Origin of the sequence: Vandammella animalimorsus, assembly GCF_002285285.1 — a bacterium.
Taxonomy (GTDB): domain Bacteria; phylum Pseudomonadota; class Gammaproteobacteria; order Burkholderiales; family Burkholderiaceae_C; genus Lampropedia; species Lampropedia animalimorsus.
The window spans coordinates 1-57,671 of record NZ_NSJF01000001.1; the positions used below are offsets into that span (position 1 = coordinate 1).

At 65.6% G+C, this 57,671-nt stretch carries 43 protein-coding genes and 2 pseudogenes (1 of these 45 running past the window's edge); 23 read left to right on the forward strand and 22 right to left on the reverse strand.

Annotated elements, in window-relative coordinates:
- Nucleotides 1–196: pseudogene (locus CK620_RS00005) on the reverse strand (2-keto-4-pentenoate hydratase); the annotation flags it as partial.
- 354 nt (nt 197–550) lie between these two features.
- Here CK620_RS00005 and CK620_RS00010 point away from each other — a divergent pair.
- A pseudogene (locus CK620_RS00010) lies at nt 551–1,323 on the forward strand (IS5 family transposase).
- Here CK620_RS00010 and CK620_RS00015 read toward each other — a convergent pair.
- Complete coding sequence (locus CK620_RS00015; protein ID WP_179290517.1) at nt 1,290–2,213, reverse strand: LysR family transcriptional regulator; 924 nt, start codon at nt 2,211–2,213, stop codon at nt 1,290–1,292. The pseudogene CK620_RS00010 and the gene CK620_RS00015 overlap by 34 nt on opposite strands.
- Before the next feature lie 397 nt (nt 2,214–2,610).
- Here CK620_RS00015 and CK620_RS00020 point away from each other — a divergent pair, with 397 nt between their 5' ends.
- On the forward strand, nt 2,611–4,092 hold the full coding sequence (locus CK620_RS00020) for a 2-hydroxymuconic semialdehyde dehydrogenase (protein WP_095549043.1): 1,482 nt from the start codon (nt 2,611–2,613) through the stop codon (nt 4,090–4,092).
- A 103-nt stretch (nt 4,093–4,195) separates the two neighbouring features.
- Here CK620_RS00020 and CK620_RS00025 read toward each other — a convergent pair whose 3' ends face one another.
- From CK620_RS00025 to CK620_RS00050, 6 genes are all read right to left on the reverse strand, one after another.
- The gene (locus CK620_RS00025; protein ID WP_095549044.1) at nt 4,196–5,257 is read right to left on the reverse strand and encodes a 6-phosphofructokinase; all 1,062 of its coding nucleotides are present in this window, start codon (nt 5,255–5,257) and stop codon (nt 4,196–4,198) included.
- A 77-nt stretch (nt 5,258–5,334) separates the two neighbouring features.
- Nucleotides 5,335–6,348 carry a YihY/virulence factor BrkB family protein gene (locus CK620_RS00030; protein ID WP_179290518.1) on the reverse strand — a complete coding sequence of 338 codons (1,014 nt, stop codon included), beginning with the start codon at nt 6,346–6,348 and terminating at the stop codon, nt 5,335–5,337.
- Nucleotides 6,349–6,600: 252 nt separating this feature from the next.
- Complete coding sequence (gene adk, locus CK620_RS00035) at nt 6,601–7,257, reverse strand: adenylate kinase (protein WP_095543445.1); 657 nt, start codon at nt 7,255–7,257, stop codon at nt 6,601–6,603.
- A gap of 146 nt (nt 7,258–7,403) precedes the next feature.
- A complete protein-coding gene (locus tag CK620_RS00040) occupies nt 7,404–9,155 on the reverse strand; it encodes a hypothetical protein (protein WP_238945946.1) in 1,752 nt (583 codons plus the stop codon).
- Nucleotides 9,156–9,384: 229 nt separating this feature from the next.
- On the reverse strand, nt 9,385–9,642 hold the full coding sequence (locus CK620_RS00045) for a type B 50S ribosomal protein L31 (protein ID WP_095540711.1): 258 nt from the start codon (nt 9,640–9,642) through the stop codon (nt 9,385–9,387).
- A 141-nt stretch (nt 9,643–9,783) separates the two neighbouring features.
- On the reverse strand, nt 9,784–10,242 hold the full coding sequence (locus tag CK620_RS00050) for a RidA family protein (RefSeq protein WP_095540750.1): 459 nt from the start codon (nt 10,240–10,242) through the stop codon (nt 9,784–9,786).
- A 287-nt stretch (nt 10,243–10,529) separates the two neighbouring features.
- On the opposite strand from CK620_RS00050, the gene CK620_RS00055 reads away from it, so the two are divergent.
- Nucleotides 10,530–13,148 carry a DNA internalization-related competence protein ComEC/Rec2 gene (locus CK620_RS00055; protein WP_095548611.1) on the forward strand — a complete coding sequence of 873 codons (2,619 nt, stop codon included), beginning with the start codon at nt 10,530–10,532 and terminating at the stop codon, nt 13,146–13,148.
- A gap of 193 nt (nt 13,149–13,341) precedes the next feature.
- On the opposite strand, the gene CK620_RS00060 is transcribed toward CK620_RS00055, so the two are convergent.
- The 4 genes from CK620_RS00060 to gph form a co-directional block, all read right to left on the reverse strand.
- Entirely contained in the window at nt 13,342–13,959 is a 618-nt protein-coding gene (locus CK620_RS00060) for a glutaredoxin family protein (protein WP_095548612.1), read from the reverse strand.
- A gap of 65 nt (nt 13,960–14,024) precedes the next feature.
- Nucleotides 14,025–15,548 (reverse strand): ABC transporter substrate-binding protein, encoded by a 1,524-nt coding sequence (locus CK620_RS00065; protein WP_095548613.1) that lies wholly within the window; start codon nt 15,546–15,548, stop codon nt 14,025–14,027.
- Between the two features lie 76 nt (nt 15,549–15,624).
- Nucleotides 15,625–16,437, reverse strand: a complete 813-nt coding sequence (locus CK620_RS00070; protein WP_179290519.1) for an alpha/beta fold hydrolase — start codon at nt 16,435–16,437, stop codon at nt 15,625–15,627.
- A 4-nt stretch (nt 16,438–16,441) separates the two neighbouring features.
- Nucleotides 16,442–17,179 carry a phosphoglycolate phosphatase gene (gph, locus tag CK620_RS00075; RefSeq protein ID WP_095548614.1) on the reverse strand — a complete coding sequence of 246 codons (738 nt, stop codon included), beginning with the start codon at nt 17,177–17,179 and terminating at the stop codon, nt 16,442–16,444.
- Nucleotides 17,180–17,287: 108 nt separating this feature from the next.
- Here gph and rodA point away from each other — a divergent pair, with 108 nt between their 5' ends.
- The 4 genes from rodA (at nt 17,288) to CK620_RS00095 (ending at nt 26,836) form a co-directional block, all read left to right on the forward strand.
- Nucleotides 17,288–18,472: a rod shape-determining protein RodA gene (gene rodA, locus CK620_RS00080; protein WP_095549047.1), complete on the forward strand. Its 1,185-nt coding sequence runs from the start codon at nt 17,288–17,290 to the stop codon at nt 18,470–18,472.
- Nucleotides 18,473–18,924: 452 nt separating this feature from the next.
- Nucleotides 18,925–20,340, forward strand: a complete 1,416-nt coding sequence (gene glnA, locus CK620_RS00085; RefSeq protein WP_095548615.1) for a type I glutamate--ammonia ligase — start codon at nt 18,925–18,927, stop codon at nt 20,338–20,340.
- A gap of 158 nt (nt 20,341–20,498) precedes the next feature.
- Nucleotides 20,499–25,313, forward strand: a complete 4,815-nt coding sequence (locus tag CK620_RS00090; protein ID WP_095548616.1) for a glutamate synthase-related protein — start codon at nt 20,499–20,501, stop codon at nt 25,311–25,313.
- 35 nt (nt 25,314–25,348) lie between these two features.
- Nucleotides 25,349–26,836, forward strand: coding sequence for a glutamate synthase subunit beta (locus tag CK620_RS00095; protein ID WP_095548617.1), 1,488 nt, complete (start codon nt 25,349–25,351; stop codon nt 26,834–26,836).
- A gap of 63 nt (nt 26,837–26,899) precedes the next feature.
- On the opposite strand, the gene ntrC is transcribed toward CK620_RS00095, so the two are convergent.
- The 7 genes from ntrC to CK620_RS00130 all read right to left on the reverse strand — a co-directional run bounded on the left by ntrC (nt 26,900) and on the right by CK620_RS00130 (nt 37,225).
- Nucleotides 26,900–28,429 (reverse strand): nitrogen regulation protein NR(I), encoded by a 1,530-nt coding sequence (gene ntrC / locus CK620_RS00100; RefSeq protein WP_095548618.1) that lies wholly within the window; start codon nt 28,427–28,429, stop codon nt 26,900–26,902.
- A 12-nt stretch (nt 28,430–28,441) separates the two neighbouring features.
- Nucleotides 28,442–29,521: a nitrogen regulation protein NR(II) gene (gene glnL / locus CK620_RS00105; RefSeq protein ID WP_095548619.1), complete on the reverse strand. Its 1,080-nt coding sequence runs from the start codon at nt 29,519–29,521 to the stop codon at nt 28,442–28,444.
- Nucleotides 29,522–29,579: 58 nt separating this feature from the next.
- Entirely contained in the window at nt 29,580–30,224 is a 645-nt protein-coding gene (locus tag CK620_RS00110) for a PgaD family protein (protein WP_095548620.1), read from the reverse strand.
- Nucleotides 30,217–31,545, reverse strand: a complete 1,329-nt coding sequence (gene pgaC / locus CK620_RS00115) for a poly-beta-1,6-N-acetyl-D-glucosamine synthase (protein WP_095548621.1) — start codon at nt 31,543–31,545, stop codon at nt 30,217–30,219. The genes CK620_RS00110 and pgaC overlap by 8 nt, the downstream gene beginning before the upstream one ends.
- Entirely contained in the window at nt 31,542–33,542 is a 2,001-nt protein-coding gene (gene pgaB / locus CK620_RS00120; RefSeq protein WP_179290520.1) for a poly-beta-1,6-N-acetyl-D-glucosamine N-deacetylase PgaB, read from the reverse strand. Before pgaB ends, pgaC begins: the two co-directional genes overlap by 4 nt.
- A gap of 203 nt (nt 33,543–33,745) precedes the next feature.
- Entirely contained in the window at nt 33,746–36,274 is a 2,529-nt protein-coding gene (gene pgaA / locus CK620_RS00125) for a poly-beta-1,6 N-acetyl-D-glucosamine export porin PgaA (protein WP_179290521.1), read from the reverse strand.
- Nucleotides 36,275–36,460: 186 nt separating this feature from the next.
- A complete protein-coding gene (locus CK620_RS00130; protein ID WP_179290522.1) occupies nt 36,461–37,225 on the reverse strand; it encodes a class I SAM-dependent methyltransferase in 765 nt (254 codons plus the stop codon).
- Nucleotides 37,226–37,229: 4 nt separating this feature from the next.
- Here CK620_RS00130 and gloB point away from each other — a divergent pair, with 4 nt between their 5' ends.
- Both gloB and CK620_RS00140 read left to right on the forward strand, forming a co-directional pair.
- Entirely contained in the window at nt 37,230–38,081 is an 852-nt protein-coding gene (gene gloB, locus CK620_RS00135) for a hydroxyacylglutathione hydrolase (protein WP_095548625.1), read from the forward strand.
- Nucleotides 38,082–38,095: 14 nt separating this feature from the next.
- Nucleotides 38,096–39,868: a transglycosylase SLT domain-containing protein gene (locus CK620_RS00140; RefSeq protein WP_238945947.1), complete on the forward strand. Its 1,773-nt coding sequence runs from the start codon at nt 38,096–38,098 to the stop codon at nt 39,866–39,868.
- 122 nt (nt 39,869–39,990) lie between these two features.
- On the opposite strand, the gene purH is transcribed toward CK620_RS00140, so the two are convergent.
- Complete coding sequence (gene purH / locus CK620_RS00145) at nt 39,991–41,580, reverse strand: bifunctional phosphoribosylaminoimidazolecarboxamide formyltransferase/IMP cyclohydrolase (RefSeq protein ID WP_179290523.1); 1,590 nt, start codon at nt 41,578–41,580, stop codon at nt 39,991–39,993.
- A gap of 174 nt (nt 41,581–41,754) precedes the next feature.
- Here purH and CK620_RS00150 point away from each other — a divergent pair, with 174 nt between their 5' ends.
- Nucleotides 41,755–42,504, forward strand: coding sequence for a uracil-DNA glycosylase (locus tag CK620_RS00150; RefSeq protein ID WP_238945948.1), 750 nt, complete (start codon nt 41,755–41,757; stop codon nt 42,502–42,504).
- Nucleotides 42,505–42,801: 297 nt separating this feature from the next.
- On the opposite strand, the gene CK620_RS00155 is transcribed toward CK620_RS00150, so the two are convergent.
- Both CK620_RS00155 and CK620_RS00160 read right to left on the reverse strand, forming a co-directional pair.
- Complete coding sequence (locus tag CK620_RS00155; protein WP_095548627.1) at nt 42,802–43,248, reverse strand: cell division protein ZapA; 447 nt, start codon at nt 43,246–43,248, stop codon at nt 42,802–42,804.
- Nucleotides 43,245–43,472 (reverse strand): DUF904 domain-containing protein, encoded by a 228-nt coding sequence (locus CK620_RS00160; RefSeq protein WP_095542708.1) that lies wholly within the window; start codon nt 43,470–43,472, stop codon nt 43,245–43,247. The genes CK620_RS00155 and CK620_RS00160 overlap by 4 nt, the downstream gene beginning before the upstream one ends.
- A 140-nt stretch (nt 43,473–43,612) precedes the next feature.
- Between CK620_RS00160 and sbcB the strand changes: the two genes are divergently transcribed.
- The 13 genes from sbcB to dnaX form a co-directional block, all read left to right on the forward strand.
- On the forward strand, nt 43,613–45,061 hold the full coding sequence (gene sbcB / locus CK620_RS00165; protein WP_095548628.1) for an exodeoxyribonuclease I: 1,449 nt from the start codon (nt 43,613–43,615) through the stop codon (nt 45,059–45,061).
- A gap of 77 nt (nt 45,062–45,138) precedes the next feature.
- Nucleotides 45,139–46,056, forward strand: a complete 918-nt coding sequence (dapF, locus tag CK620_RS00170) for a diaminopimelate epimerase (protein ID WP_095549050.1) — start codon at nt 45,139–45,141, stop codon at nt 46,054–46,056.
- Nucleotides 46,053–46,844, forward strand: a complete 792-nt coding sequence (locus tag CK620_RS00175) for a DUF484 family protein (protein WP_095548629.1) — start codon at nt 46,053–46,055, stop codon at nt 46,842–46,844. The genes dapF and CK620_RS00175 overlap by 4 nt, the downstream gene beginning before the upstream one ends.
- Nucleotides 46,845–46,876: 32 nt before the next feature.
- On the forward strand, nt 46,877–47,950 hold the full coding sequence (locus CK620_RS00180; RefSeq protein WP_095548630.1) for a tyrosine recombinase XerC: 1,074 nt from the start codon (nt 46,877–46,879) through the stop codon (nt 47,948–47,950).
- A 617-nt stretch (nt 47,951–48,567) separates the two neighbouring features.
- Entirely contained in the window at nt 48,568–49,845 is a 1,278-nt protein-coding gene (locus tag CK620_RS00185; protein ID WP_172424500.1) for a ubiquinol oxidase subunit II, read from the forward strand.
- 21 nt (nt 49,846–49,866) lie between these two features.
- The gene (gene cyoB / locus CK620_RS00190; RefSeq protein WP_095548632.1) at nt 49,867–51,909 is read left to right on the forward strand and encodes a cytochrome o ubiquinol oxidase subunit I; all 2,043 of its coding nucleotides are present in this window, start codon (nt 49,867–49,869) and stop codon (nt 51,907–51,909) included.
- A 30-nt stretch (nt 51,910–51,939) separates the two neighbouring features.
- Nucleotides 51,940–52,614 carry a cytochrome o ubiquinol oxidase subunit III gene (gene cyoC, locus CK620_RS00195; RefSeq protein WP_095540608.1) on the forward strand — a complete coding sequence of 225 codons (675 nt, stop codon included), beginning with the start codon at nt 51,940–51,942 and terminating at the stop codon, nt 52,612–52,614.
- Nucleotides 52,611–53,006, forward strand: a complete 396-nt coding sequence (cyoD, locus tag CK620_RS00200) for a cytochrome o ubiquinol oxidase subunit IV (protein WP_095542713.1) — start codon at nt 52,611–52,613, stop codon at nt 53,004–53,006. The genes cyoC and cyoD overlap by 4 nt, the downstream gene beginning before the upstream one ends.
- A gap of 320 nt (nt 53,007–53,326) precedes the next feature.
- Nucleotides 53,327–53,758 carry a tol-pal system-associated acyl-CoA thioesterase gene (ybgC, locus tag CK620_RS00205; RefSeq protein WP_238945949.1) on the forward strand — a complete coding sequence of 144 codons (432 nt, stop codon included), beginning with the start codon at nt 53,327–53,329 and terminating at the stop codon, nt 53,756–53,758.
- Complete coding sequence (gene tolQ, locus CK620_RS00210) at nt 53,755–54,459, forward strand: protein TolQ (RefSeq protein ID WP_095548634.1); 705 nt, start codon at nt 53,755–53,757, stop codon at nt 54,457–54,459. The genes ybgC and tolQ overlap by 4 nt, the downstream gene beginning before the upstream one ends.
- A 47-nt stretch (nt 54,460–54,506) precedes the next feature.
- The gene (locus CK620_RS00215; protein ID WP_095540604.1) at nt 54,507–54,947 is read left to right on the forward strand and encodes a biopolymer transporter ExbD; all 441 of its coding nucleotides are present in this window, start codon (nt 54,507–54,509) and stop codon (nt 54,945–54,947) included.
- A gap of 13 nt (nt 54,948–54,960) precedes the next feature.
- A complete protein-coding gene (gene tolA, locus CK620_RS00220; protein ID WP_095548635.1) occupies nt 54,961–56,121 on the forward strand; it encodes a cell envelope integrity protein TolA in 1,161 nt (386 codons plus the stop codon).
- A gap of 93 nt (nt 56,122–56,214) precedes the next feature.
- A protein-coding gene (gene dnaX, locus CK620_RS00225) for a DNA polymerase III subunit gamma/tau (RefSeq protein WP_095548636.1) crosses the window boundary here: on the forward strand, nt 56,215–57,671 show its 5' portion. The gene runs 676 nt beyond the window's last position; the window shows 1,457 of its 2,133 coding nt (coding positions 1–1,457); the start codon lies at nt 56,215–56,217; its stop codon lies off the right edge, out of view.

The following is a 57,671-nucleotide window of genomic DNA, read 5'->3' on the forward strand; positions in this document are numbered from 1 at the left end:
GGCCAATCTTGCGGCCCACCAAGCGGGCGCCGCTTTGCAGGCGCCGGTGGGTCAGCTCTTGTTGCACTTGATAGGCCAGATGCAGGGTCTGGCGTGCATCGCCCAGCCGGGCGAGCTCCTCGCGCACGGGGTGCGTGCAAGTGCCGCTGATATGGGCTTGCCAGAGCCGATCGGCTATGCGCTGGATGCTGGTCATGTCTCTCCTTGTTGGAACAGGGCCGACAGAGGTTTGCGGCCACTATAGAAAGGAGTCCGGCGTCGGGGAAATGAATAATCAGCGAGCTTCCATAAGCAACAGGAATGTCGAGAAAAACCCCAGGGGCCGCTCCGAACGCATCGCGGTGCCGTGCGCGTCCACGGAATCGGATGGACAAGTCATTGCGCTCTTTCCATGGCAAGGACTACCCCCAGGAGGTGTTATCTGCTGCCCTGCTGGGCGATGAGGCGCAGAGAGCGCAGCAGAGCATACTGCTGCGCTGGTGCCTCAAGGATGAGGGCCGTGTGTTGGTGGTGCTAGGCCGAATCGACATTCATCCGGTATCTTCGGCGGATGTCCAAGACCAAGCATCCGCGGCCCAGCCGCTACGAATTGACCCAAACCCAATGGGAGCGGATCGAAGATCTGCTCCCAGGCAAGGCCGGTGACCCCGGGCGTACGGCAGCGGACAACCGCAGCTTCGTCAATGGCGTGCTGTGGGTGTTGCGCTCCGGGGCGCGCTGGAGCGATCTGCCGACGCGCTACGGAGCCTACAAGAGCGTGCACAAGCGCTTCACCCGCTGGGCGGCCAAGGGCATCTGGGAGCTGGTGTTCCAGTCCCTGATTCAGGATCGAAGCAACGAGTATCTGATGATCGACAGCAGCATTGTCCGGGCGCACGCACAGGCGGCGACCGGAAAAGGGGGGCGGCGCACCCGGCTCTGGGGCATTGCCGAGGAGGTCTGAGCACAAAGATCCACATGGCGGTGGATGGCCAGGGTCGGCCGGTACGGTTTATCCTCACTGGCGGCGAGCGCAACGACATCACGCAAGGCCCAGCGCTGCTGGCCGGGTTCAAGCCCAAGTACGTCTTGGCCGACAAAGGCTATGACAGCCGGCAACTGGTGGCGCTGATCCAGTCGCTCGGCGCCCAGGCGGTGATCCCGCCTCGCAGCTGCCAGCAGCCGCGTGCCTACGACAAAGCACGCTACCGGCTACGCAATCGCATCGAGCGTTGCTTTGCCAGGCTCAAGCAGTTCCGCCGCATCGCCACTCGTTTTGACCGCAAGCCCTCCCACTTCCTGGCCTTCCTCTACCTCGCATCGATTCCCTTGTGGGTGGGGTGAATGTCGATTCGGCCTAGGGCGACCTCTTCCAGTGCCTGCAGCAGCCGCTGGGTTGCAGGCGAGAGCGTGCGGCCTCGTACCAAGGTATAGCCGACCTGAGTCAGAGGCACTTCCTGGGGCAGCGGCAACATGGAAATCAGACCCAGCTGCACGAATTGGCGCGCCACATTGAAGGACATCAGCGCGATCATATCTGAATCCACCAGCAGGCCCAGGCTGGTGAGGATCGAGACGGACTCGACGGTGCGCGTGGGCCTGTTCATGCCGATGGTCTGGAAAAAAATATCAGCCGCGCGCATGGCCTGCGATCCGCTCAAAGGTAGAACCCAGTCGCAGCCGCGCAGATCCTCTAAACGGATGCGTCGCAGTGTGGCCAGTGGGTGACTGCGGCCGACGACGGCGCACAAAGTGTCTTCCAGCAGTGGTGTATGCACCAGCTCTGGCAAATGGCCGCTTGGCGGGATCATGCCAACCACGACATCGATTTCTCCGCGCAGCAGCTGCGGAAACATTTTTTCGTTGACTCCAACATCGACTTGCACCACTACTTGGGGTGCGATGTCTCGCAGGCGCAGGATGGCGTGTGGCAGCACCTGAGCGGCGGCTGTGAGCAAGGTACCGACCATGACCTTGCCCGACACCCCTTCGTTCCAGGCGTTGAGATCATCGGCCAGTAGACGCAGCCCGGCCATAAGGGAATGACAGTGCTTGCGCAGCACGGAGCCAAACGCCGTTGGCTGGACGCCGCGCGTGGAGCGCGTCAACAGGGCTTGGCCAAAGTGCTCTTCCAGCTCGTGGATGGCCTTGCTGATGGCGGGTTGGGTCATGTGCAGTTCACGAGAGGCGGCAGAAATGCTGCCACTGGCGAGCACCTGCTCGAAGATGGCCAATTGCTGCAACTTCAGGCGTCGCGCCAGTGCCTGCTTGGAAAAAGCCATGGGCTTGCCTTTCATGTTTGCTATGTGCCGACGCTGCGGCGCTGGGGTTTTTCTGGATATGCCGGATTCTTATGGCTGAACATCAACTATTCATTGGTCGGAGCAGCGGCGCTTGCCTATAGTGCGCTCGAGCAACGAGGGCCTGTTCAAGATCTCGGTGCGAATAGGCAAGAAACGGTTGGAGATGGCCTGCAAGGTGCAAAACGCAGCCGTGGCTGTGAGAGGCTATGGCGAGGCTTTGAGAGGTTCCGCAGATCGCCTCGATCCACCGCTTTTGTTCGCCCTGCAGGGATTTTGAACAGATTCTGAGACATGCCCATGGAGGGGCATGGTGATCAGGAGATGCATGATGGCACGATTTCAGCTTCCGGCTTCGCTGCGCGAGACGCGCAACTATGTTGATGGAGAGTTCATTGCAACAGGCCGGACTTTCGACAACATCTGTCCAGTCGATGGCAGTGTGCTGGCCCAAGTACATGAGGCCGATCAAGCGGTGGTGGATCGGGCGATCGCTGCCGCGCGTCGGGCGGTACAGGGCAAGTGGGGCGCGCTGTCCATGGGTCGCCGCGCTGATTATCTGCATCAGGTGGCCCATGTCATTGAGCGGCGCTTTGATGAGTTCTTGGCTGCGGAGGTGGCTGATACGGGCAGACCATTGAGCCAAGCACGCCAGCTTGATGTGTACCGTGGCATCCACAATCTGCGAACATTCGCCGATTTGGGGCGCTATGCCCACTCGGAGTTTTATGAAACTCAGTTGGCCGACGGCAGCAATCTGATCAACTATGTCAAGCGCAAGCCATTGGGAGTTGTAGCCAGCATTTCTCCTTGGAATTTGCCGCTATTATCCTTGACATGGAAAGCCGCGCCGGCTTTGATTTGTGGCAATGGCGTCGTGTGCAAGCCCTCAGAGGAAACGCCTTCGAGCGCCACACTATTGGCTGAGGCTTTTGCGGAAGTAGGCGTACCTGCTGGGGCTTTCAATGTGATCCATGGCTTTGGTGCAGGATCGGCTGGAGCGTTGCTGGCGGCGCATCCGGGTATTGATGCAATGACTTTTACCGGCGAATCCAGCACGGGAGCCGCGATCATGAAGACCGTGGCAGAAGGGGTCAAAGAGGTTTCGTTCGAGCTAGGAGGGAAAAATGCGGCAGTGGTGTTTGACGATGCGGACTTCGATGCTGCCGTTGATGGCGTACTCCGCTCTAGCTTTACTAATGCCGGTCAAGTGTGCCTGTGCTCTGAGCGAGTGTATGTCCAAGCCCCCATCTTCGAGTGCTTCGTTGCGGCGCTCAAGGCCAAAACCCAAGCATTGAAAGTTGGCTGGCCTGACGAGCCTGAGGTTTTCATGGGCTCGCTGATTTCGCGCAGCCATCGCGACAAAGTGCTGTCCTATTTTGAATTGGCTAAGCGCGAGGGAGCGACGGTAGTTTGCGGTGGGGAGGTTCCCCGGTTTGGTGACGCACGCGATCAAGGGGCTTTCGTATTGCCGACGATCTGGACGGGCTTATCGGATGGCGCGCGGACGGTGACGGAAGAAATTTTCGGACCTGTTTGTCACATCGCTCCGTTCGATACGGAGGAGGAGGTGATTGCCCGTGTCAACAACAGCGCCTATGGCTTGGCGTCCAGTATCTGGACCAGCAACTTGGCACGTGCGCATCGCGTGGCGCCTCGATTGGATGTGGGCATCGTTTGGATCAATACGTGGTTTTCACGCGATCTGCGTACGCCTTTCGGCGGTACGAAGCTTTCTGGGATTGGACGAGAAGGTGGTCAATTCTCGTTGGACTTTTATTCTTCGATCAGCAATATCTGCATCAGGATCTGAATGTCGCCCACAGCTGGGCGGGCGTGTTGGCAGGGCAAACTGCACAATTGGTGTATAGGCTATCTGAACGCTGGGACCCAATCAATTGAGTCGAGTTTGAAACTTATAGACCCAGCGACACGCCGATGCAGCGCGCTGCCTGCAACATGGGGTGGTCCAGCGGCACGGTGCGGTGGCCTTGGGCCACTTCGGCCAGGGGCACGCTGGAGCATGTCTCGCCCTGCAGCACGACCATGCGGCCAAATTCGCGCCGAGCCACCATGTGGGCGGCGTGGTGGCCAAAGCGGGTGCAGAGCACGCGGTCAAAGGCTGTGGGGCTGCCGCCGCGCTGGATGTGGCCCAGCTGGGTGCTGCGCACTTCGGCATTCAGCAGGGGCTGCAGCTGGGCGCGCAGCGCTTCGCCCACGCCGCCCAGGCGCACCGGGTCTGGGCTGTGCGCCAGGTGGGTGCGCACGGTCATGTTGCCATCGGCCGGGCGTGCGCCTTCGGCGATGCAGATCAGTGTGTGGCCGGGGTGCTGCTCGCGCGCCTGACAGTGCCGGGCGATGGCCTGCAGGTCGTAGGGCAGCTCGGGCAGCACGATGACGTCGGCGCCGCCAGCCAGGCCGCCAGCCAGGGCGATCCAGCCGGTGTAGCGGCCCATGGTTTCCAGGATCATGACGCGCTGGTGGCTGCGGGCGGTGGTTTCCAGCCGCTCCAGCGCCTCGGCGACGATGGCCACGGCGCTGTCGAAGCCAAAGCTGCGCTCGGTGTGCAGCAGGTCGTTGTCGATGGTTTTGGGCACGCCCACCACGGGCAGGCCCAGCTTGTGCAGGCGATTGGCGATGTGCATGGTGCCATCGCCGCCGATGACCACCAGCGCATCCAGGCCCAACTCTCGCGCATAGTCCAGCACCTGGGCCGAGACATCGGCGCCGCCAGCGCCGGCCCAGCGAAAGGGGTCGGCGGCGTTGTGCGCGCCCAGGATGGTGCCGCCCTGGTGCAGGATGCCGCTGACGGCGTTCCAGTCCAGCGCACGGGTGCGGCGCTCGATCAGGCCGAGAAAGCCGCGCTCGATGCCGGTGACGCGTGCGCCAGCGTCATGCAGCAGCGATTTGGTCACGGCGCGGATCACGGCATTCAGGCCAGGGCAGTCGCCGCCGCCAGTGAGCAGGCCAATGTGCAGGCCGGATGTGCTGCCCGGCTGTACCAAGCTTGATGGGGAGGGGACGGGGGCAGTCATGTGGCGCTTTCGCTGTCAGGTTAGGTGGCGGCCGGTGCAGTGGCCGCCGGTGGTGCAGGGGCTGCGTGGGTGTCGTCGCTGGGCTCTTCCAGTGGCACATGGTCAGCATCGGCCATGGCTTTGGCCAGGCTGGCCGCCAGCAACAAGATGGCGCTGGAGAAGTACAGCCACATCAGCAGGGCCACGAGCGAGCCGGCCGCGCCATAGGCCGATACGACGGCGGCGCCGGCCAGGTAAGCGGTCATGGCGTGCTTGCCCAGCGTGAACAGGATGGCGCCAATGGCCGCGGCGCGGATCAGATAGCGCATCGCAGGCTTCTTGCCATCGCTGATGCGCATCAGCCCGACGAACAGCAGCGCAATGAAGAGAAAGGAAATGGTTTCGTTGAGCAGCAGCAGCGCCCAGGGGTGCGAGAGCACATCGCCCAGCATGGGGGTGATGACGCGCAGCACCGTGGTCAGCACCAGCGAAACCATCAGCAGGCCACCGACGACCAGCATGTAGCCCACGCCGCGCAATCGCAGCACCAGCAGCCACCACCACGGTTGATTTTCATCGCGCGATTGCTCCCAAATGTCTTTGAGGGCATCTTGCAGGGCAACGAAAACGCCGGTGGCTGCCGAGAGCAGCACGCCAAAGGCAATCAGCGAGGCAATAACCCCTTGGGCTGGCGCGGTGGCGCTGTTGAGCGCCTGCTGTACCACGGCGGCGGTGCGTTCGCCGGCCACAGCCTGCACCTGGCTGATCATGGTGTCCTCGACCACGGAGCGGTCAACCCACCAACCCACGCCGGCGACCACCAGCACCAGCAGCGGCGCCAGGCTGAGCATGGCGTAGAAGGCCATGGCCGCGCTCATGCGCATGCCGTCGGCATCCAGCCAAGCCATGACGCCGCGTACCAGCCAGTGCTGCATCACGGTGCCTTGCAGTCGCGTCAGCCAGGAGCTGGACTCTGCCGCAGCAGGGCTTTTGGGGGATGGGGAGGGGGAATGCGGCCGGGCTGCCGCTTGTTCGTCCGGGGCGGTAACCGCCAAGGGGGGCTGGGATGGGGATGGGCTCTGTGGCATAAGGCGCGCAATGGTAGCAGCGCTTGGAGGCCATTGTCGGCGTGCTGGCGCTATGCCGCCGGGCCTGTGGGGATGTTTCGCGCAGGGCCGCTTTGTCGGCTCAACCTGCGGCGGTTGGGGCAGCGATGCCTACCACAACACCCATAAAAAAGCCCGCCCCTGCAAAGTCAGGGGCGGACGCTGTGCGCAGCGATGCGTGCAGAGACTTTGAACAGGCTCTCAGCTGCCCAGGGCCTCGAACACGCGCTGGGTGATGGCCTCCACGCTGCCCACGCCGCTGATCTTGCGGTACTTGGGCGCCTTGGCCGGCTCCTTGGCGGCCCAATCTGAGTAGTAGCTCACCAAAGGGCGGGTTTGCGCGTCGTAGACCTCCAGGCGTTTCTTGACGGTTTCTTCCTTGTCGTCATCGCGCTGGATCAGCGGCTCTCCAGTGACATCGTCCACCCCCTCGACCTTGGGCGGATTGAATTTGATGTGGTAGGTGCGGCCGCTGCCGGGGTGCTGGCGCCGGCCCGTGGCGCGTTCCATGATGTCGCCAAAAGGCACGTCGATCTCCAGCACGTAGTCCAGATCGACGCCAGCCTCTTTCATGGCATCCGCTTGCGGAATGGTGCGCGGAAAGCCGTCGAACAAAAAGCCCTTGGCGCAATCGGGCTGGGCGATGCGCTCCTTGACCAAGCCGATGATGATGTCGTCGCTGACCAGCTGCCCGGCGTCCATCACGGCCTTGGCCTGCAGGCCCAGCGGCGTGCCGGCCTTGACGGCCGCGCGCAGCATGTCGCCAGTGGAAATTTGCGGGATGGCGAACTTCTCGCAGATGAATGCGGCCTGTGTGCCCTTTCCGGCACCGGGTGCGCCGAGCAAAATCAGTCTCATTGGATTGTTCCTTCGTTGTGTTGGGCCAGACTGCGCATCACAGGCGTACAGCCAAGGCCCTGAAAAATGCCGCCAGAGCATAGCATGGGGCCCATGGGCCTCAGGCGCAGCCCGGCCATGAATTTTGCCCGTGGATACCCGCAGGCTCAGAGCTGACTGGCCGCCGGGGCGGCGAACAGCAACACGGCCTCGTCGCTGGTAGGGCGCTCGATGCGCGCCTGCAGGCGCCAGCCAGCGCGCTGCAGCGCCGCCTGGCTGGCCGCACTGGCCTGGGCCCCGACCAGGCTCAGCGGACAGGTCTGGGCGCTGGCTGGTGCCTGCGCCGCCGGGCTGTTGGCGTCGGGCTGGCGCAAGGGCCAGCCGGCCTGGGCCCAAAAGGCTGCCAGCTGTGGTGTGCTCAGATCGTAGGCCCACAGGCAGGGCACATCTTGCGGGATGTGGGCGGCGAGCTTGTCGATCTGCGGCTGGTAGGAGCGGCCATAGTCCAGCATGGGAAGCCACAGCGTCATGACCAGCGTCAGGCACCAGGTCGCGCCGCCAGCGGGCAGCACCAGGCTCTTCCACAGCGCAGAGCGGTGCCGCCCGGTGCGCCAAGCGATCACAGCCAGCCAGATGGCTGTGCTCAGCGCCGCCAGCCCGAAGGCCAGCGCCGAAAACTGCGGCACATACTCCGGCGCCAGCTTGGCCACATTGGCCGCAGGCTTGGCCGGCAGGCCGGTTTGCGTGGCCGTCCAGATCACCCAGATGGCCACGCCGCAGGCAGTGAAGAACAGCAGCGTGAACCAATCAATGAGCGAAGACAGGGTGCGGCGCATCGTCGGCAGTGCAAACGCCGCCAGCGTAGCGGCCATGGGCAGGCCGAGAAACAGCGTGCGATCGCGCGCCGAGCCCTGCGCACAGGCCGCCAGGGCCAGGGTGAGCAGCAGCCAGAGCAGCGGCAGGGCCAGGTGCGGGCTGGGCCGGGCGCGCAGCCAATGCCGCCGCCAGCGGTACAAAGCCCAGCAGGCCAGCGGCCAGGCCGGCCAGCCAAACCAGATGAGCAGGCGCACAAAGCGCAGCCACTGCGCGCCATCCAGCCCCGGCCAGGCCAACGGCCAGGCCGCGCCGTGCCAGAAGGCCTGCGCCGCCGCGCCGAGCGTGGCTAGCAGCGCCAGCGCGCCCAGCAGCGGCAAGGGCAGCGCAAGGCGCACGGCAGACCCTCTGAGCTGCCAGGCCAGCAGCAGGGTGGCCAGCAGCACCGGCGCCAGCCAATAGGCCCCGCCGCTCAGCAGCAGCACGGCGCAGGCCAGCGCGGCCAGGCCGCAGGCCAGGGGCCGCCGCGCCTCGGGCAAGGCCAGGGCAAGAAACAACAGGCTGGCGCCGCCCAGCTGCACGACCGTGGCCGTGGTTTCATGTGAAAACTGCATCAGGCCCAGACTGGCCACCAGCGCCAGCACACTGCCATCTGCAATGGCGCGGGCGTAGGCCACGGGCTCGGCCTCACCGCCAAAGGCAAAGGGCACGGGCTGGGCTTCGGGCCGTCTGGCTAAGTAGTAAGTGGCGTACCAGACGGCGGCCAGGCTGATCAGCATCAGACCCATGAAAGGCAGGCGCACGGCCAGCGTCGGGGCCAGCCAGTCCGGGCGCAACAGCAAGGCCAGCGCGCCCAGCCAGACGGACAAATGCTGCGAGGCATAGCCAAGCCCTTGGCCCAGCAACTCCGGCTGCAGCCAGCTGCTCTGGCCCTGAGCCAGCGCCTGCATGTAGCCGTAAGCGGCCATGTCCTCGTTCTTCCAAGGGTGGCGGCCAATAAAGCCCGCGCAGACATACACCAGGCTCAGCGCCCAGAGGATGGCGCGCGCCAATGGGCGCACGGCGCTTTGGCTGACGATGGCGGGCGAGGGGGGCAGAGCGCTCACGCGAAGAAGCAGTCGTGACAAAGGCAGGAGGCTAAGAGTCTGTTCAAAACCTCTGCCTGATTGGTAAGAGGGCGAAAGGGAAGGGCCATGGCGTGCGCAAAGCCCATCCCGGGCGCGACCATCCCGGGCAAGATTGTGCCGCACATCCCGCACGCGCCCCTTGGCGGTCGGGCCGCAAAAAAACAGCGCGGCCACATGGGCCGCGCTGCTGGGTGGGGCAAAGCAGGGCTTACTTGGCGCCCAGCTTGCCGAAGCGGTTGCGGAAGCGCTCGACGCGACCGCCCATGTTGTCCACCGACTTCTGCGTGCCGGTGTAGAACGGGTGCGATTCGCTGGAGGTATCGAGCTTGAACAGCGGCAGCTCACGGCCATCGTCGGTGGTGCCGGTCTCCTTGGTGTTGACGCAGGAGCGGGTCACGAACTTGAAGCCGTTGGACAGATCAACGAACAGCACTTCGCGGTATTCGGGGTGGATGCCTTCTTTCATGGCGAAATCTCTCGGGTTTTTCTCTTGCAATTGTGATAAGGGCAAGAACCTCGCGCCAGCCACATGCAGCACCCATTGCCACAGCACTTGGCACAGAAAACGTGCGATTATCGCATGTTTTATCCAATGGGCGGGGCGGGCTTATTCCAACTCGGCGATCAGTTCGACTTCAACGCAGGCGCCCATGGGCAGCTGCGCGACGCCGAAGGCGCTGCGTGCATGCACCCCCTTGTCGCCCAGCACTTCGACCAGCAGCTCGCTCACGCCGTTGGTGACCAGGTGGTGCTCGGTGTAATCGGGCGCGGAGTTGACCAGGCTGAGGACTTTGACAACGCGCTTGACGCGCTCCAGATCACCGCCTGCGGCGGCCTGCAAAGTGGCCAGCAGGTCGATGCCCACGGCGCGCGCGGCAGTCTTGCCTTCCTCGGTGCTCATGTTCTTGCCCAGTTGCCCGACCCAGGCCTTGCCGTCTTTTTTGGCAATGTGGCCACTGAGGAAAACCTGCTTGCCGCTTTGGGCGTACATCACATACGCTGCCACAGGGGTGGCAACGGCGGGCAGCTCGATGTTCAGGGCTTGGAGCTTTTCGTAGATTCCCATGACTTGGACCTTTCTGGTGAGGGGGGGCCTTTGGCTTTGGCCTGGTGGCGGTAAGCCCCCATGGCCTGGGTGGCGCAGTGGCGGGGCGCTGCCGCTTGTGATGGATGCAGCAGCAAAAAGGAGGGGGCTGAAGCGGGCGAAATGATACGGCATGGACCACAGGCTGCGCGGGCAGCAGGCGCTGCGCTCGGCCTGGCCCAATCATGGGGCAGAGAGCATGCCACGTAGCGCTAGACGAGCCCAGAGCAGTGCGTGTGAACGGCTTGGGAGAGAGGCAACAGCAGGCCATGGACGCCAAGCGCGCCGGCCTGGCGGATGCTGGGCCGGCCGGCGCTGGCACGTGCCGAGCCTGGGCCTTGCTGGGGGCCGGCTGCGTGGGGCTGGCCGTGCAATTGCGGCAGCCGCAGCTGTGGGCCTGGGGCGCATATCTGGCGCTGCTGTTGGCGGCGTTGATGTTTTTGGTCACCTTGTGGCGCCTGGGGCGCAGGGGCCTTGCCCGCAGTGCGCTGTGCATGCTGGCGGCGGCTGCGCTGGGTTTTGGCTGGGTGGGGCTGCGCGCGGCGTGGCATGCCCAGGGGGCTTTGCCGCCGCATTGGGATGGCCTGGAGCTGGAGGTCACCGGGGTGGTGTCGTCCTTGCCGCGCCAGCAGGCCGATGTGCTGCGCTTTCGCTTTCAGCCCGAATCGGCGCGCCGCGCCGATGGCCAGGCGCTGGCGCTGACTCAGCCGCTGGAGGTGGCTTGGTACGCGCCGCCGCAGGCCAGGGCCGGAGTCTGGCGTGATGCGCCGCAGGGCGCGGCGGTGCAGGCCTTGGGCCCATGGCCGCCAAAGGTTCGTGCGGGTGATCGCTGGCAGTTGCCGCTGCGCGTGCGCGCGCCCAGCGGGCTGCGCAATCCGCTTTTGTTCGATTACGAGCAATGGCTGTGGCAGCAGGGCGTGCAGGCCACGGCCAGCGTGCGCCAGCAGAGGAGTGAGGATGCGCGCTGGCTGGGCGATTCGGGCGGCTACCGCCTGCAGCGCTGGCGGCAGGCGGTGCGCGATCGCATCGTGGCCTTGCCAGCACCGGCCTGGGCAGGAGAGCCTGCCGACGTGCCGGCCAGCGTGCAGGGTGATCACCAGACCCTGGCCCAGGGGCAAGACTCGACGCTGTGGCAGCGCAGCGCCGGGGTGCTGGCGGCTTTGGTGACGGGCGATCAGCGCGCCATCGACCAGGGCGATTGGCAGGTGTTTCGCAGCACCGGGGTGGCGCATTTGATGGCCATTTCCGGGCTGCATATCACCATGTTTGCTTGGCTGGCCATGGGGGCGGTGGGCTGGCTGTGGCGCAGCTGGCCGCGGCTGATGCATGCCGTGCCGGCGCCAGTGGCCAGTCTGTGGGGCGGTTGGTTGCTGGCGGCCTGCTACGCGCTGTTCAGTGGTTGGCAGCTGCCGGCGCAGCGCACGATTTGCATGCTGGGCGTCTGGGTGCTGCTGCGCAGCGCTGGCCTGCTCTGGCCCTGGCATGCCACGCTGGGGCTGGCGGCGCTGGCCGTGCTGTTGTATGACCCTTGGGCTTTGCAGCAGGCCGGGTTCTGGCTGAGTTTCGTGGCTGTGGCGGTGCTGTTGGTGCTGCCGGGGCAGGGCAATGGGGCAGGCAGCGCTGGGGTCGGTGCGCTTGGCGGGCCGGTGCGGCGCTGGGGGGTGGTGGTGGCTGGGCGGCTGCGCCAATTGTGGCAGATGCAATGGCGCCTGTCGTTGGTGCTGGCACCGCTGACGCTGGGCCTGTTTGGCCAGCTCAGCTGGCTGGGCCTGCTGGCCAATCTGCTGGCTGTTCCTCTGGTGACTTTGCTCATCGTGCCATTGGCCATGCTGGGCAGCCTGCTGGCGGCATGGTGGCCTGTGCCCCTGAAGGCCGCTGCCTGGTTGATGGTGCATCTGTTGCAAGGCCTGCAATGGCTGGCCAGCTGGCCCATGGCCCAATGGCATGCCCCAAAGCTGCCGTGGTATTGGGCGCTGCTGGGCCTGGCCGGCGCCTGGATGGCGGTGGGGCGTTGGCCGGCCTGGCTGCGCTTGCAGGGCCTGATCTGGCTGCTGCTGATGCTGGCTTGGCGACCATCACCCGTGCCTTGGGGGCATTTCCGCCTGCTGGCGCTGGACGTGGGGCAGGGCGGGGCCTTGCTGGTGCAGACCCGGCGGCACACGCTGCTTTATGACGCAGGGCCCAGTTACGGCGGCGGGCGTGATGCCGGGCACAGCGTGGTGGTGCCGCTGCTGCAGGCCCACGGCCTGCAGCCCGATGCGTTGGTGCTCAGCCATGGCGACAGCGACCACGTGGGCGGCGCGCGCAGCGTGCTGGCGGCGTTTGACGTGGCGCAGCTGTATGCGCCGGCCATGCCGCCGCCACACTGGCCTGCGGGGCTGGCCAGTGTGGCGGCGCAAGCCAAACCGTGCCAGGCAGGCCTGCAATGGCAATGGGATGGCGTGACATTGGCCTTTATGCACCCGCCGCCTGGGGCGCGCTGGCTGGAGCGCAATGCCAGCAGTTGCGTGCTGCGCATCACGGCCAGCGATGGGAGCAGCGCCTTGCTTACCGGCGACATTGGCCGCTTGCAGGAGCAGGCGCTGCGCCTGGCGCTGGGGGCGCAGTTGCGCGCCGATTGGCTGCAGGTGCCGCACCATGGCAGCCGCACTTCCTCATCGGCGCGTTTCATTGCCAGCGTGGCGCCGCGCTTTGCCGTGGCCCAGGCCGGTTACCGCAACCGTTTTGGCCACCCGCACCCGGAGGTGGTGGCGCGCTACCAGCAGCAGGGCGTGCGGTTCGTGAATACGGCCGATTGCGGCGCGGCGCTGTGGCAGTCCAGCGCGCCGCAGCAGCTGCGCTGCGAGCGCGAGGCCAACCAGCGCTATTGGCATCGGCCTCCGAGGTGAGAGCCTGTTCAAAATCTTTGCACGGCGGTCAAGAGAGCGGATTGGGGCGCTCTGCTTCCGTTGCAAAGCCTCGCCATAGCCCCAGCTATGGCTGCGTTTTGCGCCTTGCAGCCCACCCCAAACCGCTTCTTGCCCACTCGCGCCGAGATTTTGAACAGGCTCTGAGGAGGCCATTGCAGCTCAGGGCCTGCCCTCAAAAACGAAAGCCTGGCGGGGCGCTGCCGCCGCCCGAGCTGCTGGAGGCGTTGGTCGCCGCAGGTTGCTGTGCAGCGGCGCTGCTCAGCGGCCGGGGCGCAGGGGCGCTGTAGTCGGCAGGCAATTCGGATTGGGCTGGGTAGCCGGCGGCATCCAGGTACTGGGCCCATTGCGAGGCGCTGAAGCCATCGAGCGTCTGGCGGCCAATGTGTAGCTGGGGCAGGGATTCGATGCCCAGGCGCGCTGCGGTTTGCTGGTCCTCGGGGGTTTTGATGCTGTATTCCTGAAACGGAATGCCGCGCTCTTGCAGCCACTTGCGGCCGTTGTTGCAGGCCGGGCAGTTGGGCATGACGTACAGTGAAACGGGGTAGCGGCGCATGGCGGCCTGCAGGCCGCTGCTGGCTGCCGGGTTGCTGGCCTCGGCGGCCTGGGCGCTGCCCTTGCCTGAGAGTGATGGCGCGCCGGCTGCGGGCGGCTTGTCGGTGTAGAGCGTGCTGCCGCTGGCGCTCTTGCTGCGGTAAACCTCCTGCGCGCTGGCCGGCAGGCTGACGGCGCAGGCCAGCGCCAGGGCCGCCAGGGCTGTCAGGGCGGTGGCATGGGGGGGCAGATGGGCCATGGTGATTCCTCCTCAGTTGTTGTGATGCGGCGCCATTCTGCCAGCCCGGTTGCCGGTGATGGCTTTCAGCTCCAGCGCAGCGCCGACAGATCGTTGACGAAGATGGGCATGTCGCGCCACAGGCCGCGGATGTCCTTGTGCGCCACGGTGACCCACTGCGGCTGGTAGAGGAAGGCGTTGACGCAGTCCTCGGCCAGCAGGCGCTGGGCCTGGCCGAGCAGGCGCGCGCGCTCGGCCGGCTGGGTGGCGCTGCGGGTTTGCTCCCAGATGTCGCGGAAGGCCTGGGAGTCGTAGCCCCAGTAGTAGTCGGGGTTGGCGTAGTTGCCCAGATCCAGCGGCTCGACGTGCGAGATCAGCGTCAGGTCGAACTGGTGCTGGCCCATGGTGTTGCGCAGCCATTGCGCCCATTCGACGTTTTCCAGCTGGGTCTGGATGCCGACCTTGGCCAGCATGGCGGCGATGACGATGCCGCCCTGGCGCGCATAGGGCGTGGGCGGCAGCGTCATGCGCAGCTTCAGCGGCGTCTTGACGCCAGCCTCCTTGAGCAGGGCCACGGCCTTGTCCGGGTCGTAGGGGTTGATGCCGGTGGTGTCCACATAGCCGAAGGCGCCGGGCACGTAGTGGCTGCCGATGGGCACGCCATAGCCGCTGGCGGCGCCTTCGATGACCTGGCGCCGGTCGATGGCCGCAGCAATGGCGCGGCGCACGCGCACGTCGTTCAGCGGCTTGCGGCGGTGGTTGATGGACAGGATGGTCTTGGCGCGCGAGCCGCTGACCAGCACCTGGAACCTGGGGTCTGATTTGAATTGCTCCACGCCGCGCTGCGCCACGCGCGGGAAGCAGTCCACATCGCCGGCCAGCAGGCTGGCCACGTGGGCTGCGGGGTCTGCGATGAAGCGGAAAGTGGCCGTCTTGATGGGCAGCTGCGCCGCGCGCGGCGAATCGTCCCAGCGCTGCAGGGTCAGCGCCGAGCCGCGATTCCAGCGCGCCAGCCGGTAGGGGCCGGTGCCGACGGGGGCGCTGGCGTTTTTCGCCACGCTCTGAGGCTCGACGATGATGGCCGTGGCCTGGCCGAGCACGAACAGCAGATCGGGCTCAATCACTTCGTTGCGGATGCGTACGGTGTACTCGTCCACCACATCGGTGCTGAGCTTGGCAAAACGCGCTTTGTCTTTGTTGGTGCTCTTTTCCGCCTTGGCGCGATCGAAGCTGAATTTGACCGCAGCGGCATTGAAGGGTTGGCCGTTATGAAACTGGGCATCACGGCGCAGACGGAAGGTGTAGGTATGCAGATCGGGCGAGACTTCCCAGCTTTCGGCCAGCAGCGGGGCTACGCTGCCGTCGGGGTTGATCTTGGTCAGGGTCTCGTAGATGTTGTAGAGCGTCACTTCGCTGACAGCTGAGGCGGCGCTGAGCGTGGGGTCCAGCCCGGGCGGCTCCAGCACCATGCCGATGGTGATGCTGGACTTGTCGGCCTTGTCCGCGCCCGCGCTGCGCGGGGCGGCGTGCAGGGCTGCGAGCGGGCTGGCTGCGCCAGTGGCGGCCAGCCAGGCGGCGCTGGAGGCCAGAAGGGTTCGCCGTTTCATCATTGCGATGGTCTCTCCAAAATCAGTGGGGCGCGCATTATTCCATGAGCGCTGCATGGGCGCTCAAGGGGCTGAAGACTCAGCCTTGACTACGCAAGGCCAGCAGCCAGCGGTCCAGAATGCCTGCCACCAGCGCGGGTTGCTCCAGCGTGCTGAGATGGCCGCATTGGGGCACGATGTGCAGCTGCCGAAGCGGCGCGGCGGCGGCGCTGCCGCTGGCGCCGCGCGCCTGGTCGCCGGCCAGCAGCGCGGCGTGGATTTCCTCGGCCAAGGCCGGCGGGGTGAGCTGATCCTCGGCGCCGACCAGCACCAGGCTGGGGCAGCGGATGTGCGCCAGGCTGGGGCGCGAGTCGCAGCGCTGCATGATGGCCGTTTGCTGGCGCAGGTAGGCGGCCACGCCAGTGTCCTGCGCCATGGCTTGCACTGCGGCGCGCAGCGCCTCATCGTCGGCGCGGCTGGCATGTACGGAGCGCGGGAAATTCAGCTCGATGGCCAGGGCCAGTTTGTCCTGGCGGGCCAGCTCCATCACTCGCAGGCGCAGCGCGCGGGCCTCCTCGCTGTCGGCGCGCGCCGAGGAGTCGAGGATGGCCAGCGCAGCGACCCGCTCGGGCGCCTGGCGCAGGATCTCAAAGGCAATGTAGCCGCCCATGGACAGGCCCATGAGCACGAAGCGCGGCGGCGCATCGCGCAGGATGGCGCGGGCCAGCTCGGCCATGTTGTCGTGCGCGGTGGTCTGCGCCAGCGTCACCGGGCCATGGCGCCACAGCGTGGGCAGCTGTGGGGCAAACAGGGCGGGGGAGCAAGCCAAGCCTGGCACCAGCAGCGTGGGCAGGGTGTTGGCGATGGCTGACGGCAGTGCGGGTGATGAGGGTGAGGTGGTGCTGGTATTCATGCGTTCATGCAAGGGCTGCGGCCAATTGCGCGGCAATTTCTGCGATGGAGTCGAAGTACCCATCGGCGGCAACCTGCTCGATCGGCTCGCCATGATTGAAGCCGTAGCGCAGCAGGGCGATGGCGCAGCCGGCTGCGCGCGCGGCAGCGGCGTCGTTGGCTGAGTCGCCAATCATCAGCACCTGCTGCGGCGCCTGGCCCAGGCGCTCACAGGCCTGCAGCAGCGGGTAGGGGTCGGGCTTGCGCCGCGCGAAGCTGTCGCCAGCGTAGAGAAATTCGATCTGCCCGGCCAGGCCGGTGGCGTCCAGCAGCGGGCGGGCCAGGCGCATGGGCTTGTTGGTGACCACCGCCATCGGCAGGCCCAGCGCCTGCAGGGCCTGCAGCCCTTCGCGCACTCCAGGGTAGACCTTGGCATGTTCGTGGCCGGCATTGTCATAGCCGATGAAATACAGCCGCATGGCCTCATCGAAGCGCTGCGCCACGGCCTGCTCGTCGTGCGGCAGACCGGCTTGAGCCAAGGCCCCGGCCAGGATGCTGCGCACCAGGTGCTCAGAGCCCTTGCCGATGGTGCGTGCAATGGTGGCGCGCGTGGTGGGCGGCAGCTGCAGGCTGTGCAGCATGTGGCCCAGGGCCAGCTCGAACTCATCCAGCGTATCGATCAGGGTGCCGTCCAGATCCAGCAGGACGGCATGGATGGGGCGTGCGCCCAGCTGGGCGCGGGCGCTGCGGTGCGTGGGGCTCATGGCAAGCGGGGCGGGCGGGTGGCGGCGGGCGGCGGCGTCTTGGCGCGAAAGTCTCATGGCCGCCTCATGGCGGCCGGGCTGCGCCGGGCGGCTGGCGATAATACGGCAATGGCTGTTGTAACCCTGAACAAAACCCCCTGGCACCACCATTTTCTGGGCGTGTTCCAGCGCTTTGATGGCTGGCTGATTGCCGCCATTTTGTTTTTGGCGGCCTTGGGGCTGATTGCCATGTATTCAGCCGGCTTCGACCATGGCGCGCGCTTTGGCGACCACGCGCGCAACATGGCGCTGGCTGCGGCGATTCTGTTCGTGCTGGCGCAAATCCCGCCCCAGCGGCTGATGGCGCTGGCCGTGCCTTTGTACCTGGCCGGGCTGCTGCTGCTGCTGGGGGTGGAGTTCTTCGGCATTGCGCGCAAGGGGGCTCAGCGCTGGCTCAACGTCGGCGTGGTGATCCAGCCCAGCGAGATCATGAAAATCGCCGCGCCGCTGATGCTGGCCTGGTGGTTCCAGCTGCGCCCCACGCCGCTGCGCGCCACGGATTTTGTCGTCGCCATGGCGCTGCTGGCCCTGCCTGTGGGGCTGATTCTGCGCCAGCCCGATCTGGGCACGGCCCTGCTGGTGCTGGGCGCCGGGCTGGCGGTGATTTTCTTTGCCGGCCTGCCCTGGAAGCTGGTGTTGCCGCCAGTGCTGCTGGCGCTGCTGGGCGTGGCGGCCATCATCGGCTTTGAGCCCTACCTGTGCCAGGACGGCGTGGATTGGGTGGTGCTGCACGATTACCAGAAAACCCGCGTCTGCACGCTGCTGGACCCGTACAACGACCCGCTGGGCAAAGGCTTTCACATCATCCAGGGCATGATCGCCATTGGCTCGGGCGGCATGTGGGGCAAGGGCTTCATGGCTGGCACGCAAACCCATTTGGAATTCATCCCCGAGCGCACCACGGACTTCATCTACGCCGCCTTTGCCGAGGAATTCGGCCTGCTGGGCACGCTGGCGCTGCTGCTGGGCTTTCTGTTTTTGATCTACCGCGCGCTGTGGATCGCCCTGCGCGCCAAGACGCTGTTCGGCCGCCTGATGGCCGCAGCCGTGGCGATGATTTTCTTCACCTACGCCTTCGTCAACATGGGCATGGTGATGGGCGTGCTGCCCGTGGTGGGCGTGCCGCTGCCTTTCATCAGCTATGGCGGCACAGCCATGGTGACGCTGGGCCTGGCGCTGGGCATTTTGATGTCCGTGGCCCGCGACGCCGCCATCGTGCCTCCGACCATCGAGTTCTCGGCCCAGCGTTTGTGAGTGCCTGCCCGAGAATTCCTCGCGCCGCGCTTCCTCCAGGATCGGACCACTTCTGGCCCATGCGCACAGAGAATTTGAACAGGCGCTGAGTGCCTGGTCTTGGACGCGATGCAGGGTCGCCTGGCGGCGCAAGCCCTGGGGCATGGCAAGCGTGCAAGCGTGCAAGCGCGCAGGTGCGCCCGGATAGGGCGCCGAGACAGGCCCTGGGCCTGGCGTGCACCAAAGTGAAGCGCGCGCCCTATCCTGGTGCGCAGCTGCGCCAAGATGCACGCGCAGGTGCGCGCTGCCATCTGCCCAGGCTGTGCGCTGGGCACAAGGCAGAAAGCCGCGCCTGTACAGGGCGCGGCGCCTGTTTTTGCTGCTTGCCTGGGGCCAGGCTGCCGCCCTGGCACGAGTTTTGCGATGGATGCACTCCGAACCCACTGAGTTTCCCCAGCGAACAGGAGTGCCCCATGGCAAGAACAATCGACGACGTTATGAAGATGGTGCAGGACAACGACATCAAGTTCGTTGATTTCCGCTTCACCGACACCCGTGGCAAAGAGCAGCACGTCACCGTGCCGGTGTCCCATTTCGATGAAGACAAGTTCCACAGCGGCCATGCGTTCGATGGTTCTTCGGTGGCAGGCTGGAAGGGCATCGAAGCCTCGGACATGTTGCTCATGCCCGACCCCGGCACTGCCAACATCGACCCTTTCTTCGAAGAGCCCACGCTGCTGCTCACCTGTGACGTGGTGGATCCGGCCGACGGAACTCCCTACGAGCGCGACCCGCGCAGCATTGCCAAGCGCGCCGAGGCCTATCTGAAAGCTTCCAGCCTGGGCGACACCGCCTACTTCGGCCCCGAGCCGGAGTTCTTCCTCTTTGACGGCGTGCGCTGGGAAAACAGCCCCGGCAAGGCTGGCTTCGAGATCGAGGAGTACGAAGCGCCCTGGAACACCGGCGCGCGGCTCGAAGGCGGCAACCGCGGCCACCGCCCCACGGTCAAGGGCGGCTATTTTCCTGTGCCGCCGGTGGACAGCACGCAGGACATGCGCGCCGAGATGTCGTTGGTGCTTGAGTCACTGGGCATCCCCGTGGAGGTGTTTCACCACGAAGTGGCTGGCGCAGGCCAGAATGAAATCGGCACGAAGTTCAGCACCCTGGTTCAGCGCGCGGACTGGACGCAGCTGCAAAAGTACGTCATCCACAACGTGGCCAACCTCTACGGCAAAACGGCCACCTTCATGCCCAAGCCCATCGTGGGCGACAACGGCTCGGGCATGCACGTGCACCAATCGGTCTGGAAGGACGGCAAAAACCTGTTTGCGGGCGAGGGCTACGCGGGCCTGTCGGACTTTGCGCTGTACTACATCGGCGGCCTCATCAAGCACGCGCGCGCGCTCAACGCCATCACCAACCCCGGCACCAACAGCTACAAGCGGCTGGTGCCCGGCTTTGAGGCGCCGGTCAAGCTCGCCTACTCGGCCAAGAACCGCTCGGCCTCCATCCGCGTGCCCTTCGTCACCAACCCCAAGGCGCGCCGCGTGGAAGCGCGCTTTCCCGATCCGCTGATGAACCCCTACCTGGGCTTTGCCGCGCTGCTCATGGCCGGGCTGGATGGGGTGGAAAACAAAATCCACCCCGGCGAGGCGGCCACCAAAGACCTGTACCACCTGCCGCCCGAGGAAGACGCGCTGATTCCCACCGTCTGCCATAGCCTGGACCAGGCGCTCGAAGCGCTGGACGCCGACCGGGCCTTCCTCACCAAAGGCGGCGTATTCACCGACGCCATGCTGGACGCCTACATCGAGCTGAAGATGGGCGAAGTCACGCGCTTCCGCCAGGCCGTGCACCCGCTGGAATTCGAGATGTATTACTCGCTGTAAAGCCCTGGCGGCAAGGCTTGGGCCGCCAGCGGCATTGCCAGCCGCCGCCCGCGCCAGCCAGCGCGCTGCAAGAGCGTGCCGCCGGGCGCTGCCGACCGCCGCCGCCAATCCGACCCACCGAAGCGCCCCACCGAAAACCGAACAAGAAGGAGTACGCCATGAGCCAGGCGTCTGAAGCGCAGCCACTGCGCCAGCAGGGTTTGTACGACCCATCCCACGAACACGATGCTTGCGGCGTGGGCTTTGTGGCCCACATCAAGGGCGTCAAAAGCCATGCCATCGTCACCCAGGCGCTGCAAATCCTGGAAAACCTTGACCACCGCGGCGCGGTGGGCGCCGACCCGTTGATGGGCGATGGTGCGGGCATTCTGATCCAGATCCCCGATGCGCTGTACCGCGCGGAAATGGCCGAGCAGGGCGTGGCGCTGCCCCCGGCGGGCGAGTACGGCGTGGGCATGGTGTTTCTGCCCAAGGAGCACGCCAGCCGCCGCGCCTGCGAGCAGGAGCTTGAGCGCGCCATCAAGGCCGAGGGCCAGACGCTGCTGGGCTGGCGCGATGTGCCGGTGGACCGCGCCATGCCCATGAGCGAGGCGGTGCGCGAGAAGGAGCCCGTGATCCGCCAGGTCTTCATTGGCCGCGGCGGCGATGTGATCGTGCAGGATGCGCTGGAGCGCAAGCTGTACGTGATCCGCAAGACCGCCAGCGCCGCCATCCAGCGCCTGGGGCTCAAGCACAGCAAGGAATACTACGTGCCCAGCATGAGCAGCCGTACCGTGATCTACAAGGGCTTGCTGCTGGCCCGCCAGGTGGGCACGTATTACCTGGACTTGCAGGACGCGCGCTGCGTCTCCGCCCTGGGGCTGGTGCACCAGCGCTTTTCCACCAACACCTTCCCCGAATGGGCGCTGGCACACCCCTACCGCTACGTGGCGCACAACGGCGAGATCAACACCGTCAAGGGCAACTACAACTGGATGCGCGCGCGCGAGGGCGTGATGCGCAGCCCGGTGCTGGGCGATGACCTGCACAAGCTCTACCCCATCAGCTTTGCCGGCCAGTCCGACACGGCCACCTTCGACAACTGCCTGGAGTTGCTGACCATGGCGGGCTACCCGCTCAGCCAGGCCATGATGATGATGATCCCCGAGCCGTGGGAGCAGCACGCGGGCATGGACGCGCGCCGCCGCGCCTTCTACGAATACCACGCGGCCATGCTGGAGCCGTGGGACGGCCCGGCATCCGTGGTTTTCACCGATGGCCGGCAGATCGGCGCCACGCTGGACCGCAACGGCCTGCGGCCCTCGCGCTACTGGGTCACCGACGACGACCTGGTCATCCTCGGCTCCGAAGCGGGCGTGCTGCCCATTGACGACAGCCGCATCGTGCGCAAATGGCGCCTGCAACCGGGCAAGATGCTGCTGATCGACCTGGAGCAAGGCCGCATGATCGACGACGAGGAGATCAAGGCCAGCGTGGCTGGCGCCAAGCCCTACCAGCAGTGGAGCGACAACCTGCGCGTGCGCCTGGACAGCGTGCCCGCCCCGGCCGCTGTGGCCGCCGCGCCGTTGCCTGCGCACGCACTGGCGCTGCGCCAGCGCCAGCAGCTGTTCGGTTTCACGCAGGAAGACCTCAAATTCCTGCTCGCGCCCATGGCCGCACACGGCGAAGAAGGCATTGGCAGCATGGGCAACGACAGCCCGCTGGCCGTGCTCTCGCCGCGCAGCAAGCCGCTGTACAACTACTTCCGCCAGCTCTTCGCGCAGGTCACCAACCCGCCCATCGACCCGATCCGCGAGGCCATCGTGATGAGCCTGGTGTCCTTCATCGGCCCCAAGCCCAATTTGCTGGACATCAACCAGGTCAACCCGCCGATGCGGCTGGAGGTGCGCCAGCCCGTGCTGGACGCAGCCGATATGGCCAAGCTGCGCGACATTGCCGCGCTCACGCACGGCAAGTTCAAGAGCGCGGTGATCGACATCACCTACCCGCTGGCCTGGGGCCGCGACGGCGTGCAGGCGCGCCTGGCCTCGCTGTGCGCGCGCGCCGTGGATGCCGTGCGCGATGGCGCCAACATCCTCATCGTCAGCGACCGCGACGTGGCCGCCGACCGCATCGCCATTCCGGCGCTGCTGGCGCTCTCAGCCATCCACCAGCACCTGGTTCAGGCGGGCCTGCGCACGGCCACGGGCCTGGTGGTGGAAACCGGCACCGCGCGCGAGGTGCACCACTTTGCCGTGCTGGCTGGCTACGGCGCCGAGGCCGTGCATCCCTGGATGGCCATCGAAACCCTGCACGACATGCATCAGCCCCTGACGGGCGCGCTGGCGCCCGAAAAGGCGGTGGCCAATTACATCAAGGCCGTGGGCAAGGGGCTGTCCAAAATCATGTCCAAGATGGGCGTGAGCACCTACATGAGCTACTGCGGCGCGCAGCTGTTCGAGGCTGTGGGCATCAACGCCGAGACGGTCAGCCAGTACTTCACCGGCACCGCCAGCCCGGTCGAAGGCATGGGCGTGTTCGAAATCGCCGAGGAAGCCATCCGCCTGCACCAAGCCGCCTTCGGCCACGATGCGTCTGCCGCCGGGCCTTCCCCCACGCCGCGCATGCTGGATGCGGGCGGCGAATATGCCTGGCGCGCGCGGGGCGAGGAGCACATGTGGACGCCCGACGCCATCGCCAAGCTCCAGCACAGCACGCGCGCGGGCAGCTTTGCCACCTACCAGGAATACGCCCGGCTCATCAACGACCAGAGCCGCCGCCTGATGACGCTGCGCGGCCTGTTCGAGTTCAAGACCGACCCGGCGCGCGCCATCGCGCTGGAAGAAGTTGAGCCTGCCAGCGAAATCGTCAAGCGCTTCGCCACCGGCGCCATGTCGCTGGGCTCAATCAGCACCGAGGCGCACGCCACGCTGGCCGTGGCCATGAACCGCATTGGTGGCAAGAGCAACACCGGCGAAGGTGGCGAGGACGAGCGCCGCTACCGCCAGGAGCTCAAGGGCATCCCCATCCGCGCGGGCGAAACCTTGGGCAGCGTGATCGGCGCGGAAAACGTCGCGGTGGACCTGCCGCTGCAAGATGGCGATTCCTTGCGCAGCCGCATCAAGCAGGTGGCCTCCGGACGCTTTGGCGTCACTGCCGAATACCTGGTCAGCGCCGACCAGATCCAGATCAAGATGGCCCAGGGCGCCAAGCCCGGCGAAGGCGGCCAGCTGCCCGGCGGCAAGGTGTCCGACTACATCGGCCGCCTGCGCCACAGCGTGCCCGGCGTGGGCCTGATCTCGCCGCCGCCGCACCACGACATCTACTCCATCGAAGACCTGGCCCAGCTCATCCATGACCTGAAGAACGTGGCCCCACACGCGGACATCAGCGTCAAGCTGGTCAGCGAAGTGGGCGTGGGCACCATCGCCGCCGGGGTGGCCAAGTGCAAGGCCGATCACGTGGTCATCGCCGGGCACGACGGTGGCACCGGTGCATCGCCCTGGTCCAGCATCAAGCACGCGGGCAGCCCGTGGGAGATTGGCCTGGCCGAAGCCCAGCAAACCCTGGTGCTCAACCGCCTGCGCGGGCGTGTTCGCGTGCAGGCCGACGGCCAGATGAAAACCGGGCGCGACGTGGTCATCGGCGCGCTGCTGGGGGCCGACGAATTCGGCTTTGCCACCGCGCCGCTGGTGGTGGAAGGCTGCATCATGATGCGCAAGTGCCACCTCAACACCTGCCCCGTGGGCGTGGCCACGCAAGATCCGGCGCTGCGCGCCAAGTTCGCTGGCAAGCCCGAGCACGTCATCAACTACTTCTTCTTCGTGGCCGAGGAGGTGCGCCAGATCATGGCCCAGCTGGGCGTGCGCACCTTTGACGAGCTGGTGGGTCGCAGCGACCTGTTGGACATGCGCCAGGGCGTGGCGCACTGGAAGGCCAAGGGGCTGGACTTCTCGCGCCTGTTCGCCCAGCCCAGCGTGGGCGATGAGGTGCCGCGCCGCCACGCCGAAGCGCAGGACCACGGCCTGGAAAAGGCGCTGGATCACCGGCTCATCGAGCGCAGCCGCCCGGCCCTTGAAAAAGGCGAACGCGTGCGCTTCATCGAAGCCGCGCGCAACGTCCACCGCAGCGTGGGAGCCATGCTCTCGGGCGCGCTCACCCGCCTGCACCCGGAGGGCCTGCCCGATGACAGCATCCACGTGCAGCTCGAAGGCGTGGGCGGCCAGTCCTTCGGCGCCTTTCTGGCGCGCGGCATCACCTTGTACCTGATCGGCGAGGCCAACGACTACACCGGCAAGGGCCTCTCGGGCGGACGCATTGCCGTGCGCCCCAGCCTGGACTTTCGCGGCGAGGCCGCGCGCAACACCATCGTGGGCAACACGGCCCTGTTCGGCGCCACCAGCGGGCAGGCCTTCTTCGCTGGCGTGGCGGGCGAGCGCTTTGCCGTGCGTCTGTCGGGCGCCACGGCGGTGGTCGAAGGCGTGGGCGACCACGGCTGCGAATACATGACCAGCGGCACCGTTGCCGTGCTCGGCAAAACGGGCCGCAACTTCGCCGCCGGCATGAGTGGCGGCGTGGCCTACGTCTATGACGAAGATGGCCTGTTCGCCAGCCGCTGCAACACCGCCAGCGTCAGCCTGGAGCGCGTGCTGCCGCACGACGAGCACGAAGCGTGCATCGACCGCGCCATCTGGCACCAGGGCCAGAGCGACGACGCCCAGCTGCGCGCCCTGCTCGAAGCGCACCACCGCGCCACCGGCAGCCGCCGCGCGCGCGAGCTGCTGGACAACTGGCAGGCCGCGCGCAGCCGCTTCGTCAAGGTCTTCCCTCACGAATACCGGCGCGCCCTGGCCGATCTGCACGCGCGCCGCCAGCGCCCGCCCGCCCAGGCCGATCAAGCCGATCCAGCCGCTGAAACCGCTGAAACCGCTCCCAAGGACGGATCAAGAAACAGCGCCAAGGCAGCCCCCCGCGCCAGCGGCCAGCGGGCCTGAGGCTGCCCGCACACACCGAAAAAGGAACCACGATCATGGGAAAACCCACCGGCTTTCTGGAATACCAACGCATCGAGCCCGGCTACCTGCCCGTGCAGGCCCGGCTCAAGCACTACAAGGAATTCGTCATCGCCCTTGACGACGCCCAGGCCCAGACCCAGGGCGCGCGCTGCATGGACTGCGGCACACCGTTTTGCAACCACGGCTGCCCGCTGGGCAACGTCATCCCGGACTTCAACGACCTGATCTACCGCCAGGACTGGGCCAGCGCGCTGGAGGTGCTGCACAGCACCAACAACTTTCCCGAATTCACCGGCCGCATCTGCCCTGCGCCTTGCGAGGCCGCCTGTACCCTCAACATCCACAACCAGCCCGTAGGCATCAAATCCATCGAGCAGGCCATCATCGACCACGCCTGGGAAGCCGGGGCGGTGCAGCCCCAGCCTGCGGCGCACAAAACCGGCAAGCGCGTCGCCATTGTCGGCGCCGGCCCCGCCGGGCTGGCCGCCGCGCAGCAACTGGCGCGCGCCGGGCATGCCGTCACCCTGTTCGAGAAAAACGACCGCCCCGGCGGCCTGCTGCGCTACGGCATCCCAGACTTCAAACTCGACAAAAGCCACATCGATCGCCGCATTGCGCAAATGCAGGCCGAAGGCGTCACCTTCCGCACCGGTGTGCTCGTTGCAGGCCCCGAGGGCCTGGGCGCGGGCAGCAAAGTCACCAACTGGGCCGGTGAAACCATCGCTCCCGAAACCCTGATGGCCCAGTTCGACGCCGTGCTGCTCACCGGCGGGGCCGAGCAAAGCCGCGACCTGCCCGTGCCCGGCCGCGAGCTGGACGGCGTGCACTTCGCCATGGAGTTCCTACCCCAGCAAAACAAAGTCAACGCGGGCGACGCGCTGCCCGGCCAGATCCGCGCCGAGGGCAAGCACGTCATCGTCATCGGCGGCGGCGACACCGGCAGCGATTGCGTGGGCACCAGCCGCCGCCAGGGCGCCGCCGAAGTCACCCAGTTCGAGCTCATGCCCATGCCGCCCGAGCAGGAAAACAAAGCCCTGACCTGGCCCTACTGGCCCCTCAAGCTGCGCACCAGCACCAGCCACGAAGAAGGCTGCACGCGCGAATTCGCCATCGCCACCAAGGCCTTCGTGCCCGGCAAAGGCAAGGACAAAGGCCGCGTTGCCGCCGTCAACACCGTGCGCGTGCAATGGCAAGACGGCCAGATGCGCGAAGTGCCCGGCAGCGAGCAAACCCTCAAGGCCGACCTGGTGCTGCTGGCCATGGGCTTCGTCAGCCCCGTGCCCAGCGTGCTGGCCGCCTTTGGCGTGCAAACCGACGCGCGCGGCAACGCCCAGGCCAGCGCCGAGCCCACCGGCGGCTACGCCACCAACGTGCCCAAACTCTTCGCCGCAGGCGACATGCGCCGCGGCCAATCGTTGGTCGTCTGGGCGATCCGCGAAGGCCGGCAAGCCGCCCGCGCCGTTGACGAGTTCCTGATGGGCTTCAGTGACCTGCCTCTTTGATGCATTCGCGGATCGCCCTTTGGGCGACAGGCGTGAAGCGCCGCCTGGCCTGCGGCGCGAGGATCAGCTGCCGTCATCCAGCCCCAGCGCCTGGAGCTTGCGGGTGAGGGTGTTGCGGCCAATACCCAGGCGCTGCGCGGCTTCGATGCGGCGGCCCTGGGTGCTGGCCAGGGCGGCGCGCAGCAGTTGCGCTTCTGCGCGGTGCATGAGCTGTTCCCAGACATTGGGCTGGCTCTGGGCCAGCAGGGCCAGGGCATGGCCGTGCAGGGCTTGCTCCCAGGCCGTTTCATGGGGGGCGCTGGCAGCGCTGCCAGCGTTGGTGGCAGTGTTGCTGCCGTTGCCCGATGGCAGGGCATGGGCGGACTCGGGCGTTGGCTGCGCCAGCGGCGTCGCCTGCGCTGCCAGCACCTCGGGCGGCAAGTCCTTGGCTTCGATGACGGTGGCGGGGGCCATGACGCTGAGCCAGTGGCAGATGTTTTCCAGCTGGCGCACGTTGCCGGGGAAGTCGAAGTCCTCCAGCTGCCGCAGCGCGTGCGGGCTCAGGCGCTTGGCCTCCACCCCCAGCTGCTGGGCGCTGGCGCGCAGAAAGTGCTGCGCCAGCGGGGCGATGTCTTCGCGGCGTTCGCGCAGCGGCGGCAGGCGCAGGCGGATGACGTTGAGACGGTGGAACAAGTCGGCGCGGAAGGCGCCGGCGGCCACGCGCTGCTCCAGGCTCTGGTGCGTGGCGGCGATGACGCGCGCCTGGGCCTTGATGGGGCTGTGCCCGCCCACGCGGTAGAAGTGCCCGTCAGAGAGCACGCGCAGCAGGCGCGTTTGCAGCTCCAATGGCATGTCGCCGATCTCGTCCAGAAACAGCGTGCCGCCCTCGGCCTGCTCGAAATGTCCTCGCCGCAGGGCCTGTGCGCCGGTGAAGGCGCCGCGCTCGTGGCCGAATAGCTCGCTTTCCAGCAAATCTTTGGGGATGGCGGCGGTGTTGATGGCGATAAAGGGGCCGTCCGCGCGCGGCGAGTGCCGGTGCAGTGCGCGCGCCACCAGCTCCTTGCCGCTGCCCGATTCGCCGGTGATGAGCACCGTGGCATGGCTGGCCGAGAGACGGCCAATGGCGCGAAACACTTCTTGCATGGCGCTGGCCTGGCCCAGCATTTCAGGCGCGGCGGGGGCGGGCGGCTGGGTTTGCGGGGGGGGCGGGTTTTTCTGCATGGCGCGGCGGATCAGCGCCACGGCCTGCGGCACGTCGAAGGGCTTGGGCAGGTATTCGAATGCGCCGCCCTGAAAGGCCGCCACGGCGCTTTCCAGATCGGAATAGGCGGTCATGATGATGACCGGCAGGCCGGGCAGCCGGGCCTTGATCTGCGCCAGCAGCTCCAGCCCGGAGCCGCCGGGCATGCGGATGTCGCTGACCAGCGCCTGCGGCGCCTGGCCAGTCGCATCCTTGGCGGCCTGGGTCAGCGCCTGAAGCGCCTCGCCTGCGTGGCTGAAGCTGCGCGTGGGCAGGCGCTCGCGCGCCAGCGCTTTTTCCAGCACGAAGCGGATGGAGGGATCGTCGTCCACGATCCAGACGGAGGGCGGGGCAGTGGCAGCGTGGGCGGTCATGGGCCAGGGGCGTCAGGGCAGGGGAAGGAGAAGGCAGAAATCGGTCTGCCCGGGCTGGCTGTGCAGCTCGATCAGGCCACCGTGCTGTTGCACGAAGGTTTGCGCCAGCGCCAGGCCCAGGCCGGTGCCATCGTCGCGGCCTGAGACCAGGGGCAGGAACACCCGGCCGCGAATGGCCTCGGGCACACCGGGGCCGTTGTCGATGATGTGCAGCCGCAGGGCCAGCCGGTGGCGGGTTTTGCCGATGGTGATTTGCCGTGCCACGCGGGTTTTGAAGCGAATCAGCGCATCGCCTGCCGCGCGGCGCGCGGCCAGCGCCTGCGCGGCATTGCGCGTGATGTTGAGCACGGCCTGGATGAGCTGTTCGCGGTCGCCATGCAGGGGCGGGATGGAGATGTCGTAATCACGCTCCAGCCGCAGCCCTGGGGCAAACTCGGCCAGCACCAGGGCGCGTACGCGCTCGCATACTTCGTGGATGTTGACGGGCGCCAGTCGCTGGCGGTGGCGGTGCGGCTCCAGCAGGCGGTCCACCAGCGCTTGCAGGCGGTCGCACTCGCCAATGATGACCTGGGTGTATTCGCGCAGGCCGGGGTCGTGGCCCAGGTCCATCTCCAGCAGTTGCGCCGCGCCGCGAATGCCGCCCAGCGGGTTCTTCACCTCATGCGCCAGGTTGCGCAGCAGCTCCTTGCTGGCTTGCGTCTGGTCCAGCAGACGCTCCTCGTGGTCCTGCCGCGCTTGCTGGGCGCGCGGCAGGCATTCGAGCAGAAACTCCCCATCGCACTCGCCTGCGGAGATGGTCACGTGCACCGGCAAGGCTTCGCTGCCGGGGCCGTGCAGCTCATCGTCGTAGCGCAGCGAGGCGAACGCCTGCTGCGCCACCCCTTGCAGCGCGCCGCGCAGCGCCGCCGCATTGCCAGCGAGATGAAACACCGGCTGGCCAACCAGATGCTGGCGCGAGAGGTGCAGCGTATCTTCCAGCGCGGCGTTGACGAACAGCACCCGGCCGTTGCCATCGACCACGGCCAGCAGCGTGGCCAGGGCGTCGAAGGCTTGAAAGCGCCCGATGCGGGAGCGAGGGGCGGATGAGGGCATGTCGAAGGGCGGGTGATGGATCTTTGCGGGCCCACAGTGCTTGGGGACGAGGGCAGACTCAGCGCATGCCGATGGGCAGCTCCTGGCCTGGCAGGTGGTAGGTGCTGTGCAGTTCTTCTTCGGGCAGCAGGCTGTTCCAGGCCGTGGGCAGGAAGGATTCGGGCGGCAGTTGTGACAGGCCATCTTCCTCGCCGAGCACGTGGTGGCCCGCGCGGATGGATTCGATGTCGCCCAGCTCGTCGTGAAAGATGGTCACCACGTTGGATTGCTGCAGGCGGTCGAACATGGTGCGCGAGACTTCGAAGGCGCGCATCAGGCGCCGCTCTTCAAGTTCTTGGGCGTTCTTTTTCGAGCGCGCGCCCAGCAGGCGGATGAGGCTGGCCCACAGCGCCATGATGAACAGATCCAGCAGCAGCAGGGCGCTGTAGACCAGGGCGATGATGCCCATGCTGCGCAACAGGTGCGCCAGCATGCCCAGCCAGCCGCCGTGTTCTTTCTCGGGGTGGCCGCCGATATAGAGCACGGTGGCATAGATCAGCCCGGCCCAGATCAGCAAGGTGATGAAGGTTTCGACGGCATAGCGCGGCGAGCGCGTGTCCGGTTGCAGCACCAGGCGCTGGTGCGTCAGGTACGGCGGCAGCGCTGCCGGGCCGATGGCCGGCGGCAGGTTGCGGTAGTGCTTGCGGCGGCGGCTCTCAGCCATGGGCAATCCCCCTGTCGGGGCTGGTCCAGCGGGCGCGCTTTTGGCTTTTGCGCAGCATGACCTTGGGGTAGCTGGCCAGGGAGGTGAGAAAGCCGATCAGCCAGAACGCGGCCGGGTACCAGACGGTCCAGATCAGCGTGCCGCCGTGGCCGCGTTCGTAGCGGCGCTCGATCATCAGGCTGACCAGCATCTGGATCAGGCAGGCCAGCGCCAGGATGACGCCGGTGAAGGCCGTGGGCGCCAGCGCCGGGTGGTGCCAGCTGGCCGGCAGCGGCAGCAGCCAGTCCACGATTTGGAACAGCAGGGTGTAGAACAGGCAGAAGGCCCAGAAGGTGGACAAGGCAAACTCGGCGGCCAGGCCCCACATGTGGCGGTGTTTCCACTGCGCCAGCACAGGCAGGTTCTTGATGAACACTTCGGCGCCGCCCTGGGCCCAGCGCAGGCGCTGGCGCCACAGGCCCTTGATGGTTTCGGGCATGAGGATCCAGCACAGCGCGCGCGGCTCGTAGAAGGTGCTCCAGCCGCTCATTTGCAGCTTCCAGCTGATGTCGATGTCCTCGGTGATCATGTTGCTGCTCCAGTAGCCGGCCTGGTGCAGGGCGCGCTTGCGGAAGGCCGCAGCCACGCCGGAGACGGTGAAGATGCGGCCGTAAATGCGCTGCGTGCGCTTGATCAGGCCGATGATGGAGGAGAACTCGCCCACCTGGATGCGGCCGATGAGGGTGCTGCGCGTGCGGATGCGCGGGTTGCCGGTGACGGCGCCCACGTGCGCCAGGTGCAGCATGGGCGCGACCATGTAGGCGGCGCTGTCGGCGGCCAGCATGGCGTCGCCGTCGATGCAGACCAGGTATTCGCTGCGCGCGGCCAGTGCGCCCATTTGCAGCGCGATGGCCTTGCCCTGGTTGCGCGCCAGGTGGATGACGCGCAGCTTGGGGTTGAGCGCTGCCATTTCGTTGAGGATGCGGGCCGTGCCGTCCTTGGAGCCGTCGTTGACGGCGATGACTTCGATGTGGCGGTAGCGCTGCGTCAGCGCCGCGCCGATGGTGTCGCGCACGTGTTGCTCTTCGTTGAAGCAGGGCACGATGATGGAGATCAGCGGGTTGCCCGGCAGCTGCGGGGGCGGCATGCGCTCGCCCCAGGGCCAGTGGCGCTCCCAACGCCACCAGAACAGCAGCCCGCCGGAGACCCAGATGCAGGACATGAACAGCGGGTAATAGAGCACGAAGCTGAGCACGGCCTCCAGGCTGAACAGCCAGGCGGCCAGCAGCGGGCCCAGCAGCATGGCCAGCAGCGCGGGGATGGTCAGACTGCGGCGATTCATGGCGCGGGGAACCAGTACAGCGAGAAGTGGCGGCGCAGCATGCCCTGCGGCGGGTGCTCGCCGATGAAGTCGTCGGGGTAGTAGCCCAGGTGCTGCGCGCCCTGCATGCTCAGGCGGCGCAGCCATTGCGCCAGCCGCTCGGGGGCGATGGCGCGCTCGGCGCCGCTTTTGCGCCAGTCCACGCTCTGGATTTCGAAGATGGTTTTGTCCAACGCGCCTGGGATGCGCGCTGCGCTGGCCACGACCTGATCCAGCCAGGGCAGGATTTTTGCCTCGGGCACCTGCTCCATCAGTGGCATGACCATCGGCGCGACCCAGTCGTAGGCGGACAGGGCCTGCTGGTAGTTTTGCGCGAACCAGCGCTCGCTCTCGGGCTGCAGCAGGGTATTGACGTAGAGGTTGCGCGCGCTTTGCACGTCAGCGCCGCGGATGGCGCGCACGGTTTGCAGAAGCTCCAGCGTGAAGTCGGTCAAGGCCTTGGTCTTGAAGCGCATCCAGCGCTGCTGCTCGGGCTGCGAGGCATCGGTCTTGGGGAAGGGGCCTTCAAAGCCGGCGGCGCGGTAGGCCGCCAGCGCCGGCGCGCTCACGTCCTCGTCCTCGCGCAGCAGCGCGTCGTCGTGGAACACGATGCCGGAGAAGGGCGCGTGCCAGGCCAGATCGGCATACAGGGTCTGGATGGCCTGGCGCACGCGCGCATCGAACAGCGACAGGCGCGGGTAGTCCTGCCCGCCGTCGTGCGGGGGCAGCGTCTTGCCTTGCAGCTGGTCGGGCTGCGGCGGCTCGGCGCGGGCGATGCGCGGGTAGCTGCTGTCCAGGTTGAAGCTCAGCACTGGCATCCAGGCAAAGACCTTGACCCCGGCGCGCGAGCGCAGCTGCCAGGCCACGCGGTTGAACAGGTCGGCGCGCATGGGCAGCACGCGATTGGGGAAGTACACCGAGCGCACCAGCCCGTCGCCTTCGGGGTCGGCAAAGGCCTGCAGGTACACGGTGGTGATGCGCAGGTCGTGGATGCGCTGCACCAGCTGGCCGAGGTTTTTCTCCTGCTGGACGGGGTCGGGGTCGTAGATGTAGTCCAGATCGACGTGGGTGATGCGCTGCGGGCTGCGTTGCTGGATGTTGACGATGGCCGAGGCGAACTGCTCCAGGCTCTGGTCCTCGCCCATCAGAAAGCGTGGGATGTTGTCGAGCTGGCTGGCATGGGCCAGCCCTTCGTCAAGGCTGAACGAAAGACGGTAGCCCTGGGCTTTGGCCAGCGCCCAGGCCTTGCCGTTCATGGCGCCGTAGGGCCAGACCCAGGCGCGCGGGGCCTGGCCGGTGGCGGCTTCGATGTTGCGGCTGATGGCGCGGATGTCGGCATCCAGGCGCTGCTCGAATTCGGCCGGGGTTTCATAGCGTTGGCGGCTCGGGTCGTAGCGCAGGGTGGCTGCCGCTGGCTGGGTGTTGCCCTGCGGGTTGGCCACATGGCCGAAATGCAGGTTCTGCGTGTGCGCGGCGATCTCCACCAGGCCGCTGGCGTGCATTTCGCGGATTTCCTCCCAGTTGCTGAAGTGTTTGCGCGGCACGTTCAGGCCGCCGAAGTCGATCTCCGGCTGTGTATCCGGCGCGCCGACCCAGTGCCCGACCGGGGCCAGCAGGGCGGGCCATTGGTAGCTCTTGAGCAGCGGGAAGACGCGGGTGTAGAAGCTGCGGTAGCCGTCGTCAAAGGTCAGCAAGATGGCCTTGGGCGGCAGCGGCGTCTTGCCTTCGTGCGCATCGAGGATTTGCTGCACGGATACGGCCTGGTAGCCGTTTTCGCGCAACCAGGCCAGCTCGGCCACGAGCTTGTGCGTGGTCACGGCCAGAAAGCGCTGGTCGGCCTGGTGGTCATCCACATCGTGGTAGGACAGCACGATGAAGCTGTTGTGCGGCCAGGGCTGCTCGCGCGCGGGCAGTGGGCGGCTTTGCACGGCGCTGAATACCGGCTCGCCCGCATGGGCCCGCTGCGCTGGCAGCAGCATTGCAGTCAGAGCCAGCAGTGCGAAGGCGGCTGCGGCGCCGAGCCAGCGCAAGCCAGCAGCCCTCACGGCAAGACGCATGGCAGGTGGAGTCGGGGCAAAACAGAACATGACAGTCGATACAAAGGGTAGGGGCAGGCAGCGCCAGGTTGCTGCCTGCTCTGGAGTTAAGCGGATGCCACTTGCGTGGGCTTGGGCGGGCCGCCTCAGAACCGGTGCGAGAAGCCGATGTTGAAATACAGCGCCCGCTCGCGCACGCCGTCATACGGGCGCCAGCTCAGGCCGGTGTTCCAGTCCAGCGAGGTGGTGTCGTTCCACTTCCATTGCTGGCCGTAGCGCAGGCGTTGATAGCCCCCGCTGCCAAAGCCGTGCTGGCTGTAGCGCCCGGCAGCCAGGTGCAGCTCGTGACGCCAGACCTGTTCATAGCGCCGGTGCAGGATGTGGTAGGCCGTGAGGCTGGGCAGCAGGCTCCAGTCGCGCTGCGGGGCGAAGTAAGGCCCTTGGCCTGGGCGGGTGTTGCGGCTGTGCGAGAGCTCCATCCCGGCATCGAGTTGCAGGTGCGCGGCAGTGAACAGGCGCTGCTGGCCGTCGATGAAATAGCCGGTGCGGCGGTTGCCGTCGCTGAAGTCCATGGCCTCGGCCGTCAGGCCCAGGCGGGTGCTTTCGTGCGCGCGCCATTGCAGGCCCAGGGCCAGTTCATCGGCCGTGATGCCCGCGCGCAGCGCGCGCAGCGGCGTCTCGATGCTGTTGCGCGCAGCTCGGCCCTGCAGCTGCCAATGGTCGTCCAGATCGTGGCGTGCGGTCAGGCGCAGGCCAGCGTGGGTGCGTTGCGCAGCGCGCAGCGCGGAGAGCTCGAACTCGGCCTGAGTATCACGCCAGTGCCATTGGGCGCCAGCGGCCAGCTGGTGATAGCGGCCCTTGCCTTCCAGGTAGTTGCCGCTGCTGTGGCGCGCGGCGGCAAACAGGCGCCAGCGCTCGTGCAGTGGCGCCGAATAGCCCAGCAGGGCGTAGCGGGTGGCGCCTTCGCCGATGGCGGTGGGGCTGTCTGAGTCGCGGTATTCGGCGTTGAACTGAACCACGGGCATGCGCGCCACCTGCCACTGGCGCAGGGCGCGCTGCACGCGCGGCTCCTCTGGGTAGCGCTGCTGCGCGTGCTCCAGCAGGGCCTGGGCCGTGGACCAGTCCTGCAGCTCCTGGGCCACGCCGGCTTGCTCCAGCAGCAGGCTCAGATCGTGGGCATCGCCGGAGGTGTGCTGGATGATTTTCAGCTCCTCGGCGGCGCGGCGCGGCCAGCCTCGGTTGCGGTAGGTGCTGACCAGGCCCATGTGGGTGTGCGAGTCGCCCGGCCCCAGGGCCATCAGCTCCTCGAACTGCGCCTGCGCCTGCGGCAGCCGGCCGGCGTACAGTTCGGCGGCGGCCTGCTCGCGCCGCGTGGCGCTCCAGTCGGTGTTGGGCAGCGGGTTGGGGTTGCCGGGGATGCGGCGCTCGGGCGAGGTCTGGGCCAGGTGCTGGCGTGCCAGTGCGCGCGCGGCGTCGAACTGCTCGGCCTCCACCCGGGCATAAAGCCGGCCTGTGAACAGCCCCTGGGGTTGCCGGGTCGCGTCTGCTCCGGCGGCGCTGGTGGTGTTGGCGGCCCGGCGCTGGGCAATGCCGTCGTAGATGCGCAGCGCCTCTTCAGGCTGGCGGGCTTCGAGCAGGGCTGCGCCAACCTGCATCAGCGCGTAGTCCGGCAGCTCTGGATCCTGGGCCTGCAGCGCGGCGTATTCGTCCAGCAGCGCCTGGGCCTGGCGGGCCTGCCACAGCGCAACGAGGCGATCGGTGCGCACGCGGCGGATGTCGCGCTGCAACGCCTGGTGCTCGGCCGAGCCAGGCGCGCTGGCCTGCAGCGCCTGCTGCCATTGCGCCAGCAGCTGGGCGTAGTAGTCCAGCGTGCGGCGCTTGCGGGCCTGGTCTTCGGCCTGGGTGCCGCTGGCGGCTTCGCCAATGCGCACCAGCTCGGCGCCGTAGTCGGCCTGCAGGCTGCGCACCAGGGCGGCGTCGGCCTCGGCAGGGCGGGCGGTGGCCAGGTATTGCAGCGCGCGCTCGGCCATGCCGGCCGCGCGCAGCGCATGCAGGTAATGGTCTTGCGCCTGGGCGTTGTCGGGCGCCAGCTCGATGGCGGCGCTGGCGTATTGCAGCGCGTCGTAGGGCTGCTGCGTGATGCGGGCCACGTAGCTGCGCGCCAGCAGCAGCGGCAGGCGCTGCTGTGCGAATCGCTGTTCAAAGGCATCGAGCTGGGCGCTGGCCTGAACCGCGTGGCCGCCTTCGGCCAGTGCGTAGGCGGCGGCCAGGTACCAGTCGCTGTGCTGGGGCTCGCGCTGGATGGCCGCATCCAGCAGCGAGGCGGCCATGTCCCAGTGCTTGAGGTTGCGGTAGGCGCGCCCCACGGCGGCCAGGCTGGCGGGTTCGAGCCGCACGCGCTGGCGGTGCTGCTGGTAGATGGCCAGGGTCTGCTGATCCTGGCCGGCCCAGCCGCTGATGACGATCCAATCGTTGACGTGCCGGGCGCTGAGGTTGCCCGGAGGCTGTGCGGCAAAGTAAGCCAGCGCAGGCGCAGTTTGGCCTGCCCTGGCTTGATGAATCAGGCTGTCGTAGTGGGCATCGGCCAGTGCGGGCACGGCTGCGCAGCCCAGCGCCGTTGCTGCGGCAAGGCTGCGCAGCAGGCGACTTGATAGAGAGGGAATTCGTCGAGACATGGGGCATTGGCCGCAGCTGCAGTGGCTGCCAGGCCTGCGGTTATTGATTGGCACCGCCGCGCGGAGTGTCATTGCCGGAATGCGGCGCGGTCGCTCAATGGCTGTTTATACCTGCAAAAGCTTTTGCGGGCTGAACCCAAGCTGTTGTGTTGGGCCTGCATGCTCTGGCGAATGTTGCTTTTGTCGTCAAACTGGCGGGGGCTTGGCCTTTCGGGAAGGCAACAGCTCGGGCTGTGCCGCGCGGGGCGTGGGTTGCAGCGCCGTGGCCGCGGCGCTGGCCGGCTGGGGGCGCCACTGCGGGCCAATCAGGCGCGCGCCGTGGACTTTTTTGACGGCCACGATGAAATAGACGCCGCTGAACACCGGCAGGCGATCTTGCAGCAAGCGGTCGATCCATGCCAGGCGTTCATACCACTGCGGCCGGTGGCCGTTGGGGATGTGGCAGCCGAAGAACTGCTCCTGCAGCTCCAGACCCAGCAGCGTCAGCCAATCGCGCAGACGCTGGTGGCCAATGGCCGCGCTGGCCGGTTGCACGCGGCGCGGCGCACGCGCGCCCAGCAGCAGGCGCGCCGGGTTGAAGCCGCTGATGATGAGCCGACCTTCGGGGCGCAAGGTGCGCGTGGCCTCGCGCAGCACGGCGTGGGGCTGGCAGCTGAGCTCCAGGCCATGCGGCATGACGATCAGATCCAGCTGGTTGTCTGCAAAGGGCAGGGCCTCGGGCGCGGCGTACAGATCGGCCGCTGCGTCGCCGCCGGGCCACTGCGGCGCCAGCCGCCAAGTGTGCGCAATGCGGCTGGTCTGCAGCGCGGCGATGCTGGCCACGCCGATGTGCAGCGCGTAGTAGCCAAAGACGTCCTGCACGGCGTGCGCATAATGGCGCTGCTGCCACTGGCGCACGTACAGGCCGGCGGCGCTTGTCTGCAACCATTCGTCGAAACGGGTCTGTGGCATGGCCATGGGAAAACAACTGCATTGGCGCGCGATCGAGGCGCTTTCCGATAACTACATCTGGCTGTTGCATGAAGCCCGGGAGCCGCGCGGGCCGCAGGCGCAGGCCGTGGTGGTGGACCCTGGCGATGCCCAGCCGGTGTTGCGCTGCCTGGCGCAGCAGGGCTTGGTGCTGCAGGCCATTGTAGTGACCCATCATCACGCCGATCACACGGCCGGCATTGCCGCGCTGCAGGCCGCGCACCAGGCGCGCCACGGCGCGCCGCTGCCGGTGTATGGGCCAGCGGCGGAGGCCATTGCTGGCGTGAACCGGCCCGTGCAGGATGGCGATGCCGTTGAGCTATTGGGGCTGCGTTGGCAGGTGCTGGCCGTGCCGGGTCATACGGCCGGGCATGTGGCCTACTTCGTGCCGGCCGTGCCCTTGGCCGAAGGCCTGCGGCCCATGCTGTTTTGTGGCGATACGTTGTTCTGCGCCGGTTGTGGTCGCCTGTTCGAGGGCACGGCCGAGCAGATGCTGCATTCGCTGCAGCGCCTGGCGCAGCTGCCTGCAGATACGCTGCTGTGCTGCGGCCATGAGTACACGCTGGCCAACATGGCCTTTGCACAAGCGGTTGAGCCTGATAATGCGCAGTTGGCCGCCGCCTTGCAGCAGGCGCGCGCGCTGCGCGCGCAGGGTCAGCCCACGCTGCCGGCCATGCTGGGGCAGGAGCGCCAGATCAACCCTTTTTTGCGCAGCCGCGAGCCGGCCGTGCGCCAGGCTCTGAGGCATTTTCTGCAGGGCCAACAGCCCGCTGAGGAACCGCCGCAAGACGATGCGCAGTGGTTTGCGCTGCTGCGGGCCTGGAAGAACCAATTCTGAAGACAGTGAGCGGTGTGAATTTCGTAACGGTATGGGCGCGCGTGCGCTTTGGGTTGGCCTCGGCAGGGGCCTGTGTGTTGGTGGGCTGCAGCACGGTTCAGGCCCCGGTGGGCGATGACGCAGCGCAGGCGCGTGCGGCGCAGTCCGGCGAGCTCTCTCCCATCGAGCATGGCCGCTTGCAGTCCTTGCGCGTCAATGGCCTGGAGCCGCCGCGCGACGTGTGGCAGCGCATGCGCGCGGGCTTTGCCATGCCCGATCTGCAATCGCCGCTGGTGCATGACCGCGAGCAGTGGTATGCCAGCCGGCCCGACACCATGCTGCGCATGAGCGAGCGCTCGCGCAAATACCTGTTTCACATCGTTGAGGAGCTTGAGCGCCGCGGCATGCCCACTGAGCTGGCGCTGCTGCCTTTCGTCGAGAGTGCCTACAACCCCGGTGCCGTCTCCAGCGCCAAGGCCGCTGGCATGTGGCAGTTCATGCCGGCCACGGGCACCTATTTCGAGCTGCGCCAGAACGCCTTCCGCGATGACCGGCGCGATGTGCTGGCCTCCACGCGCGCTGCGCTGGACTATCTGGAAAAGCTGCACGGCATGTTCGGTGATTGGCACTTGGCGCTGGCGGCCTACAACTGGGGCGAGGGCAGCGTGCAGCGCGCCAGGGCAAAAAACCAGAACCAGGGCCTGGGCGTGGGCTATCTGGACTTGCGCATGCCCGAGGAAACGCGCTGGTATGTGCCCAAGTTCCAGGCGTTGAAAAACATCGTGCGCGATCCTGAGCGCTTTAACGTCGTGTTGGCCGATATCGGCAACCATCCCTATTTCGAATCGGTGGAAATCCGCCGTGACATCGACGTGGCCCGAGCCGCGCAGCTGGCTGGCATCAGCGAGGCGGATTTCCGGCTGCTCAACCCAGCGCACAAGGGCCCGGTCATTTTTGCTGCGGCCACCTCGGAAATCCTGCTGCCCTGGGACAATGCCGAGTTCTTCAAGAACAACCTGGCCCAGCTGCGCGATGCGCGCCTGGCCAGCTGGACGGTCTGGACTGCGCCGCAGCGCATGGAAGTGGCCGACGTGGCCAAGAAAGTCGGCGCCGACGAGCAGGCCATCTTGAGCGTCAACCGCATCCCCAAGGGCATGCTGATCGAAGCGGGCGCAGCCCTGCTGGTGCCGCGCTCGGCCTCGCTGCTGGTGGATGTGGCCGCCGAGATTGCGCAAAGCGGCCAGCTCAAGCTCGCCCATGCACCCAGGCCGCAGCCTGCGCTGCGCCGCAGCAGCGCAGTTGTTGTGCGCAAGGGCGATACCCTGGATGCTGTGGCGCGCCGCCATGGCGTCAGCGTCAGCGACCTTTACAAGTGGAATCAGCTGGGCCGCAATGCGCGCCTCAAGGCCGGTCAGAAGCTGGTGCTGTACCAGGCCGCCCCCCTGGGTGCGCGCAATGCCAAGGCCGCAGCCAACGCGAAAAGCAATGGCAACGGCAATGGCCGCAAGGCCGCGAACGGTAAGGCCATGGGTGGCAAGCCTACGAACGGCAAGGCCAATGCAGTCAGCGCCAAGGCGTCGGGCAAAGCCACCAGCCGGGTGGCCAGCAAGGCCGCTGGCGGGAGCAAGAACGCCACCAGTGTCAACAAAGCGGCAGCGGGCAAATCATCGGCCAGCAAACCAGGCGCGAAGGCCCAGGCCAACCAGGCGCGCAGCGGCAAGGCAAAGCCCAGTAGCGCCGCTAAGCCAAGCAGCACAGGCAAGGCTGCCAAGGCGGGCCAGGCCAAAAGCAAAACCACGCACCGCTGAGCCAAGGGTATTGGCATTGCGGCAAGGGCAGGGCCGCGCACAGGTAAAAACACAAAAACGCCAGCCGTGCATGAGCGCGGCTGGTGTTTTTTGTGGGCCGGTGGCTGGCTTGCAGCAGGCGCTCAGTGGCGGAAGTGGCGCACACCGCTGAAGACCATGACCACGCCGCGCTCGTTGGCGGCGTCGATCACCTCCTGATCGCGCATGCTGCCGCCGGGCTGGATGACGCACGTTGCGCCGTGGTCAATCACCACGTCCAGCCCATCGCGGAAGGGGAAGAAGGCGTCGCTGGCCACGGCCGTGCCTTGCAGGCTGAGCTGGGCATGCTCGGCCTTGATGCTGGCAATGCGCGCCGAATCCAGGCGGCTCATCTGGCCTGCGCCCACGCCACGGGTCTGCCCATCCTTGCAGAACACGATGGCGTTGCTCTTGACGAACTTGGCCACCTTCCATGCGAACAGCAGGTCTTGCAGCTGCTCGGGCGTGGGCTGCTTCTGGGTAACGACCTTCAAATCGGCCAGCGCCAGCTCATGGTCATCGGCGCTCTGGATCAGCAGGCCGGAGCCCACGCGCTTGTATTCCAGGCGGTTGGCGCAAGTGGGCGCGCCCTCGGGCAGCGCGATCTGGAGCAGGCGCACATTGGTCTTGGGTTTGAAGACTTCCAGCGCCTCGGGCGTGAAGGCGGGCGCCATCAGCACCTCGACGAATTGCTTGACGATCTGCTCGGCCGCCGCGCCATCCAGCGGGCGGTTGAGCGCGATGATGCCGCCGAAGGCGCTGGTCGGATCGGTCTGGAAAGCCTTGGCGTAGGCCTCGGCCGCATCCTTGCCCACGGCCACGCCGCAGGGGTTGGCGTGCTTGACGATGACGCAGGCCGGCGCGTCGAATTGCTTGACGCATTCCCAGGCGGCGTCGGCGTCGGCGATGTTGTTGTAGCTCAGCTCCTTGCCTTGCAATTGCTGGCCGGTGACGATGCTGCCGGGCACGGGCTGAGGGTCGCGATACAGCGCGGCCTGCTGGTGGGCGTTTTCGCCGTAGCGCAGGTCTTGCACCTTGATGAAGGCGGGATTGCTTTGCGCCGCGAACGCCGTGCGGGCGGGCGTGCCGTTGATCTGGCTTTCGTCGAAGGCGATGGACGAGAGGTAGTCGCTGATGGCCGCGTCGTACTGCGCGATGCGGTTGAAGGCCGCCACCGACAGGCCAAAGCGCGTCTTGTCGCTGAGCTGGCCGCCGCTGGCCTGCAGCTCGGCCAGCACGGGGGCGTACTGGCTGGCGTCGGTCAGCACGGCCACGTGCTGCCAGTTCTTGGCGGCGCTGCGCACCATGGCCGGGCCGCCGATGTCGATGTTCTCAATCGCGTCGGCCAGCGTGCAGCCGGGCTTGGCCACGGTGGCCTCGAAGGGATAGAGGTTGATGACCACCAGGTCGATGGTGCCAATGCCATGCTCGGCCAGCGCGGCCATGTGCGCGGGCACGTCGCGTCGCGCCAGCAGGCCGCCGTGCACGGCCGGGTGCAGGGTCTTGACGCGACCGTCCAGCATCTCGGGAAAGCGCGTGAGCTCGGCCACCTCGGTCACGGGCAGGCCGCTTTCGGCCAGCAGCTTGGCCGTGCCGCCGGTGGAGAGCAGGCGCACGCCTTGCGCATGCAGCGCCTGGGCGAATTCCACAATGCCGGTTTTGTCAGAGACGGAGAGCAGGGCAGTCAGAGTCATGGGCTTCGAACGCAATATGGGGGGCAGAAAAAGCTGCGCATTGTAGGAGCTGTGGCGGCGCGCCCTGCCGGGAGGTGGCGCCAACAGGCCGCACAATGGAAGCTCAATGGCCAGCGAGCGCTTGCAGTCGGAGTGGCGCTGGCCAACCCCTGTCCCGTGATGGAGAGTACCAACGTGAATTCAAGCCCAGCCCATAGTGCAGACCTGCCAGCCGATCAACTGCTCAGTGCCGATCCCGTGGATTGGCCTGTGGCCCCAGAATGGATGCCGGCCACCAGCGCATTCTTTGGCAGCGCGAAAGGCCAGGCGCTGCTGGCCTTTTTGCAGCAGCGCCTGGATGCGGGCGCCAGCATCTTTCCGCCGCAGCCGCTGCGCGCCCTGGAGCTGACGGCGCCGCAGGATGTGCGCGTGGTGATTCTTGGGCAGGACCCTTACCACGGGCGCGGCCAGGCCGAGGGCCTGGCCTTTTCCGTCGCGCCCGGCGTGCCTCTGCCGCCTTCGCTGCGCAACATCTTCCAGGAAATGCAGCGCGACCTGGGCGTGGCGCCGCCAGCCTTTCCGCAGCCGGGCGGCAGTCTGGTGCAGTGGGCCAGAAATGGTGTGCTGTTGCTCAACACCTGCCTGACGGTCGAGGAAGGCCAGGCCGCCAGCCATGCCGGCAAGGGTTGGGAGGTGTTGACCGACGCGCTGATTGCACAGGTGGCGCAGGGGCCGCGGCCGGTGGTGTTCATGCTGTGGGGGGCGCACGCGCAATCCAAGCAGGCGCTGATCCCGCCCGATCGGGGCCACCTCGTACTACTGGCCAATCATCCCTCGCCGCTGTCGGCCACAAGGCCACCCCGGCCTTTCATCGGCTGCGGTCACTTCAGCGCGGCCAAGGCATTTCGGCAGCATCAGGCTTCTGCCAGCCAGGAACAGACTTGAGCGCCTGTTTCAAAAGCTTTGCGCTATGGCGCGCAGGCATGAAAAAGCGCTGCCGTGTGTGCCACGGCAGCGCTGGGAAAACAGTGTCTGCTTCGATCCGCTGGACCGGCAGCCTGAACCGGAGGATCAGGTGGGTCCGGTCAACCTGGCGTTGGGTTCATCTGACGCGAGACGATCACGCTCACCAGATGATGTTCCAAACCCGAGCTCAATGAGCATTGGTTCAAGGAAATATAAAGCCCAGCAGTGAAGCAGACGAGGATATTTTACGGCAATTGGCGCGGGGGGAACCCATGCTCATTGGGCCAGGGGCGAGGCATCGGGCGTTGTGCTGCTGTTCGCTGTAGCCTCGCCTGAGGTTGCAGCATCCGCCGATGCTTGCGCAGGCGTGGCCAGCTGGGCCAGAACGCCATCGAGCTTGCCGACCAAAGCCTGCAGGGCCTGTGATTGCGCCAGAGCCAAGCCTTCTTCGTGGTCAGTGCCGCTGGGCGACGGCGTTGGCATGGCGTGCGGCGACTGGGCTTGCAGCCGTTGTAGTTGCTCGCGCAGATCGGCCAGCTCGTAGGCCAAATTCAAGGCTGCCAAAACTGCAATGCGATCACGCGCGCGGACTTTGCCTGTGTCATGAATGCGCGTCATGGCCAAGTCCACGGCACGCACGGCTTCGTGCAGCCGATCTTCCTGCCCCTCTTTGCAGGCCAGTGTGTAGCTTTGCTGCAGGATCTTGACTTCAACCTGATTCATTGTCCGCTCTCCAGTGCGGTTTGGATGGAGGGCAGGCGTTCGAGGAGGGCGTCGAGCCGGATGCGGGCCGTCTGCAACCGCGCCTGCAGCGCATCGCGCTCTTGCGCCAGGCTGTGCAACTCTTGGCGCAGGCGAAGATTGTCGCTTTCCTTGGCGTCCAGGTGCGCCAGCAGCTGGTCGATTTGCTGGGCCAGTCGGGTGGTCAATGCGTTGGGCGTTTCCATAAGGCGGTGATTGTAGTGCCAGGGTCTGTGCAGGCCATCAGGATCGCGTCAGAGTTGCCCAGGCCCACTCTTACAATCGCCCGCGCCGATGAGCCAGCCGCTCTCGGACAAAGTGTTTTTCAGCGAAGAAATGGGGATGCATGCAGACATTTCTGTGGCACGACTACGAGACTTTCGGCGCCGATCCACGCCGCGATCGCCCGGCACAGTTTGCGGCCATCCGTACCGATTTGCAGCTCAATGAGTTGCAGGCGCCGCTGGAGTGGTTTTGCCAGCCGCCGCAGGATTACCTGCCCGATGCCCAGGCCTGCCTGATCACGGGCATTACGCCGCAGCGCGCCTGGCAGCAGGGGGTGAGCGAGGCGGTGTTTGCCCAGCGCGTGCACGATGCCTTCTCCCAGCCGGGCACCATTGGCGTGGGCTACAACACCATTCGCTTCGACGATGAATTCACGCGCTTTTTGCTCTGGCGCAATCTGCGCGACCCCTATGCGCGCGAGTGGCGCGATGGCAATGGCCGCTGGGATTTGTTGGATGTGGTGCGCATGGCCTATGCGCTGCGCCCCGATGGCCTGCAGTGGCCGCTGGGCGAGGATGGCCGGGTCAGCTTCCGGCTGGAGGCCTTGACCGCGGCCAACGGTCTGGCGCATGAAGCGGCGCACGATGCCGTCTCCGACGTGCGTGCCACGATTGCACTGGCGCGGCGCTTGCGTCAATGCAATGAGCGCCTGTTCGACTTCGCGCTGCGTTTGCGCGACAAGCGGGCCGTGGCCCAGGAGCTGGGCCTGCCCGCAGCGCCGGCGCAGGCGCGGCCCTTCGTGCATGTTTCGGGCATGTTCCCCGTAGAGCAGGGCTGCATGGCGGTGATGTGGCCACTGGCCAGTCACCCGCACAACCGCAATGAATTGATTGCCTGGAACCTGTCGCACGATCCCAGCGAACTGGCCGAACTCGACGCCCGAAGCATCCGCCAGCGGCTGTTTACGCGCCAGGCCAATCTGCCCGAGGGCGTGCAGCGCCTGCCCATCAAGACGGTGCACTTGAACAAGTCGCCCATGGTGGTGGGCAATTGCAAGGTGCTGACGCCGGCGCTGCAGCAGCGCTGGGGGCTGGATTGGGCGCAGATCGAGCGCCATGCGCAAGCGGCGCGCGCGCTGCCGGACATGAGCGCGGTGTGGGCCGAGGTCTTTCAGCGCCCCGCAGCGCCGGCGCAGCCGCTACCTGCGGAGCAGGATTTGTACGGTGGCTTCGTGGGCGATGCCGATCGCCAGCGCCTGCATCGGCTGTTGCAGCAGCCGGTGGCGCAATGGCCCGCTGGCGAGCGCGGCATGGGTTTTGACGATGCGCGCCTGGATGAGCTGGTATTTTTTTACCGCGCCCGCAACTACCCCGATACCTTGGACGAGGCCCAGCGCCAGCGCTGGGAGCTGCACCGCAAGGCGGTTTTGATTGACGGCGCAGGCGGCGCCCGCACGGCCGAGCAGTTGATGGAGCAAATCGATGCTTTGTCAGACACAGCGACGGATGAGCAGCAGGACATCCTGGGGGCGCTGTATGAATGGGCCGATGCCATCGTGCCCGAGGCGTGAATGGATCAATCATTTGAATCATTTGATTTGTGCAGACTTGGCTTGTACAGGCGCTGCCGCAAGCACACGACGACACCATGAAACTGAGCTTTACCAAAATGCAGGGTGCGGGCAACGACTTTGTCGTGCTCGATGAAACGCAGCGGTCGCTGGGCCTGAGCGCGGCGCAGTACCGCTGGCTGGCCGATCGACGCTTTGGCGTTGGGGCCGATCAGATTCTGACGGTGCGGCCTGCCCCGTCAGCCCAGGCCGATCAGGTCGACTTCGAATACATCATCCACAACGCCGATGGCGGCGAGGTGGAGCAGTGCGGCAATGGTGCGCGTTGCTTTGCCCGCTACGTGTTCGACAAAGGGCTGACGCCCAAAAAGCACATTCGCGTGCTGACCCGCGCGGGCGTCATCGCCCCGCAGTTGCAGGAAGACGGCCGCGTGACCGTGCGCATGGGCTGCCCGCGCTGGCAGCCAGGGCAGATCCCCTTCGATGCCCTGGGCCTGCGCAGTCGGGCCCAGCATCAGGACACCCTCTGGTGGCTGCCGCAGGAGCCGCAGGCGGTTGACGCGCAGCGCGGCGATGATGGCGATGACGGCTTGGGCGCTTGGCTCAGTGTCGTATCCATGGGCAATCCGCATGCCGTGCAGCGCGTGGCCTCGGTGCAGGATGCGCCGGTCGCAATGCAGGGGGCCTGGATTGAGCAGCACCCGCGCTTTGCCCAGCGCGTCAACGCTGGCTTCATGCAGGTGCGCAGTCGCCGTGAGATTGACTTGCGCGTGTACGAGCGCGGCGTGGGCGAGACCTTGGCCTGTGGCACGGGCGCATGTGCGGCAGTGGTCAGCGGCATCCGCCAAGGCTTGCTCGACACTTGCGTTGATGTCCACATGCCCGGCGGCATGCTGACCATAGAATGGCGCGGCGGCGCGGCCGATGAGGTGCTGATGACTGGCCCGGCGCAGACCGTTTTTGAAGGCACTATTGAGATTCCAGACAGCGTATGACGACTACCTCGCCCGTGCAGCACGCAGGGCTTGCCACTGAAGAGGATGTGGCAAGCTACCTGATCAGCAATCCGGAATTCTTTGAGCGCTTTGCCGAAGTATTGGGCACCGTGCAATTGGCCAGCCCGCATGGCGGCAAGACCGTCAGCCTGCACGAGCGTCAGACGATCATGCTGCGCGACAAAATCAAGGGCCTGGAGGCCAGCATCGTCGAGATGATGGGCTACGGCAGCGAGAACGCGCAAATCATTGAAAAAGCCCATGCCTGGACGGCCGCCATGCTGCGCGAGCGCGATGGCGCCAGGCTGCCTGCGCTGCTGGCCCAGCAGCTGAAGGAGTTGTTTGCAGTGCCGCAGGTGTACTTGCGTCTCTGGGATCTGGCGCCGGCCTATGCCGATCTGCCTGAGGTGCAGCGCGTAGTGCCCGAAAGCAAGCAGCACATTGCCAGCCTGGCCAAGCCTTACTGCGGGCCTCGCGGCAGCATTGAGGGCTTACAAAGTCTGGCAGGCGAAGGCAGTGACCTGGCCGAGGTGCAATCCATTGCCATCCTGCCGCTGCGTGCAGGCGCTGCGCAGGCGCAGCAAATCACCTTCGGCTATTTGCTGCTCACCTCCCCCGACAGCCACCGCTTCACGCAGGACATGGGCACGGATTTGCTCACCCGGCTGGCCGAGCTGGCCAGCGCGGCCATGCAGCGCCTGCTGCCCGATGAAACCATCGGCTGGATCCAGCACCAGGAGCGCCTGGCGCGCCAGCAAAGCGGGCAGGCTGAACTGCCCCTGGAATAAGCCCCGCTGCCGCTTGCCTGTCGCGCGCGCTCATGCCACCTCGCCAGCGTGTACCCAGCCGACCGCAGGGCGAAGATGCACTGCCCGAGGCCTTGCCGCACAGCGCCTTGCGCTATTTAGAGCATGTGCGCTTTGAGCGCCGCCTGGCCGAGCGCACCTTGGCGCTCTATACCGAAGATCTGCGCAAGCTGCAGCAGGTCGCTGCAGCGCAAGGGCTGGACGTGTTGGCCCTACAACCCTTCTACATTCGCCAACAGGTGGCGCGCATGCACAGCCAGGGGCGCAGCGCGCGCGGAATTGCGCTGATCCTCAGTGGCTGGCGCAGCTTTTACCGCTGGGCCGTGTTGCAGGGGCTGCTGGAGGTCAACCCCGTGCAGGACGTGCGCGCACCCAAGTCGCGCCGCCCCTTGCCCAAGGCGCTAGGGGCTGATGAGGCGGTGCAGCTGGCTGCATTCCGGCAGCCGACGGTCGATGCAAATGGCGCGGCGCAATGGCTGGAACTGCGCGATGCCGCAATGACCGAGCTGCTCTACAGCAGTGGTCTGCGCATTGGAGAGCTGCTGGGGCTGGATCTGTGCGCCAGTGCTCAGGCGCAGCAACAGGGGCGTGGCTGGATTGACTGGCAGGAAGCTGAGGCCCACGTCATCGGCAAAGGTCAGAAGCGACGCAGCGTGCCCATTGGGGCAGCGGCCATGCGGGCATTGCTGGCCTGGCAGCAAGTGCGCGATCCTGCGCGGCAATGGCCGGGGCAAAACGCCTTGTTCATCAGCCAGCGCGGTGCGCGCATGAGCCCGCAAAGCGCCTGGCAACGCCTGCGTCAACGCAGCCAGGCCGCAGGCATGGCCATGCCGGTACACCCCCATATGCTGCGCCATTCATTTGCCAGTCACGTATTGCAATCGAGTGGCGATTTGCGGGCCGTGCAAGAGTTGTTGGGCCATGCCAACATCAGCACCACCCAGATCTATACCCGACTGGATTTTCAGCATCTGGCCCGAATCTACGATGCGGCGCATCCGCGCGCGCGCGCGGGCGGCGTGGATGTGAAGGCGGGCTTGGATGCCGCTGGCGATCAGGCTCAGAGCATAGATAAGGCCCAGAAGTAGCTGCATCTTCACGCACCCTTCAAAACGCCGTTGGCACTGCGATTGGGGATGGGGTCTAGAGCGTGTTATGCACTTTTCGTCCCCCGCGAGAGCACTCCGGCGTGTGCATTGCGGCGTTGCCGTTGCCGCCGCAGCCCGGTGGGCTGCAAGGCGACGGCAACGCCGCAATGCGCATGCCGGGGCGCTCTCCCTTCGGGCTGACCCCAAAACCATGCACTGGCCGCGTTGGCCCGCTTGCCAAGGCAGCCAGCCTTGGCCGCGCGCCGCCTTGCGATTACACGGTTTTGGGGCCAGCGCGGGGGGCGAAAAGTGCATAACACGCTCTAGGCACATGTTTTGAAAAGAATTTTCATGTCCCAGACATTGCAAAGGCAGTCGGTTGAATTGGTTTCATTCTTGTAAAAAAGGGTAGAATCCACGAGCCTGTCAGGGTATTAAGCTCAGTACTCTGGCAGCGGTTTGGGCGCCATTGCGCAGCATGCAAAAAGAGGTGGCTTTCTCTTCTGGATGCAGATTGCGCCACTGGCACCGAACAAATCGAACGGCAAACTGACGGCATCCCGCACCCGGCTGGGCGCGGGATGCCGTCGTGCCAAAGCCCCATTCCTGAGGTGTGTATGAAGAAGTTGACCCCCCTCGCGGCGCTGTTGCTAGTGCCGCTGTTGCTGACCGGCTGCGACTGGACGCTGATCAACCCGTCTGGCTATGTGGCCAAGCAGCAGAGCAATCTGATGATCTTCTCGGTGCTCGTGATGCTGCTGGTGATCGTGCCCGTGATGTTCCTGATCCTGTTCTTCAGCTGGAAGTACCGTCAAAGCAACCAGTCTGGCACCTATGATTCGGGCTTCTACCACTCCAATAAGCTGGAAGTGGTGATCTGGGGGGCGCCCATCTGCATCATCATCGTGCTGGCGTTGGTGACCTGGGGCTCGACCTATCTGCTCGATCCCTATCGCCCGCTGGTGCGCATCGATAGTCAGACCAAGATTGCCGGCATGGAGGAGAACCTCGGTGCGGTCAAGACTCTGGCAACCCGCTTCATCGACCCCAAGCGCAGCGACGAGGCTGTGGTTGAGACCACGCCGCTGGAGATTGAAGTGGCTGCTCTGGACTGGAAGTGGCTCTTCATCTATCCAGAACAGGGCATCGCTACGGTCAATGAATTGGCTGCGCCGGTCAACCGTCCCATTCGCTTCAAGATCACCTCGGCATCGATGATGAATTCGTTCTTCATCCCTGCCCTGTCGGGGCAGGTCTATGCCATGCCTGCGATGCAGACTCAGCTCAACGCGGTCATGAACCGCGAGGGTAAGTTCAAGGGCTTTTCCGCCAACTACACTGGCCATGGCTTCAGCCAGATGTACTTCTATTTCCACAGTCTGAGCAATGCAGGTTTCGATCAATGGGTCGAAAAAGTGCGCAGCTCCACCAAGGTGTTGGACCAGGCTGAGTACATGGCGCTGGATCAGTACAACCAGAAGGACGAGCGCGGCCACGTACAGTACTTTGGCATTCGCCACTATGGCTCGGTGCAGCAAGGCATGTATCACGCCATCCTGAATCTGTGCGTGATGCCTGGCGCGATGTGCATGGACGAAATGATGGGCATCGACCTGGCCGGCGGCGCAGGGATCGACAGCCTGAACAACCTCAAGCGCCTGCGTTACGACATGCGTCGTACGACCAAGGCCCAGCTGGATCTGGCTGAGTTCTCCGGCATGATGCCTGGCGACCTGGTCTGCACCAGCGACAGCGCTGCCGTCGACTTCGTGCGCGCCACCCGCAAGTTGCCTGCACTCAAGCCAGTCATGCCCACAGCCCAAGTGGAGCAGCCTGGCAGCGTGCAAGGGCAGAAGCTCAGCCGTGATGGCTCCATGATTGCGCCCATTCTCTGAACTTAGAAAGCCAGAAAACCCATGTCTGCTGCAATTCTCAATGAGAACGTCCATCCGCTGCTGGGGCGGATCACGTTTGATCATCACACCTTCCCCATGCTGCACGAGCCCATCATCATGGCGACCTTTGTGGCCGTCGTGTTGTTGGGGGTAGTGGCCCTGGCGCTGCTCACCAAGTTCAAGGTCTGGGGCTATCTGTGGAACGAGTGGTTCACCTCGATCGACCACAAGAAGATCGGCATCATGTACATCGTGCTGGGCATCGTCATGCTGCTGCGCGGTTTTGCCGATGCGCTGATGATGCGTGTCCATCAGGCCATGGCCTCCTCAGGGGCCAGTGAGGGCTATCTGAACGCCCACCACTACGACCAGATCTTCACGGTCCATGCCGTGATCATGATCTTCTTCGTGGCTACGCCCATTTTGGTCGGTTTCTTCAACTACCTCGTGCCGCTGCAAATTGGCGCGCGCGACGTGGCTTTCCCCTTCTTGAACAACCTGGGCTTCTGGCTGACTACGGCTGGCGCCGTGCTGACCATGATCTCGCTGTTCGTGGGTGAGTATGCGCAGACTGGTTGGCTGGTCTATCCGCCGCTGTCGGGCATTGATTACAGCCCTGGCACGGGGATGGACTACTACCTGTGGTCCCTGAACATTGCGGGCATCGGCACTACGCTGGGCTCGATCAACATCGTCGTGACCATCATCAAGATGCGCGCCCCTGGCATGACCTGGATGCGCCTGCCGGTGTTCGTCTGGACCAGCCTGGCATCGAACATCCTGATTCTGATGATCTATCCGGTGCTGACGGCCGCCTTCGTGCTGCTGACGGCTGACCGCTACCTGGGTACGGCCTTCTTCACCACCCAGCTGGGCGGCAACCCGATGATGATGGTCAACCTGGTGTGGATCTTTGGCCACCCCGAGGTGTATGTGTTGGTGCTGCCGGCGTTTGGCATCTTCTCCGAGATCGTGCCGGCCCTGACACGCAAGCGTCTGTTCGGCTACACCTCCATGGTCTATGCGACCATGATCATTCTGCTGCTGTCCATGCTGGTGTGGCTGCACCACTTCTTCACCATGGGCTCGGGCGCCAGCGTCAACGCCTTCTTCGGCATCATGACCATGATCATCTCGATTCCGACCGGGGCGAAGATCTTCAACTGGCTGTTCACCATCTACAAGGGCCGCGTGCGCTTTGAAGTGCCCATGCTGTGGACCATCGGCTTCATGCTGACCTTCGTCATTGGCGGCATGACTGGGGTGATGCTGGCCATTCCTGCGGCCGACTTCATCCTGCACAACAGCTTGTTCCTGGTGGCGCACTTCCACAACACCATCATCGGTGGCGTCGTGTTCGCGCTGTTCGCCGGCCTGACCTTCTGGTTCCCCAAGGCCTTTGGCTTCAAGATGAACGACTTCTGGGGTCGCGTGTCCTTCTGGTGCTGGCTGATCGGCTTCTGGGTTGCTTTCACGCCGCTGTACATCATGGGCTTGATGGGCGTGACCCGCCGCCTGAGCCAGTTCGAAGACGGCTCGCTGCATGCTTATTTCGTCGTGGCCTTGATCGGCGGTCTGCTGATCCTGGTGGGCATCGTGGCCTTCGTGCTCTCGATCGCCGTGGGCTGGCTGCAGCGCGAGAAAACCCGCGACCTGACCGGCGATGCCTGGGGCGATGGCCGCAGCCTAGAGTGGTCCACTTCGTCGCCCCCGCCTGAGTACAACTTCGCCTTCACCCCTGTGGTGCACGACGTGGATGCCTGGTGGGACATGAAGACCCATGGCTACAAGCGCCCTCAAGCAGGCTTCGTACCCATCCACATGCCCAAGGGCACAGGTGCGGGCATGGTCATTGCCGGTCTGTCGGTGGTGCTGGGCTTTGCGCTGATCTGGTACATCTGGTGGCTGGCCATCCTGTCGTTCGCGGCCATCATTGGTTACACGATCTACCACACCTTCAACTACGACCGCGACTACTACATCCCGGCCGAGCAGGTCGCCAGGACGGAAGAGGCGCGCACGCGTGAGTTGGCTACCGCTGCTGCTGCAGCAACAGCCCACTGAACCCGATGGCATGGAGCAATTGACACCACTATGACAAGCACAACTGCATTCACGCCCATCGGGCCCAATGGCGAGCGCATCTATTACGTAGCCGAGGATCCGCACGCCCATCACGGCGATGGCCATGCGCACGGCTATGCCCACTCGCCCAACAACACCACTGGCCTGGGCTTCTGGGTGTACCTGATGACGGACTGCCTGATCTTCGCGATCCTGTTCGCCATGTATGCCATCCTGGGGCGCAACTATGCTGCTGGCCCTTCGCCTGCCGATCTGTTCGAGCTGCCGCTGATTCTGGTCAACACCTTCATGCTGCTGTTCTCGTCGATCACCTTCGGCTTTGCCATGCTGCAGTCCTACAAGGGCAATGTGAAGGGCACGATCAACTGGTTGTTGGTGACGGCGGCGTTTGGCCTGGCCTTCCTGGCCATTGAGCTGTATGAGTTCCATCACCTGATCCACGTCGGTGCCACGCCTTACCGCAGTGCCTTCCTGTCTTCGTTCTTCACGTTGGTGGGCACACACGGTTTGCACGTGACTTTCGGCATCATCTGGTTGCTGACCCTGGTGTTCCAGCTGCGCAAGCACGGGCTGATTGAAGCCAATAATCGCCGCCTGATGTGCTTGTCGATGTTCTGGCACTTCCTGGATCTGATCTGGATCTGTGTTTTCTCCTTTGTTTACTTGATGGGAGTTCTTGGATGAGCAGCCACCCCAACGCCCACGCAGGCCATCACGCCCAATCCGGCCATGGCACGCTGAATGAATACCTCATCGGCTTCGTGCTGTCGGTCATCTTGACTGTGATTCCGTTCTGGCTGGTCATGGCCGACGTGCTCGACAGCAAATCGGCCACTGTCGGCTGGATTTTGGGTCTGGGCCTAGTACAGATGATCGTTCACTTGGTGTACTTCCTGCACCTCAAGCCCAGCACTGAAGGCGGCTGGACATTGATCACGCTGGTCGGCACGGTGCTCACCGTGGCCGTGTGTCTGGTTGGCTCTATCTGGATCGTCAACAAGCTGCACAGCCACATGATGCCGCACCACCAGATTGAATACGTGCCGGAGAGCTCGCGCGATATCATTCGCCGCTGAACCAACTGGTCGATTCAGTGAATGAAAACCCCGCAGGCCTGCTCGGCTGGCGGGGTTTTTTCTTGGGGAAGGCCTGTGCAGAGTCCAACTCACAGTGGAAAAGTGTGTGTAGCGGCTCGGTATGGGGGCTGAGTTTCAAGCTGCGGCAATACCGGGCAGCTTCCGAGGCTTTGCAACGCTGCCCAGCTCGTCAAAGCCTGGCTTTCCTTTACATTTGTCCGCAGCTTTGTTTGTCCAGAAACTGCGGGCATTCAATACAATCTGCGCTGCATCGCCAGTCCGAGCGCTATTTCATGATGTGCTGCAAAGGTGCTTTGTAAGTGACTGAACAATCGAATGAATTGTCCCCGGGGTTTGAGTTGCCGCTGCGTGTGTACTGGGAAGACACAGATGCTGGCGGTATCGTCTATCACGCCAATTACCTGCGTTTCATGGAGCGCGCCCGTTCCGACTGGCTGCGGGCCAAAGGCCTGGGGCAGAATCAAGCGCGGGAGCAGCTCGGTGGAATCTTCGTCGTCACTGATTTGACGTTGCGCTATCTACAGCCGGCTCGTCTAGACGATGCTTTGCTGGTGACGGCGGCGCTGCAGCACATGGGGCGTGCATCAATGACGATGCTTCAGCAAGTGTTGCGCATCCAGGAGGGGGAGCGCCGCCTCCTGTGCGAAGCCCAGGTGCGCATTGGCTGGGTCAATGGCCAGTCCATGCGGCCTGCCCGCATTCCCGATCACGTACAGGCTTTGTTCCAATGAACGCAAACGACATGTCCATTACGCACCTGATCCTCAACGCCAGTTGGGTGGTACAGGTGGTCATGCTGATACTGGTGCTGAGTTCTATCGCCAGCTGGACGATGATTTTCCGCAAAGGTGCAGCGCTCAAGCAGGCTCGCAAGCTCAATGGCGAATTCGAGGAAGACTTTTGGTCTGGTGCCAGCCTGAACGACCTGTATACCGCAGCGGTGCAGAACGCGCGCACGGCTGGGCCGCTGGAGCGCATGTTTGCCAATGGCATGCGCGAATACCACAAGTTGCGCGAGCGCCATATCCACCAGGCTGAAACACTGCTCGATGGTGCGCGCCGGGCCATGATGGCCAGCTTCAATCGCGAGCTCGATCAGATCGAAAACGGTTTGTCATTCCTAGGCACTGTAGGCTCCATCGCCCCTTATGTGGGGCTGTTCGGCACGGTCTGGGGCATCATGCACGCCTTCACCGGCTTTGCCAGCATGGAGCAAATCTCACTGGCCACGGTCGCCCCTGGCATTGCCGAGGCCCTGGTGGCCACGGCCATGGGTCTGTTTGCCGCCATTCCGGCCGTGGTGGCCTACAACCGCTTCAGTCGTGAGATCGACCGCATGGCCGTGCGCATGGAAACCTTTGGCGACGAGTTCACCAACATCCTGCAGCGCAACCTCAGCGCCACGCCCCAACCGTCTGCCGCAGGGCATTGAGCCCGGCCCGCTGCGCGCCAGGCCTACGCCAAGGAGAGCTCCCACCCATGGCCAATGTGACACGACGCGGCCGCAACCGCCGCACCGTCAATGAAATCAACATGGTGCCCTTCATCGACGTGATGTTGGTGTTGCTGATCATCTTCATGGTGACAGCGCCCATGTTCACGCCCGGGCTGGTCGATACGCCCACGGTGGGCAAATCCGAAAACCTGCCTGCGGCCATTGCCCAGGTGGTGGTCGACAGCGCGGGTCAGATCGAATGGCGTCCCGCGCAGGGCGAGCCGCGCGGCGTGCCGCTGGATGAGCTGGGCAGCCTGGCCAAACAGTGGGAAGCCGAACAGCTGCAACAGGGCCGCGCACAGCAGGACATGGCCGTGGTGATCGCCGGTGACAAAAAAACCAGCTACGAACATTTGGTCAACACCTACAACGCCCTGAAGGATGCTCAGGTCGGTCGGGTAGCGCTGCTGTTCAACAAACAGTGATGGTTTGCCAGCCATGCCCTTGACCCCGCCACCCTTGCACCATGTGCCGCTGACGCCGCCGCAGCCGCCCCTGCGCTTGCGCGCCGTGGCATGGGCTGCGCTGGTCCATGCTGGGCTGATCGGGGCGCTGATCCTGGGCGCGAACTGGAAGCGCCCAGCAGACAACAGCGTCATGGCCGAGGTTTGGTCCAGCCTGCCGCAAGAGGCTGCGCCCAGTGCCGCCCAGGCCGAGCCAGAGCCGCAGGCTGAGCCCGAGCCAGCGCCAGAGCCGGAACCTGCCCCGCCACCACCACCTCCTCCACCGCCCGAGCCCGAACCGGAGCCTGCCCCGCCCCCGCCCCCGCCGCCGCCTGCGCCTCAGCCGCCACCCCCACCGCCGCCACCGCCTGCACCCGATCCGCAGATCGTGCTCGAACAAGAGCGCAAGAAGCGCGAGCAAGAGCAACGCCAGCGCGAGCGTGAGGCGGCCCTGAAAAAACAGCAGGAAGAACAGGCCAGGAAAAAGGCCCAGGAAGAAGCCGAGCGAAAGAAAAAACTCGAGCAGGAAGCGGCGCGAAAGAAAGCCGAGCAAGAGGCTGCGCTGAAGAAAAAGCAAGAGGAAGAAGCGGCAAAGAAAAAAGCCCAGCAAGAAGCCGAGCGCAAGAAAAAGCTCGAAGAGCAAGAGGCCGCGAAAAAGAAGGCCCAGGAAGAAGCCGAACGCAAGAAAAAGCAGGAGCAGGAAGCCGCAGCCAAGAAAAAAGCCGAGGAAGCCGCCGCGAAGAAAAAGGCCGACGAGGCCGCGCGCAAGGCCAAGGAAGCGGCCGACTCCGAAGCGCGCCGCGCGGCCGAGTTGCGCCGCATGCAAGGCCTGCTCGATGGCGCTGGCGGCACGGGCGGCCGGGGCACGGCCGCGCAATCGTCCGGGCCGTCGGCTGGTTGGAAAGGGCAGGTGCAGGCTAAATTGCGGCCGTTGATCAACTTCCCGGCGGCCATCAGCGGCAACCCTGCAACCGAGGTCGAAGTGCGCATGGATGCCAGCGGGCGCATCACTGGCAAGCGCATTGTCAAAAGCAGTGGCAACCCGGGCTGGGATCAGGCCGTGCTGCGCACGCTGGACAAGGCGCAGTCCCTGCCCAAGGACAATGGCCGCGTGCATTCGCCCGTCACGTTGGTGTTTACGCCCAACGATTTTTGATGCCGCATGCTGCAAGTTCGCAGCTCGTCGGCACACGGGCAGCGCGCATTGCCGTCCCAAAATGAAGCCCAACAGGCCCTAGAATCGCCCGCTATGTCTTACTTGGTGCTTGCCCGTAAATACCGCCCCCACAACTTCGAGGAAATGGTCGGGCAGGAGCACGTCGTCAAGGCGCTGTCCAACGCGTTGCAGCAGCAGCGCCTGCACCATGCCTATTTGTTCACCGGCACGCGCGGCGTGGGCAAAACCACGGTGTCGCGCATCCTGGCCAAGTCGCTCAACTGCCAGGGCGCTGACGGGCAGGGCGGCATCACGGCCCAGCCTTGCGGCGTATGCCAGGCTTGCCGGGACATCGATGCCGGGCGCTTCGTCGACTACACCGAGCTGGATGCAGCCTCCAACCGTGGCGTTGAAGAGGTGCAAAGCCTGATGGAGCAGGCCGTCTACAAGCCGGTGCAGGGGCGCTTCAAGGTCTTCATGATCGACGAAGTGCACATGCTCTCGAACACGGCCTTCAACGCCATGCTCAAGACGCTGGAGGAGCCGCCCGAATACCTCAAGTTCGTGCTCGCCACCACCGATCCGCAGAAGGTGCCCGTCACGGTGCTGTCGCGCTGCCTGCAGTTCAACCTGCGCTCGATGGCGCCGCAGACCATCGCCCAGCATCTGATGCGGGTGTTGGGCAGCGAGGGCGTGGCGCACGACAAGGAAAGCCTGCAACTGCTGGCGCGTGCCGCGCACGGCTCGATGCGCGATGCGCTGTCGCTGACGGACCAGGCCATCGCCTACGGCAACGGCGCCCTGCAGGAAGACACGGTGCGCCAAATGCTGGGCGTGGTTGATCGTCGCTATGTGTACGACACCATTGCGGCGTTGGCCGCAGGTGACGGCCAAGCTGTAGTGAGCCTGGCGGATGCCTTGCGCGCGCAAAGCATCCCAGCGGCATCGCTGCTGGAGGACATGGCCTTGGTGCTGCAGCAAATGGCGCTGTACCAAAGCGTATCCGCCGCTGCGGCCAGCGCAGCCCTGGAGGACGGCAACGACGATGCCGACACCCGTCGCACGCTGGCATTGGCGCAAGCCCTGCCGGCCGATGAAACCCAGCTGCTCTACACCTTCTGCCTGAAAGGGCGCGAGGAGTTGGGTCTGGCGCCCGACGAATACTCGGGCCTGGTCATGGTCTTGCTGCGCCTGCTGGCCTTCAAGCAGCCTCCGGGCCAGGGCGCGCTTGGCCCAAGCCCGATGAACACTGCCGCCAGCCCCAGTGCCCTGGCGGCGGGTGGGCCGGCGGCCGCCCCACCAGATCTGGCGCCATCGCCTGCGCCAGCGATCGCCCCCGCTCAAGCCGTGCAGCGAGCCGCAGCCATGCCTGCCCAGGCTGCAGCCCCCAAGGTGGATACGGCCCGCGCCGCAGCCCCCGCGCCCAGCGAGCCGCCCCCGTGGGAGGAATTGCCGCCGCCCCCTGCTGCGGCGCCAACCGAACAAACCACGCCAGAGACTGAGCCACAAGCCGAGCAAAACATTACCGCCGCTCCTGCCACAGCGCCTGT

Excerpts from the sequence above, each read along its gene's own strand:
- CK620_RS00020 (WP_095549043.1), top strand. The coding sequence starts at position 2,611 with ATGGCACGATTTCAGCTTCCGGCTTCGCTGCGCGAGACGCGCAACTAT.
- adk (WP_095543445.1), bottom strand. The coding sequence starts at position 7,257 with ATGAGACTGATTTTGCTCGGCGCACCCGGTGCCGGAAAGGGCACACAG.
- CK620_RS00045 (WP_095540711.1), bottom strand. The coding sequence starts at position 9,642 with ATGAAAGAAGGCATCCACCCCGAATACCGCGAAGTGCTGTTCGTTGAT.
- CK620_RS00050 (WP_095540750.1), bottom strand. The coding sequence starts at position 10,242 with ATGGGAATCTACGAAAAGCTCCAAGCCCTGAACATCGAGCTGCCCGCC.
- CK620_RS00055 (WP_095548611.1), top strand. The coding sequence starts at position 10,530 with ATGGACGCCAAGCGCGCCGGCCTGGCGGATGCTGGGCCGGCCGGCGCT.
- CK620_RS00060 (WP_095548612.1), bottom strand. The coding sequence starts at position 13,959 with ATGGCCCATCTGCCCCCCCATGCCACCGCCCTGACAGCCCTGGCGGCC.
- CK620_RS00065 (WP_095548613.1), bottom strand. The coding sequence starts at position 15,548 with ATGATGAAACGGCGAACCCTTCTGGCCTCCAGCGCCGCCTGGCTGGCC.
- CK620_RS00070 (WP_179290519.1), bottom strand. The coding sequence starts at position 16,437 with ATGAATACCAGCACCACCTCACCCTCATCACCCGCACTGCCGTCAGCC.
- gph (WP_095548614.1), bottom strand. The coding sequence starts at position 17,179 with ATGAGCCCCACGCACCGCAGCGCCCGCGCCCAGCTGGGCGCACGCCCC.
- rodA (WP_095549047.1), top strand. The coding sequence starts at position 17,288 with ATGGCTGTTGTAACCCTGAACAAAACCCCCTGGCACCACCATTTTCTG.
- glnA (WP_095548615.1), top strand. The coding sequence starts at position 18,925 with ATGGCAAGAACAATCGACGACGTTATGAAGATGGTGCAGGACAACGAC.
- CK620_RS00090 (WP_095548616.1), top strand. The coding sequence starts at position 20,499 with ATGAGCCAGGCGTCTGAAGCGCAGCCACTGCGCCAGCAGGGTTTGTAC.
- CK620_RS00095 (WP_095548617.1), top strand. The coding sequence starts at position 25,349 with ATGGGAAAACCCACCGGCTTTCTGGAATACCAACGCATCGAGCCCGGC.
- ntrC (WP_095548618.1), bottom strand. The coding sequence starts at position 28,429 with ATGACCGCCCACGCTGCCACTGCCCCGCCCTCCGTCTGGATCGTGGAC.
- glnL (WP_095548619.1), bottom strand. The coding sequence starts at position 29,521 with ATGCCCTCATCCGCCCCTCGCTCCCGCATCGGGCGCTTTCAAGCCTTC.
- CK620_RS00110 (WP_095548620.1), bottom strand. The coding sequence starts at position 30,224 with ATGGCTGAGAGCCGCCGCCGCAAGCACTACCGCAACCTGCCGCCGGCC.
- pgaC (WP_095548621.1), bottom strand. The coding sequence starts at position 31,545 with ATGAATCGCCGCAGTCTGACCATCCCCGCGCTGCTGGCCATGCTGCTG.
- pgaB (WP_179290520.1), bottom strand. The coding sequence starts at position 33,542 with ATGCTGCTGCCAGCGCAGCGGGCCCATGCGGGCGAGCCGGTATTCAGC.
- pgaA (WP_179290521.1), bottom strand. The coding sequence starts at position 36,274 with ATGTCTCGACGAATTCCCTCTCTATCAAGTCGCCTGCTGCGCAGCCTT.
- CK620_RS00130 (WP_179290522.1), bottom strand. The coding sequence starts at position 37,225 with ATGCCACAGACCCGTTTCGACGAATGGTTGCAGACAAGCGCCGCCGGC.
- gloB (WP_095548625.1), top strand. The coding sequence starts at position 37,230 with ATGGGAAAACAACTGCATTGGCGCGCGATCGAGGCGCTTTCCGATAAC.
- purH (WP_179290523.1), bottom strand. The coding sequence starts at position 41,580 with ATGACTCTGACTGCCCTGCTCTCCGTCTCTGACAAAACCGGCATTGTG.
- CK620_RS00155 (WP_095548627.1), bottom strand. The coding sequence starts at position 43,248 with ATGAATCAGGTTGAAGTCAAGATCCTGCAGCAAAGCTACACACTGGCC.
- CK620_RS00160 (WP_095542708.1), bottom strand. The coding sequence starts at position 43,472 with ATGGAAACGCCCAACGCATTGACCACCCGACTGGCCCAGCAAATCGAC.
- sbcB (WP_095548628.1), top strand. The coding sequence starts at position 43,613 with ATGCAGACATTTCTGTGGCACGACTACGAGACTTTCGGCGCCGATCCA.
- dapF (WP_095549050.1), top strand. The coding sequence starts at position 45,139 with ATGAAACTGAGCTTTACCAAAATGCAGGGTGCGGGCAACGACTTTGTC.
- CK620_RS00175 (WP_095548629.1), top strand. The coding sequence starts at position 46,053 with ATGACGACTACCTCGCCCGTGCAGCACGCAGGGCTTGCCACTGAAGAG.
- CK620_RS00180 (WP_095548630.1), top strand. The coding sequence starts at position 46,877 with ATGCCACCTCGCCAGCGTGTACCCAGCCGACCGCAGGGCGAAGATGCA.
- CK620_RS00185 (WP_172424500.1), top strand. The coding sequence starts at position 48,568 with ATGAAGAAGTTGACCCCCCTCGCGGCGCTGTTGCTAGTGCCGCTGTTG.
- cyoB (WP_095548632.1), top strand. The coding sequence starts at position 49,867 with ATGTCTGCTGCAATTCTCAATGAGAACGTCCATCCGCTGCTGGGGCGG.
- cyoC (WP_095540608.1), top strand. The coding sequence starts at position 51,940 with ATGACAAGCACAACTGCATTCACGCCCATCGGGCCCAATGGCGAGCGC.
- cyoD (WP_095542713.1), top strand. The coding sequence starts at position 52,611 with ATGAGCAGCCACCCCAACGCCCACGCAGGCCATCACGCCCAATCCGGC.
- tolQ (WP_095548634.1), top strand. The coding sequence starts at position 53,755 with ATGAACGCAAACGACATGTCCATTACGCACCTGATCCTCAACGCCAGT.
- CK620_RS00215 (WP_095540604.1), top strand. The coding sequence starts at position 54,507 with ATGGCCAATGTGACACGACGCGGCCGCAACCGCCGCACCGTCAATGAA.
- tolA (WP_095548635.1), top strand. The coding sequence starts at position 54,961 with ATGCCCTTGACCCCGCCACCCTTGCACCATGTGCCGCTGACGCCGCCG.